The 57,671-nt window shown below is 41.8% G+C and carries 46 protein-coding genes and 6 pseudogenes (1 of these 52 cut by a window edge); 22 read left to right on the forward strand and 30 right to left on the reverse strand.

Annotated elements, in window-relative coordinates; translation table 11 throughout:
- Positions 1-756 (reverse strand): annotated as a pseudogene (locus tag AC5JM2_RS28290) (hypothetical protein); the annotation flags it as partial.
- A gap of 536 nt (positions 757-1,292) precedes the next feature.
- Here AC5JM2_RS28290 and AC5JM2_RS28295 point away from each other — a divergent pair.
- Both AC5JM2_RS28295 and AC5JM2_RS28300 read left to right on the forward strand, forming a co-directional pair.
- Positions 1,293-1,946 (forward strand): MotA/TolQ/ExbB proton channel family protein, encoded by a 654-nt coding sequence (locus AC5JM2_RS28295; protein WP_495838260.1) that lies wholly within the window; start codon positions 1,293-1,295, stop codon positions 1,944-1,946.
- Positions 1,930-2,334, forward strand: coding sequence for an ExbD/TolR family protein (locus AC5JM2_RS28300; protein ID WP_495838262.1), 405 nt, complete (start codon positions 1,930-1,932; stop codon positions 2,332-2,334). Before AC5JM2_RS28295 ends, AC5JM2_RS28300 begins: the two co-directional genes overlap by 17 nt.
- Before the next feature lie 499 nt (positions 2,335-2,833).
- On the opposite strand, the gene AC5JM2_RS28305 is transcribed toward AC5JM2_RS28300, so the two are convergent.
- Positions 2,834-4,306, reverse strand: a complete 1,473-nt coding sequence (locus AC5JM2_RS28305) for an LCP family protein (RefSeq protein WP_495838264.1) — start codon at positions 4,304-4,306, stop codon at positions 2,834-2,836.
- Between the two features lie 145 nt (positions 4,307-4,451).
- Here AC5JM2_RS28305 and AC5JM2_RS28310 point away from each other — a divergent pair.
- Together AC5JM2_RS28310 and AC5JM2_RS28315 are read left to right on the forward strand one after the other, a co-directional pair.
- A pseudogene (locus tag AC5JM2_RS28310) lies at positions 4,452-4,615 on the forward strand (SDR family NAD(P)-dependent oxidoreductase); the annotation flags it as partial.
- A 1,514-nt stretch (positions 4,616-6,129) separates the two neighbouring features.
- Positions 6,130-7,209 (forward strand): glycosyltransferase family 4 protein, encoded by a 1,080-nt coding sequence (locus AC5JM2_RS28315; protein WP_495838266.1) that lies wholly within the window; start codon positions 6,130-6,132, stop codon positions 7,207-7,209.
- Positions 7,210-7,422: 213 nt separating this feature from the next.
- Here AC5JM2_RS28315 and AC5JM2_RS28320 read toward each other — a convergent pair whose 3' ends face one another.
- From AC5JM2_RS28320 to AC5JM2_RS28335, 4 genes are all read right to left on the reverse strand, one after another.
- On the reverse strand, positions 7,423-7,929 hold the full coding sequence (locus AC5JM2_RS28320) for a hypothetical protein (protein WP_495838422.1): 507 nt from the start codon (positions 7,927-7,929) through the stop codon (positions 7,423-7,425).
- Positions 7,930-8,429: 500 nt separating this feature from the next.
- Positions 8,430-8,762, reverse strand: a complete 333-nt coding sequence (locus AC5JM2_RS28325; protein WP_495838424.1) for a hypothetical protein — start codon at positions 8,760-8,762, stop codon at positions 8,430-8,432.
- 891 nt (positions 8,763-9,653) lie between these two features.
- Positions 9,654-9,995: a hypothetical protein gene (locus AC5JM2_RS28330; protein WP_495838268.1), complete on the reverse strand. Its 342-nt coding sequence runs from the start codon at positions 9,993-9,995 to the stop codon at positions 9,654-9,656.
- A complete protein-coding gene (locus AC5JM2_RS28335; RefSeq protein WP_495838270.1) occupies positions 9,964-11,721 on the reverse strand; it encodes a HEAT repeat domain-containing protein in 1,758 nt (585 codons plus the stop codon). The genes AC5JM2_RS28330 and AC5JM2_RS28335 overlap by 32 nt, the downstream gene beginning before the upstream one ends.
- A gap of 509 nt (positions 11,722-12,230) precedes the next feature.
- Between AC5JM2_RS28335 and AC5JM2_RS28340 the strand changes: the two genes are divergently transcribed.
- Complete coding sequence (locus tag AC5JM2_RS28340; protein ID WP_495838272.1) at positions 12,231-13,190, forward strand: group II intron reverse transcriptase/maturase; 960 nt, start codon at positions 12,231-12,233, stop codon at positions 13,188-13,190.
- Here the strand turns inward: AC5JM2_RS28340 and AC5JM2_RS28345 are convergent.
- On the reverse strand, positions 13,134-13,718 hold the full coding sequence (locus tag AC5JM2_RS28345) for a hypothetical protein (RefSeq protein ID WP_495838274.1): 585 nt from the start codon (positions 13,716-13,718) through the stop codon (positions 13,134-13,136). The two genes, AC5JM2_RS28340 and AC5JM2_RS28345, sit on opposite strands and share 57 nt — an antisense overlap.
- A 228-nt stretch (positions 13,719-13,946) precedes the next feature.
- Here AC5JM2_RS28345 and AC5JM2_RS28350 point away from each other — a divergent pair, with 228 nt between their 5' ends.
- Positions 13,947-14,888, forward strand: coding sequence for a putative 2-dehydropantoate 2-reductase (locus AC5JM2_RS28350; protein WP_495838276.1), 942 nt, complete (start codon positions 13,947-13,949; stop codon positions 14,886-14,888).
- Between the two features lie 72 nt (positions 14,889-14,960).
- Here AC5JM2_RS28350 and AC5JM2_RS28355 read toward each other — a convergent pair whose 3' ends face one another.
- Positions 14,961-15,194 (reverse strand): hypothetical protein, encoded by a 234-nt coding sequence (locus AC5JM2_RS28355; RefSeq protein WP_495838278.1) that lies wholly within the window; start codon positions 15,192-15,194, stop codon positions 14,961-14,963.
- A 58-nt stretch (positions 15,195-15,252) separates the two neighbouring features.
- Positions 15,253-15,510, reverse strand: coding sequence for a hypothetical protein (locus AC5JM2_RS28360; RefSeq protein ID WP_495838280.1), 258 nt, complete (start codon positions 15,508-15,510; stop codon positions 15,253-15,255).
- A gap of 195 nt (positions 15,511-15,705) precedes the next feature.
- Between AC5JM2_RS28360 and AC5JM2_RS28365 the strand changes: the two genes are divergently transcribed.
- Positions 15,706-18,006, forward strand: coding sequence for a tetratricopeptide repeat protein (locus AC5JM2_RS28365; RefSeq protein ID WP_495838282.1), 2,301 nt, complete (start codon positions 15,706-15,708; stop codon positions 18,004-18,006).
- A gap of 105 nt (positions 18,007-18,111) precedes the next feature.
- Positions 18,112-18,666 carry a Uma2 family endonuclease gene (locus AC5JM2_RS28370; protein ID WP_495838284.1) on the forward strand — a complete coding sequence of 185 codons (555 nt, stop codon included), beginning with the start codon at positions 18,112-18,114 and terminating at the stop codon, positions 18,664-18,666.
- 176 nt (positions 18,667-18,842) lie between these two features.
- Here the strand turns inward: AC5JM2_RS28370 and AC5JM2_RS28375 are convergent, their stop codons facing one another.
- Positions 18,843-20,381, reverse strand: a complete 1,539-nt coding sequence (locus AC5JM2_RS28375) for an FAD-dependent oxidoreductase (RefSeq protein ID WP_495838286.1) — start codon at positions 20,379-20,381, stop codon at positions 18,843-18,845.
- Positions 20,382-21,025: 644 nt separating this feature from the next.
- Positions 21,026-22,141, reverse strand: a complete 1,116-nt coding sequence (locus AC5JM2_RS28380; protein ID WP_495838288.1) for a hypothetical protein — start codon at positions 22,139-22,141, stop codon at positions 21,026-21,028.
- A 505-nt stretch (positions 22,142-22,646) separates the two neighbouring features.
- On the opposite strand from AC5JM2_RS28380, the gene AC5JM2_RS28385 reads away from it, so the two are divergent.
- The 12 genes and pseudogenes from AC5JM2_RS28385 (at position 22,647) to AC5JM2_RS28440 (ending at position 38,243) form a co-directional block, all read left to right on the forward strand.
- Positions 22,647-24,761, forward strand: coding sequence for an acylase (locus AC5JM2_RS28385; RefSeq protein ID WP_495838426.1), 2,115 nt, complete (start codon positions 22,647-22,649; stop codon positions 24,759-24,761).
- 217 nt (positions 24,762-24,978) lie between these two features.
- Positions 24,979-25,371: pseudogene (locus AC5JM2_RS28390) on the forward strand (RNA-guided endonuclease TnpB family protein); the annotation flags it as partial.
- Between the two features lie 39 nt (positions 25,372-25,410).
- A pseudogene (locus AC5JM2_RS28395) lies at positions 25,411-26,037 on the forward strand (HNH endonuclease); the annotation flags it as partial.
- 57 nt (positions 26,038-26,094) lie between these two features.
- Positions 26,095-26,643, forward strand: a complete 549-nt coding sequence (locus AC5JM2_RS28400; protein WP_495838290.1) for an IS200/IS605 family accessory protein TnpB-related protein — start codon at positions 26,095-26,097, stop codon at positions 26,641-26,643.
- Between the two features lie 116 nt (positions 26,644-26,759).
- Positions 26,760-26,960, forward strand: coding sequence for a hypothetical protein (locus tag AC5JM2_RS28405; protein ID WP_495838292.1), 201 nt, complete (start codon positions 26,760-26,762; stop codon positions 26,958-26,960).
- Positions 26,961-27,886: 926 nt separating this feature from the next.
- On the forward strand, positions 27,887-29,749 hold the full coding sequence (locus AC5JM2_RS28410) for an NAD(P)H-quinone oxidoreductase subunit F (protein ID WP_495838293.1): 1,863 nt from the start codon (positions 27,887-27,889) through the stop codon (positions 29,747-29,749).
- A 189-nt stretch (positions 29,750-29,938) separates the two neighbouring features.
- Entirely contained in the window at positions 29,939-31,441 is a 1,503-nt protein-coding gene (locus AC5JM2_RS28415; RefSeq protein ID WP_495838295.1) for an NADH-quinone oxidoreductase subunit M, read from the forward strand.
- Positions 31,442-31,701: 260 nt separating this feature from the next.
- Positions 31,702-33,015: a CO2 hydration protein gene (locus AC5JM2_RS28420; RefSeq protein ID WP_495838297.1), complete on the forward strand. Its 1,314-nt coding sequence runs from the start codon at positions 31,702-31,704 to the stop codon at positions 33,013-33,015.
- 470 nt (positions 33,016-33,485) lie between these two features.
- Positions 33,486-34,526, forward strand: a complete 1,041-nt coding sequence (locus AC5JM2_RS28425; protein ID WP_495838299.1) for a class I fructose-bisphosphate aldolase — start codon at positions 33,486-33,488, stop codon at positions 34,524-34,526.
- 1,487 nt (positions 34,527-36,013) lie between these two features.
- Positions 36,014-36,169, forward strand: coding sequence for a hypothetical protein (locus tag AC5JM2_RS28430; protein ID WP_495838300.1), 156 nt, complete (start codon positions 36,014-36,016; stop codon positions 36,167-36,169).
- A 360-nt stretch (positions 36,170-36,529) separates the two neighbouring features.
- Positions 36,530-37,042, forward strand: a complete 513-nt coding sequence (gene fldA, locus AC5JM2_RS28435; RefSeq protein ID WP_495838302.1) for a flavodoxin FldA — start codon at positions 36,530-36,532, stop codon at positions 37,040-37,042.
- A 583-nt stretch (positions 37,043-37,625) separates the two neighbouring features.
- Positions 37,626-38,243 carry a superoxide dismutase gene (locus AC5JM2_RS28440; protein WP_495838304.1) on the forward strand — a complete coding sequence of 206 codons (618 nt, stop codon included), beginning with the start codon at positions 37,626-37,628 and terminating at the stop codon, positions 38,241-38,243.
- 112 nt (positions 38,244-38,355) lie between these two features.
- On the opposite strand, the gene lysS is transcribed toward AC5JM2_RS28440, so the two are convergent.
- Both lysS and AC5JM2_RS28450 read right to left on the reverse strand, forming a co-directional pair.
- Positions 38,356-39,879 carry a lysine--tRNA ligase gene (gene lysS, locus AC5JM2_RS28445; RefSeq protein ID WP_495838306.1) on the reverse strand — a complete coding sequence of 508 codons (1,524 nt, stop codon included), beginning with the start codon at positions 39,877-39,879 and terminating at the stop codon, positions 38,356-38,358.
- Positions 39,880-39,977: 98 nt separating this feature from the next.
- A complete protein-coding gene (locus tag AC5JM2_RS28450) occupies positions 39,978-40,535 on the reverse strand; it encodes a DUF2808 domain-containing protein (RefSeq protein WP_495838307.1) in 558 nt (185 codons plus the stop codon).
- A 340-nt stretch (positions 40,536-40,875) separates the two neighbouring features.
- On the opposite strand from AC5JM2_RS28450, the gene AC5JM2_RS28455 reads away from it, so the two are divergent.
- Positions 40,876-41,361: a DUF4149 domain-containing protein gene (locus tag AC5JM2_RS28455; protein ID WP_495838309.1), complete on the forward strand. Its 486-nt coding sequence runs from the start codon at positions 40,876-40,878 to the stop codon at positions 41,359-41,361.
- A 38-nt stretch (positions 41,362-41,399) separates the two neighbouring features.
- Here AC5JM2_RS28455 and AC5JM2_RS28460 read toward each other — a convergent pair whose 3' ends face one another.
- From AC5JM2_RS28460 to AC5JM2_RS28515, 12 genes and pseudogenes are all read right to left on the reverse strand, one after another.
- A complete protein-coding gene (locus AC5JM2_RS28460) occupies positions 41,400-41,678 on the reverse strand; it encodes a TMEM165/GDT1 family protein (RefSeq protein ID WP_495838311.1) in 279 nt (92 codons plus the stop codon).
- Positions 41,679-41,737: 59 nt separating this feature from the next.
- On the reverse strand, positions 41,738-42,166 hold the full coding sequence (locus AC5JM2_RS28465; protein ID WP_495838313.1) for a TMEM165/GDT1 family protein: 429 nt from the start codon (positions 42,164-42,166) through the stop codon (positions 41,738-41,740).
- Positions 42,167-42,330: 164 nt separating this feature from the next.
- Positions 42,331-43,641, reverse strand: coding sequence for an ABC transporter substrate-binding protein (locus AC5JM2_RS28470; RefSeq protein ID WP_495838315.1), 1,311 nt, complete (start codon positions 43,639-43,641; stop codon positions 42,331-42,333).
- 64 nt (positions 43,642-43,705) lie between these two features.
- A complete protein-coding gene (locus AC5JM2_RS28475) occupies positions 43,706-44,581 on the reverse strand; it encodes a class I SAM-dependent methyltransferase (protein ID WP_495838317.1) in 876 nt (291 codons plus the stop codon).
- Positions 44,582-44,744: 163 nt separating this feature from the next.
- Entirely contained in the window at positions 44,745-45,515 is a 771-nt protein-coding gene (locus tag AC5JM2_RS28480) for an FkbM family methyltransferase (RefSeq protein WP_495838318.1), read from the reverse strand.
- A 145-nt stretch (positions 45,516-45,660) separates the two neighbouring features.
- Positions 45,661-46,374: a class I SAM-dependent methyltransferase gene (locus AC5JM2_RS28485; RefSeq protein WP_495838320.1), complete on the reverse strand. Its 714-nt coding sequence runs from the start codon at positions 46,372-46,374 to the stop codon at positions 45,661-45,663.
- A gap of 54 nt (positions 46,375-46,428) precedes the next feature.
- Positions 46,429-47,475, reverse strand: a complete 1,047-nt coding sequence (locus tag AC5JM2_RS28490) for a glycosyltransferase family 4 protein (RefSeq protein ID WP_495838322.1) — start codon at positions 47,473-47,475, stop codon at positions 46,429-46,431.
- Between the two features lie 9 nt (positions 47,476-47,484).
- Positions 47,485-47,862 (reverse strand): 6-pyruvoyl trahydropterin synthase family protein, encoded by a 378-nt coding sequence (locus AC5JM2_RS28495; protein ID WP_495838324.1) that lies wholly within the window; start codon positions 47,860-47,862, stop codon positions 47,485-47,487.
- Positions 47,863-47,866: 4 nt separating this feature from the next.
- Positions 47,867-48,874, reverse strand: coding sequence for a zinc-dependent alcohol dehydrogenase (locus AC5JM2_RS28500; RefSeq protein ID WP_495838326.1), 1,008 nt, complete (start codon positions 48,872-48,874; stop codon positions 47,867-47,869).
- Between the two features lie 89 nt (positions 48,875-48,963).
- Positions 48,964-49,986, reverse strand: coding sequence for a RibD family protein (locus AC5JM2_RS28505; RefSeq protein WP_495838428.1), 1,023 nt, complete (start codon positions 49,984-49,986; stop codon positions 48,964-48,966).
- A gap of 96 nt (positions 49,987-50,082) precedes the next feature.
- Positions 50,083-50,646: pseudogene (gene ribA / locus AC5JM2_RS28510) on the reverse strand (GTP cyclohydrolase II); the annotation flags it as partial.
- Between the two features lie 652 nt (positions 50,647-51,298).
- Complete coding sequence (locus AC5JM2_RS28515) at positions 51,299-51,649, reverse strand: YkgJ family cysteine cluster protein (RefSeq protein ID WP_495838328.1); 351 nt, start codon at positions 51,647-51,649, stop codon at positions 51,299-51,301.
- 148 nt (positions 51,650-51,797) lie between these two features.
- Between AC5JM2_RS28515 and psb30 the strand changes: the two genes are divergently transcribed.
- Positions 51,798-51,938, forward strand: a complete 141-nt coding sequence (gene psb30 / locus AC5JM2_RS28520; RefSeq protein ID WP_495838330.1) for a photosystem II reaction center protein Ycf12/Psb30 — start codon at positions 51,798-51,800, stop codon at positions 51,936-51,938.
- A gap of 201 nt (positions 51,939-52,139) precedes the next feature.
- Here psb30 and AC5JM2_RS28525 read toward each other — a convergent pair whose 3' ends face one another.
- The 5 genes and pseudogenes from AC5JM2_RS28525 to AC5JM2_RS28545 form a co-directional block, all read right to left on the reverse strand.
- Positions 52,140-54,200 carry a single-stranded-DNA-specific exonuclease RecJ gene (locus AC5JM2_RS28525; RefSeq protein WP_495838430.1) on the reverse strand — a complete coding sequence of 687 codons (2,061 nt, stop codon included), beginning with the start codon at positions 54,198-54,200 and terminating at the stop codon, positions 52,140-52,142.
- Between the two features lie 281 nt (positions 54,201-54,481).
- Positions 54,482-55,060 (reverse strand): TMEM165/GDT1 family protein, encoded by a 579-nt coding sequence (locus AC5JM2_RS28530; RefSeq protein WP_495838332.1) that lies wholly within the window; start codon positions 55,058-55,060, stop codon positions 54,482-54,484.
- A 611-nt stretch (positions 55,061-55,671) separates the two neighbouring features.
- Positions 55,672-56,481, reverse strand: coding sequence for an SDR family NAD(P)-dependent oxidoreductase (locus tag AC5JM2_RS28535; protein ID WP_495838334.1), 810 nt, complete (start codon positions 56,479-56,481; stop codon positions 55,672-55,674).
- 288 nt (positions 56,482-56,769) lie between these two features.
- On the reverse strand, positions 56,770-57,501 hold the full coding sequence (locus tag AC5JM2_RS28540) for an alpha/beta fold hydrolase (RefSeq protein ID WP_495838336.1): 732 nt from the start codon (positions 57,499-57,501) through the stop codon (positions 56,770-56,772).
- 95 nt (positions 57,502-57,596) lie between these two features.
- Positions 57,597-57,671 (reverse strand): annotated as a pseudogene (locus tag AC5JM2_RS28545) (chlorophyll a/b binding light-harvesting protein) (its annotated part continues 129 nt past the right edge of the window); the annotation flags it as partial.

A 57,671-nucleotide genomic window follows, 5' to 3' on the forward strand; every position in this document is an offset into this window, starting at 1 on the left:
ACCGATACCTGAACCGATACCTGAGCCACTACCAGTACCAATACCAGTACCAGTACCAGTGCTAGATCTCACAGTGCCTTCTCCTGAACCAGTGGCAATACGGGGACTGTTACCGCCGCCGCCGCCACCACCACCGCCACCTCCAGCAGGTGGAATTTCTCTGGGGGTTCGTAAAGGTGGCAACGTCCGTGTCAAATTTTGTTCCGGCTGTGGTGGAGCAGGATCAGGAATTTTTGGTAAAGGCTTTGGCTCTGGCTTCTCTACTGGAGGTGTTACTATTTTTGGCGGCGGGACTACAGGTTTTGTGACTACCACTGTTCGTTTAGGCTGCACAGGAGGCTTGGGCACTACTACTGTTTGCTTGGGCGGTACAGGAGGCTTGGGCACCACAACTGCTTGCTTGGGCGGCACTGGCGGAAGCACAGGAGGCTTTGGCAGGACTGGTGGTGGTTGTTGAACTAAGGGTTTGATTGGGGGTTTGATTGGCTCTACAATCTTTGGTTTGAGAGCCTGTTGAAAAGGTTTTACTGGCTCTATAGGTTTTTCTACAGGTTTTGGGGCAGGCGTTTCAATAATCGCCACCTCTATGGGTTTTTTGTCAATTTCTTGGCGTGGGCTAAAAATATTGTTTACTATACCAGAGGCGAGTACACTAGCGTGTATCCCTAATGACGCTATTACACTAATAACGAGAAACGCCTTAAGCGCCTTTTCTTCTTTACCCCGTTGATCTATAGCTATACCAGAGAAGCTCATAGTTAAATGCTACGGATTATCAGCAACTTAGGAAGATTAAAACATTTACGAGGAAATGTCAATTAGGCTATTAGGACTATTACTGACTTTGTATCGAGTGAAATGTAGCTTCAGCTTAGTATCTGTAGTAATTCAACAAATTTAGAGATTATGATTTATTACTTAGAGAGAAATAACTTCGATCCCTACATGGCGAAATAAGTAGACAATCCTAGGTTTAATATTTCAGCCGCTAGCTGTATCAGAGAAGCTCATAGTTTAATGCTATCTCTTATCAGTAATCGCATATTTTAAAACATTTAGAAGCAAATGTCAATCAGGCTATCAAAATAAACGCTGACTGTATTTAGAGTGAAATATCGCCGAAACATATTACCTGTGCTAAGTTGATAACGCTAAAGAATAAAGTAATTGAAAGTTAATTGTCAGAGTATGAACAGAAAATTTTATTTTCTTGAAAATATATTGAGAAGTTATATCATTTACAACACATAATCTGGTAGCCTAACAAAATTAGTGGCTTGAGAGAATAGTACATGGCGATTAAAAATCTGTTTGCGGAAGGCGGTGTGATAATGTGGCCTCTGCTGGCTTGTTCAGTCTTGGCAGTGGCGCTGATTATCGAACGTGTTAAATTTTGGTATGGCATTAATAACCGTCAAGGCCGTGTGGTGCGAGAAGTACTGAACCTTTACCGTGGAGGTAATGTGGTTAGTGCTTTGGATATACTTCAGAAAAATGCTGATTTACCGCTTTCACGTGTTTTTTTGGCTGCGTTAGAACTGGAGGAACCAACGCCAGAAGAATTTCGCTTGGCACTAGAAAGTGAAGCACAAGCAGAGATACCTTTGCTCAAGCGCTTTCAAAATATCTTTGAAACCATTGTCGGTCTTGCTCCATTGTTGGGTCTTCTGGGCACGATTTTGGGATTAATTGCCTCATTTGCTGGATTGAATGTAGGTGATGTGGGGGGTACTAAAACCACAGCAGTCACAGGGGGTATTAGTGAAGCACTCATTGCTACCGCCTCAGGATTGGTGGTTGCTATTTTTACCCTACTTTTTGCCAATACCTTCCGGGGACTTTACCAGCGCCAAATTGCCCGGATTCAGGAATATGGCGGACAGCTAGAATTACTTTACCGTCGTCGCTATCAACGAGGAGACAGAACTTATGCGCCTACTAGATGATGAGCCAGAACTACCACTGACTATCAACATTGTGCCGTTGATTGATGTGATGTTTGCACTATTAACCTTTTTTATCATGTCAACGCTATTTTTAACGCGATCGCAAGGATTACCAGTCAACCTACCCAAAGCAGCCACAGGACAAGTAGAACGCCCAGCACAAGTCACGGTGACAATCAATAAGACTGGGCAAATGTTTTTAGACAAGCAGGCGATTAGTATAGAACAGTTAGAAAACGGTGTGCGACAAAAAGTTCAACCGCAACAGCAAATGATGGTTGTGATAAATGCAGATGAAGGAGTAAGTCACGGTCAAGTTGTAGCAGTGATGGATAAAGTGCGGCGAGTGGACGGAGCAAAATTGGCGATCGCCACTCAAAAACCATAGTTATTTGTCATCTGCAATATTGGACATCTTGCATGAAACTTAAAATTCAGCAGCGACAGGGAAAAGGGAACTCTTAACACCAGTGCAGCCCAGAACGTGGGATTGAAATAAGGACGCCTTGTTTTATCAGCCTTGTCGTGCCCTCAAAATAATTCTTTGTTTGAAATGGGCTTTTAACCCACAACGCGCATTTTATTTTCTGTACCCTGTTAAGGGTTAAGCGTTCCCTGTTACCTCTTTTTTATTACAAATAAAATGCAAGATGACTATAAATTATGTATTTTCAGGGGTAGCTACCACCCAAGTATCAGTTGGTATTTTTGTTTGCAATTCACTCATTTGCTAACTGCTGGACTTTAGACTAAGACACAACAAAACAGCGCAACAGTAAGAATTTGATGCGCGTAATCCAGAAGTAATGTAGAAATTAAAAAAATAAAGTTTTTAAGCGGGTAATGGTTGTTTCTGAGTCCGATTTTTTGTGCTTTTTTTAACGATATTAGGGCTTATCATCCAGATGAAAGACATATTCATCTGTGTTTATCTGCGGTTGCTGAACTGTTTGATGTATTTTACTCAATTGAAAACCGCTATCTTGTTGCTGCAACCAATCCTTACCTAACACAATAGTGATGTGCGAGTCGATCTCAGGAGTGCTTGGCGCTTGAACTTTTCCAAATCCCAAAGTCTTGCGAATTGCTTCAGCACTAGCAGTATCTGTTTGTTGGGCGACAATCTCAGTCACACTAACAGGTTCACTCCAAGAGTTAGACAGATAAACGTTGGCATAACCTGCTTGTTGCAATTTTGTGAGCAAATCTTGCACACTGGTGCTATCGCTAGCTGTAGTATCTTGAATATCTATTTGTAAAGTACTTGGATCAGATGCTTGTAATGTCTTAACAGGTTCCAAATCAAAGTTTTGAGTCATCATAGCTGCGATGCGATCAGAATCTGGTAGCCAATAGCTAGCATCAAATTCTCCTTTCTCGCTAAATCTACCTGGAATCGTTAACATTTCTACATTTGACCCTTTATTTTGCATTCCAAAGCCTGCGAGTGTCATCAATTCTTCAACCGTCAAATTCGTGTCGATGTGTGCTTGAATGACCTTAATAATTTCTGGCAATCGTCCTAGAGTTTTAGGGTTGAGAGTTTGCTCCATAAGTGATCTGATGACCATTTGCTGTCGCTGAACCCGACCAATATCCCCAAGCCCATCATGACGATAGCGTAACAGTTGTAATGCTTTGTCGCCATTGAGATGTTGCTTTCCAGCTTTTAAATTGATGTATAAATGCTGGGAATCATCTTGATACTTCATATCTTTGGGAACATTAACCGTCACTCCTCCCAAAGCATCTATCAGCTTGCCAACTCCTAAAACGTTAATCCGCACATATCGGTCAATGTCTACTCCTCCCAGCAATTGACTAACAGTCTTGGCACTTAAAGAAAGTCCACCTTGAACATTAACTGAATTAATTTTTTTCATACCATGCCCCTCAATAGGAACACGGGTATCTCTTGGAATAGAAAGCATGGTTATTGTTTTCTTTTCTGGATGAAATCTCAGTAAGAGGATGACATCCGAAAGACCATCAAAGGAGTTTACCTGGGGTAAGTATTTGAGATTTTTAGTTTCTTTAGGAGGACTTTGAATATCTGATGAAAGTACGCTCATTCCCATAACTAAAATATTTACAGGGCGAGTTAACTCGGAAAATTGTAACCTTTGTTCCAAAATGCGATCGCTACCAAATACTGCCGCCTCCTGTGGACTCAAATCTGCTTGCATTAAAGGTTTACTGTTTAACGAAAGTGTCAACACCTCTCCTGCTATTACTGAAACAATTGCAAGTCCGGTCAAACCCAAGCATAACCCTAGCCAACTTGTTGTGTTAGAATTATGATGGCGATATTTTTCTCTTAGAGAAGTTTTTTTAACGGTAACAGGTTTGTTTGTACTCACGGATAAAATACCGATACATTTATAGACTTCAATTGAGATCATCAAACTATCTCTATCTACATTTTTATAGTTAACTGTCCTTTCTTCCTACTTTCTGAGGGTAGGAATTGAAGAAAAGCAAACAGCTACTTTTTTTGAAAGAAAGATGAAAGGTTTAAAAGGTAAGAATGTATTGGTGACGGGTGCCAGTTTGGGAATTGGGCAAGCAATTGCAGTGAGATTTGCTCAAGAAGGAGCAAACGTTGCCATCAATTACAGGAAAAGCCTGAAAATGTTAAAGAGACTGAGAAGATGCTAGAAAATGCTTGCAGATTCGAGGTTCTGGTGTTGAAAACATCCTAGTCTAAGCAGATGTCTCTAAACAAGAAGCCGAAGGGCACGCTTTGCGCTTACGCATAGGCTACGCCGACACAAATGTGCTGCGGATTGCTATATTTACAATAACTCGTCAAACAAAAATATTGGGTTTCCCATCCAGGAAAACCCAACAAGCGAGTTTTTACTGCTTTACAGTACTAGATTAACCAGAAGCCAGTAACCGAGAAGCACAAGAAAAACGCTTAACCACAACACAATTGGTCTGTCCGTAAACATATGTTTTAGAGTGATTTTTACTGGTTTAACGAATACACGGTGTAGAAACTAGGTAATAGCAAATATCTTTTTCTCAACTCTCTAAGTCATGGAGTACGAGAACTAAAGTCTAATTGCTATTCCTGATTTATTTTCAAATTTTCTTCAAACGATGCCAGTATTCCGCAGGACTTTTGTCCTTTGGTTCTGGTTGATCAACCACATTAAACTTTGTGGATAAAACTATTCTAGCGATATTAATAATGTTTTGTAGGGAGACATAACTTTATATGTGTTTACAATACTCTTTTGAAAATTATGTAAAAAGGGTAGTTGACAATATTGCAGATAATGATAATGCAAAAATTTTATATTTCTTTTGTTCTATTCTTTGCGAGGGATAAATGGTAGTTATAACAACATTTTATAATTTTGTATAAACTGTAATCCATCAATGGAAATAAGTTTTGTTGTTTTTCTCATTATGAATCACAAGGGTATATTTTGATTACATAGAGAATAACTTCCCTACCTCAGAGAGACAAACAGACAAACAATCTTTAAAGCTATAGGACTCGTATTTGATTTTTGAGGAAGCTAGGTACACTTTTATTGCTTCTTAAGCGTTAAGCGTTAAGCGTCTCTACTTTGTGATTCACCCTAGTGGGAACGGCCACGCCTTACGGCTATCGGGGAGAACCTCCGGTTCCGCTAGCCCCTAAGGGGGTCGGAGCTAACGCGCTCCGCCAGATGCCTACGGAGGGAAACCCTCTCCGAAGTTGCCACAACGCGGGGAACCCGCGCAAGGCACTTCTCTGTGCAGCACTGGTCTCACCAAATCAAACCGGATTCCTATACATATAAAAATATTATTAAATTCTTATCAAAAAAGAACGGGCTGCGCCGACCTACGGTCTACTAGCCCCTAAAAGGGGCGCTGCGTTAACAGAACACAGTTGTCAGAACTGGCGAAAAAAAAACTTGCGTTGGTCGGTATAAGTTCTGTACAACGCCCTTGGAGAGTATGGTATCAAGTTCGTAATTTTTTTATAGATACGAAAAGAATTCCTTTCTTGCCAAATACAACACATTTTATTTATGGGAAATTCTCTCGTTCTGCGTTCTGTTTTGTTATTAATATACTACTTTATCTGCAAACTCAGATATCACCATTTTGAATATGTGGGAATTCTTTATTCGTCAGAGAGAATACTCTTTTGATTTAAGACTTACTTTTTAGGAGAGTTTTTATGCGAATAGCCCAAATTGCTCCACTCTGGGAAAGAGTACCACCTCCAGGTTATGGCGGTACAGAGTTAGTAGTTGGATTGTTAACCGATGAATTAGTCAGACGTGGACACGAAGTTACGCTATTTGCATCGGGAGATTCTATCAGTTTGGCAAAGCTTGAATCAGTTCATCCTCGTGCCGTACGACTTGATGAGACTGTCAAAGAGTACAGTGTGTATGAGATGCTGAATTTAGCTCGAGTGTATGAGCGAGCGAACGAGTTTGATATTATTCATTCTCACACGGGACACATCAGCTTGAGCTACGCCAATCTAGTAAAAACACCCACCGTTCACACATTGCATGGAATTTTTACTCCTGACAACGAAAAATTATATAAATATGCAAAAAATCAGCCTTACATTAGTATTTCCGATGCACAGCGAGAAGAAAGGCTAGGGATGAAGTATGCAGCGACAGTTTACAACGGGATTAATGTTGGCAGTTATAAATTTCATCCCCAACCACAAGAGCCACATTATCTGGCTTTTTTAGGTCGAATTTCTCCACAGAAAGGAACGCATTTGGCGATACAAATTGCTAAACAAACAGGCTGGCGCTTGAAGATAGCGGGTAAAGTGGATGCGGTTGATATGGAATACTTTGAAAGTAAAGTCAAACCTTTTATTGATGGTCAGCAAATTGAATATTTGGGTGAAGCCAACCATGAGCAAAAGAATGCTTTGATGGGAAGTGCAGTAGCCACTTTGTTCCCAATTACTTGGCGAGAACCGTTCGGGTTGGTGATGATTGAATCAATGGCATCTGGTACTCCAGTGATTGCCATGAACATGGGGTCTACAAAAGAGGTTATTGTCCACGGTAAAACAGGCTTTCTCTGCAACAATGTTGAAGAATGTATCAGTGCCGTTAGCAAGGTTGCTGAACTTGATCGCTATGCTTGTTGGGAGTATGTCTGGGAGCATTTCAGTGTTCAGCAGATGACTGATGGCTATGAAGCAGTTTATCGCAAGATTCTGGGAGAACCGTTTGCTTCGAGTAACGGACATTTGCCCAATCCTGTGATTTCAGGAAACTAGTCTATTTAGGAAAGCAAGTGTGCTCTTTGGGGTGGCTCCGTAATGCTACTCCAAAGTCACAGAGCAAATTTGCTGCTAGTCAGAGTCGGGGGGGGGTGGTTTTCCAAACTGCCCTCCTTTGCAATCGCCCTTGTTTGCAAAGGAGCGTAATCGTCTCCACAGCATTCTCCTCTGAACCAAAAGCGATCGCAGACTCCGGACGGAGTCTAGATCTTAAGTTTGCTCGGCATAGCCTTGCAAGTTCTCTGGCTCAAATTGGCGCAGAATGCGAGTTGCCTGATTGGTTAATTCTTGACTGCCTTTTATAACAATCAGATACTTGCCTGCATTGAGGCGATTCCGGTAGGGTAGAGCATCTCCACTCCCCACAGTTAAACCAACTCCACCACCGACAAAGTATGCACCCAAAGCACCAGAGGCGGCTCCCAACAGTCCACCAATCAGGTGATTGCCAAGGCTGCCAATAGGAAGTACTTCGATGCTTGTCAAAAGGTTGAAGGCGTAACCAGCAACAAAACCAAAGGGAATCAGCCAAGATGCCAAACGATTTATTCCTTTCTTTGCTTGCTGATTTGGGTTGATGAACCCATACTCATCAGCACTTTTGTATCCCCTGCCTAAAATATCAATTTGATTAGTGGGTAAACCTTCTTTTTCTAGGGCAGTGTAAGCTTCTTCTACTTTTAATCTGTCTGGTAGAACTGCAACAAGATAATTCATAGCGTCATCCCGAGTCATATTGTCATTGTTGAGTCAAAAAATCTTTCGCTCACTTGTGTGGACTATTAAATAAAATGAGCCAACTCACCATAAACCATAAGTATCGAAGCAGTAAAAAACGTCAATCTTCAGGTTGAAATAAAACTGAAACAGTTCTCCATATTTGCCTATTTCTTATAGAAATGTCATTTTTCTGAATTGTCCGATGTCTTGCTGTAGAACTCGTAACTATCGAGGCGTCTCCTCGGCTGTAGAACCAAACCAAAGATTAATCCCAGAGGTAGTAGAATGTTGACTAAAGAATCATGTCTCGTTTCTCGTCTCATGCCGGGTTTTTGATGTTTGTTATCTATATCTCCTAGACTGATTACAAACAAAAAACCTCAACCTTGAGGCTGAGGACTGTAACAAATATCTCAAAAAACTAAAGTACGTGCTTGCACCGCGAAATTCAATCTGCTTGATGATATTTGATGAATTCTTGTGCTGTATCCCTCAGCTTATCCATTACTATGCTGAGGCGTCTGAGTGTAGCGTTTTTGAAAAATAATTGCCCCTACGTTTACCACCAAACAGGTAAGTGCGAGCCACAGCAAGATATAGGTGGGAGCCATGACCACGCCAATCATAAACCAAGTGTATACGTGCAATACCATCACTGATGCAAATATGTTGCCAATTCCGGCTACTTGCCATACATAATGTGACGGGCGATGGAGTGCGACTAAAATCATGGTCAACAATGTGGTCAGCAAGTTGGCTGGTACCAAAAATGCACAAATACTTACACAGTTGGCACGGGAGAACTCAGCAAGGCTGTTAAAGTCAAGCATTAATATTTTGGGGATAATGTCAGCATTTTGTAAGAGACTCAACATACTTATAAAATAATGCAACATAGCTTAGTACACACATTTAATAAAAACACGAGTAAATTAACATAAGTTTAGATAAGTAAAGTTTTTTTATCGTTCCAAGCAGAAAAAGTGCAGCAAAACCCAGTATAGATAAGCTTTTCTAAGATATTCTTATATAAGATTTTAATTGAAATATCACTCTCTTCATTTTAAAAAAATGTAAAGAAATCAAATCAAAATAACTCTATAGGAATCCGGTTTGATTTGGTGAATCACCCGTAGAGATAGGGAACAGGGAACAGGGAACAGGGAACAGGGAACAGGGAAGAAGCAATAAAAGTGTACCTAGCTTCGTCAAAAATCAAATACGAGTCCTATATCAATCACGTGAATCAAAACCCTATGATGCTGCTGAGGGTAAGTTTGCTAAAATCTCCATGACACAAGAATTCCACGGTTTTTGATGGAAATATTAGCGCAGTGTGCCGTAGGCAGCGCGCACGCTGTGATATTCATGTAGGTGTCGGAGCGTCAATTCAGATCTTGCACCTCCGGCTGAGTACGCCCAGAACTCAAGTTCTGGGCTAATAAACCAAGTCCGTTAAAACGGAACGGCACATGCTTCAAGTCGGGAAACCCGGATGCCAGATACCTACGGAGGGAAACCCTCCTGCAGTACTGGCTCCCCAACGCAGTGCCTCCTGGAAAACTTACTCAGTCCGTTTTAACGGACTTCGACTTTGAGCCAAGAAATTTATTTTTTGGCGGACGAAAAGTATGGTGCAAGATCTGAGTCAATTCAATCTATAGATGGTTGTATCATTTTAATCAGTCGTAAATTTAAGTCAGCATTATTTTCAATTGCTATCATCCAGAAGAAATATCACCAAATGTAATATTTCCGGCAGTACCTATATTTAAGCCAATATTTCTATCACCAACAATCCCCACCCCATTATTAACTTGATTGCTGATACTGCGAATGTTTTCTTGCGCTTCTGTTTTCACGTTATCCCATCCCTCTTGAGGTAAACCTTTACCTCCGCGTAACAATGCGACGGGGAAATCTTCAGTTGCAAAGTCAAAAAATGGGGTTTGTTCCTCTTTATATAATTGTTGTGCGCTTTCGGGAACGGTTTTCCCTAAATAATTCATTAAATGCGAAATCCGTACCACTTTATCTCCTGGTTGGTTGGCTGCACCTTGCAATATCTTGTAATAATTTAACTAGTACAGGCACATCTGATTCAGAAACGATATTTTTCAATGTTGAAATAAGTTGATAGCGAATTAGACTATCATCTTCGTTGTGTAAATAACTTATTAATGAATTGATTGCTTCTGGAGAATAAATACTTTTTAATTTCTCAAAGGCGATCTTACGAATATGTGCATCCTCTGATTTAAGTTTATGGATTACTTCTGGTACGGCTATGTCGTAATTTATGATGTTCTGACTTTTATCTATAGAAAAAATATCAATATCATTTATTTTTGGTTTAAATATAACTTCATCTTTTATTTTAACGTTTGGTATATTAGTTGTGTCATGACAATCTTCATTAAAAAAAATGGTTTGGAAAGGCGGAATCATACTTAATATGTGATCATAATCCAATTCGTAAATAGATAAATCTTCATTTTGCGTTAACTGAATTAGTGCCATTTTTGCAATATCATAACCAATTTCCAGCAACGCTGACATGGCATATTCGTAAATATCCAAATCTTCATCTTGTAGGTTTTGAATTAGCAAAGTTATAGCAGCATTAGACTTTGTAATTCCCAACAATCTAATTTCCAACAATCGCGGTAAACCCAAATCACAAATCAACCCAACTGTTTTCTTTTGCCACTCTAATTTAACTTCCCCCGCTAACCTTGCCCCTAACTGCCAATCAACCTGCAACGCCAACTTCACAACTCGCAGCGCCAAACCTTCATCATCCAACAACTCCATCATCAACGCTGCGGGTTCTGTCCATTTCAAATAATTTAAATAATCCCATTGCAATTCATCATCACTCAGCTTTGATATTTCCTGCAAAAACCTTTCTGCAGCGTAATACTCTTGCATAAGTTGATGGCGAAACTCGATTTTATTTTCTGCTCTTAATTGGATCAGGTGATGCTTGAGTAAATCATCTAACCAAGCGATCGCATTATCTGCGGCACAAGCAACTTTACCTTCGAGAAATTCCGTGAATATTTCCTCGGCTTGCTGTCGGGGTATAGCAACCAAAAATTCCGTCGATGTAGAGCACGTAAATGTAACGTCTCTACAATCCGGGTTTCCTCCCATCATCACCCAAGCTAAATGCTGCAACAACCGCTTCCGCCAACGACGAGATTCTTCAGAAATCGGGACATCTTGCTTGAGTTGATCGTCATAAATTTCTGTGAAGCGACGAAACACGGAACCTAAATTCGGCGGTAATTTATTCTGGTTGCTAGCAAACACCGAACAAAGCATCATTAACAGCAGAGGTGTTTCGCCAAACTCCCTTAACCTTCCCCCTAACTGCTTCAACATTTGTTCTCCCACCTCTGGGAGATACCCCCGCACGAAATCTCGCATCTGGGTTTCCGTCAGAGGTTGCATTTCCAGTTTTTTGCTGATTTCTAAATCACCACCCACCCCCAAATCCCGCGTTGTAAAAATCATCGGTGTGGTTTTGTGGAAATCTTGGCGAAATTTTTGTAAATCTCGTCTGGCTTCAGATGACGGTAATTCGTTTACACCGTCGAGTAGCAGTAAAAATTGCCCTTGTCGCAATAATTCTTCGATGGTTTTGGTTTTTTCGCCGTCGATGGGTAAACTGGGGTCATGACGATAGAGAAAGTCTTTGATGAGATCGATAATTGAGGTTTGGTAGTAACGGAGTTCCACGGTGCGATTCGTTGTTAGCTGAATCACGGTAAACAGTCCGTACATAAGCTAACCAACTCGGTATCAAAATGTCGAGTTGAACTCCGGAAAAGATGGAGGTGAAAGCCCTCTCCCTCAAACTCAGAGGTGACTCCTTACCTGCCCGCACCGAGCGAACTCGGACTTCGCAGAGTGAAGCCGGGAACAGGGCGCAATCAGACGGTCGTTATGGGCTGGCACTGGCGCTAATAGGGAGTGTACAAGGTGAAAACAGAACCTAAAAAAGCAACCTACTCCGAAGCAGGGCATAACAAAAACCCCCCTGACTTTGCTAGAGAAAATCCCGCCGATGAATCGTGGGTCAAGCGGCAAGAGTAAGGGATTCTAGCGGTTGAATTGGTTCCACCTGACGACACATACCAATCCCATTCCGGGGAACGAAGAAAAACGAATCAAAGGTCTTGGGAACGGTCGAAACCCAGGTAAGTCAGACGAGCGACAGAATCCCTTTGATTCGGGTAGGACAGACCGTAATTGGTCTGAGGTGTTCAGAAAACATTCTTAGGAGTCAGAACATGATTAGACACAGTAATAATACTAGTGAATCCTGGAGCAAGCTACCTTGGAAGAAATTCCGACGTGACTTATTCCGTCTGCAAGTAAGAGTGTTCAAAGCAGTTAAAGCAGGAGATACGTGGAAAGCGCGGTCACTCCAGAAACTGATTCTGAAATCCAGGGCTGCGCGGCTACTGGCTATTCGTCAAGTAACACAGCTAAATGCTGGTAAAAAGACTGCGGATGACATGGTAATAATACTCAGACCTGAAGATGATGCAAATGAAATACTTGAAAGAATAAACCAGTTCCTTGCAGAAAGGGGAATGAACATCAGTGAAAAGAAGACTAAGATAACCGCAACGACAGATGGGTTTGATTTCCTTGGCTGGCACTTCAAAGTGCAAAGTAACGGAAAGTTCAGATGTGTTCCTTCTGAGAACAACTTCAAAGCATTCCGACAGAAAGTAAAAACCATCGTCAACTGCTCTAACTATGGTTCCGAGGTCAAAGCCGAGAAATTAGCTCCCTTGGTTAGGGGTTGGAGAAACTACCACCGCTACTGCAAGATGGATGGTTCGCGAAATTCGTTGTACCACATTGAAACAAGAGCGTTTAAGAAGTTCAATAAGGAAGCAAAGAATAACCGACATTCTAGTAAGAAATTACTAGACAAGGCATTCCCAAACGTTCCTTACTCCGAAAACAAATTTGTTAACGTCCAAGGCGAAAAATCACCATATGACGGAGACATCCCGTACTGGAGCAATCGTAATAGTAAACTCTATGACGGGGAAACCTCTAAAGCCTTAAAACGGCAACACCATGCATGTGGGCATTGTGGGCTAGGAACGTTCAGCGAAGAACGAATTCACCTACACCACATTGACGGCGACCATAACAACTGGAAAATTAAAAACCTTCTAGCAGTACATGAAAGCTGTCACGATTACATCCACATGAGCAAGGGAAAACCCTAGAACATCGGGAGCCGGATGCACAGAAATGGGCACGTCCGGATCTAACAGAGAGGGACGGAGGATAATACCTCCTCTCGACTCTACCAGGACGGGGATTTGGGTTTTCCCACCAACAGTTTCATTCCCCTTGTCTGCTTTGTCTCCAAATTTTTGCGCTTGTTCTACTTGTTCTAACAACAAACGCATCAAAGCTGTCGATTTTCCCGAACCTGGACGACCGATTAACAATACATGTTCTGATGCATATTTCCGCAAGCCTTCCAGAACATTTAATATTTCCCTTTTTTCGCTTGCTTCTGATAATAGTTCCTTCTCTGGTTTAACTGCTTCTGGTTTAACTGCTTCTGGTTTAACTGCTTCTGGTTTAATTGCTTCTGGTTTAATTGCGATCGCCTGTAAATCTAACAATAGAGATTTTCTCACCTGGCTGTCATGCTTTTTACCCACAACATCTGTGAGAGTGTAAACTTCCCACAACTGATCGTAAGTAGCGCAAATTGATTGTAGATATGGCTTCCAGTCAACCACTTGTGCTCCTTACAAATTAGAAGAAGGACTTAAAAAGTACTACAGCGTGAGTAACACGTTGCCAGGATATATTTAGAGATTAGCGTAATAGGAAGAAAATCAACAGATCAGGCGCTATTAAAAAAAATGTAAAGAAAGAAATCAAAATAACTCCATCAATCACGTGAATCAAAACCTTATCTCAGCTTTGCTGTAGGATAATCGCAGAAAATATAATTGATGTCCTTCATGTCCAAACGCACGTACGCCATACTGGGAACTGGTGCATTAGGTGGCTTTTACGGTGGTAGACTGCAAAAAGCTGGCTTAAATGTCCACTTTTTGCTGCATAGCGATTACGAACACGTCAGCCAACATGGTTTGATTATTGAGTCTGTTGACGGCGACTTCAGCTTACCGCAAGTTAATGCTTACGACGATGTGGAAAAGATGCCTCAATGTGATGTCGTAGTTATTGCACTCAAGACGACGCAAAACCATTTGCTGCCTAAAATGTTACCACCTGTGCTCAAGGATGATGGTGTAGTGTTGGTTTTGCAGAATGGACTTGGTGTGGAGGAGGAAGTTGCTGAAATTGTCGGTAGTGATAAGGTTATTGGTGGGCTGTGCTTTTTATGTTCAAATAAAGTAGGATCTGGACATATCTGCCACCTGGATTATGGACAAATTACCTTAGGGGAGTATGCAGCTAACTATTATCCAGCTGGTATCACACAACGGATGCGGCAAATTGGTGAAGATTTTGAAAGTGCTGGTATCGTTATTGAATTAACTGAAGACTTGCTGTTGGCGCGTTGGAAAAAACTGGTGTGGAATATTCCATATAATGGGCTTTCTGTTATTCTCGACGCTACAACCAATGAATTAATGGCAAATGTTCACACCCGCAAGTTAGTGGAACAGCTGATGTATGAAGTAGTGGCAGGGGCAAAGAGTTGCGATAGCATAATCCCCGACAGTTTCATTCAAACAATGCTCGATTATACCGTGAAGATGAAGCCGTATCGTACCAGCATGAAAATAGATTATGACGAACGCCGTCCCTTGGAGGTAGAGGCAATTTTCGGCAATCCGTTACGAATGGCACAAGCTGCAGGTGTGAATTTACCGCAAATTTCTTGTTTATATGGGCAACTCAAGTTTTTGGATGCCAAACGCAGAGGAGAATAAGGGAGTGTTAGCGCAGCGAGCCGTAGGCTGGGAATGAGGGAAAATTATCCTCACTTCTTTACTCCTCATTTTTTAACGTAATGACTCTGAAATGACAGCTATTGCTAGCAAACATAATAAGAGAATTCCCACTCGCCACAACCAACTTCCTACCAGGGGTAGTAGGATGGTGGCTATATGTAACAAACCAAAACAGAGTGACATTAGGTAGGCGATCGCAAAGCCGAATATGACAATCAAGAAATATTTGAGGCACTTAGAAGCCAACTTGAGAAGACGACTACGGTCATCTATGATAGTTTTCATGGATCGGAAAATAGGTAAAGATATACTGTTAATATTTGAGACAAGCAAGACGTACTTGTTATTTCATCGTTTGCACAGGAGTTTCTATTTCAAATTGAGAGTCGATAGTTTGACGGTGATTGCTCATCACGGCTTGAATCACCAGCATTAGGCAGACAAGCACAGCTGCTATGACAAGAAAATTGCTAAAACCATTGCGGCGAAAAAAGTAGTCCTGTCCACATTTGACACACACCTGTCTGTTGGGATTGTAAGGATCACTCATGAACGGACAATTATCGTGAGTACACTCATTATTGCAAATAGGAGATTTCATGCTAAAAGCCTCATTTATGAAAGGTAAAACATCCATATTTTCAGAATGACTGAAGTAATTAGCTTTGAAGGCTCACTATTTAGCTCAATTTTTAGCTCACTATTTAGCTCAGTTGGCTCGGTTATTACGTTAGTTGCTATCGAACACCAGAGCAAATGTAACATAAGAAGAAAGATGATGCGAAATTTTTGAAAAATGGCGGATTCTGTGAGAGCATCTACACGAGGGCTAAAAATTGTCGAGCAAGCTAGGCTGAGAATGGGCTGGAATAAAACTGCTGATATTTGGTGGCAGACAGCATTAACCTCAAAAGCAACTTTGAAGCGGTTTTGGGCAAGGGAGTCAATTCACAGACAAACTTTTATACAGATTTGTGAGGCTGTAGGGGTGACAAGCTGGCAAGATATTATTGAGCATAGTCAAATTCCTATTACTAAGCATGATCCTGATTTTGTTGGGCGTGAGGAGGCGATCGCCCAACTCAACGATATGATTAACCAAAGCGCAAAGATTATTGTTATCCAAGGTGAGGGTGGCGTAGGCAAAACAAGACTAGCTCGTAAATATTTTGAAAGTAGGGGTTTCAAACTTTTAGAACTGTCGATGGCTACGGAACCCCAAAACATCATTTCTGTAGAGAGCGTAGTTGCTGAATGGTTATGGCGAGACTTTGATGAAGAACCAGGGCGCAGTCTAGGGATCAATTTGTTGAGACTGAACCGGATACTTCGAGATCAAACCAGAAGAATCGGTATATTAATCGACAATCTCGAAACTGCTTTAGATATCAATAGAACATTCATTGAGCCTCATCGCCATTATGTAGAATTATTGAGGCTTTTGGCAGATCCAGCAATGAATTCCATCACACTGATCACTAGCCGTGAACGCTTATGCGAAGCTAGCGTTGATGTGAACTTTTATATGCTCAGGGGTTTGGACGAGTCGGCATGGAGACAGTTTTTTGCTAGTCGCAACATTAATCCCCATCCTGATTCTACAGGGCTGCGTGAAATATGCAGAGCATATGGAGGCAATGCCAAAGCAATGCGAATCATCAGCGGTGTGATTCGCGCAGATTTTGAATGTGATATAGATGCTTATTGGCATGTCACTCAGGATGATTTGTTGATTGAACAAGAGTTAAAAAATTTAGTTGTCACTCAGTTTAACCGCCTGCAAGAAATTGATCCTGAAGCATATCGGCTTCTCTATCGTTTGGGATGCTACCGCTATCAAGATGTGCCTTATGTACCAATTGATGGACTTCTTTGTTTACTGTGGGATGTGCCAGAGTCGCAACGTCGGCGGGTGGTTAATAGCTTGCGCGCTCGGTCTTTGGTAGAATGTGGTAAAGGAGAATACTGCTTACATCCAGTCATTTTGACGGAAGCGATCGCTCGGTTACGACTGAGTGGAGAATGGGAGAGAGCAAACCGCAAAGCTGCCGATTTTTGGACAAATAGTGTGAAAACAGTTCAAGGTACAAAAGATGCATTAAGAGCCTTGGAAGCTTATTATCACTATGTCGTTATTGAAGACTTTGAACAAGCCGCAGATATCATCATCAGACAAAGAAATAATAAATGGGGAACTCATGAATCTCTTGGGCGATCATTTTACAAACGAGGTTTATTAATACCAATAACCGATGCAATCAACGAGATTTTAGATAAACTTAATCGAGGGTGCCGTCGTGCCAAACTTTATCACACATTAGGTGCTATATATTGGCTCAAAGGCGACATTCATCAAGCCATCCAGTATTGTGAGCAAGCAAGGGAAATAGCAAGCACCTGCTTACAATCCATGCCACAAGAAAACGACAATGAGACGGTAAAAAAACTTCAATTAATAAGAATCAACTCGTTATTAACTATCGGTATTTGTAGAATTGGTTTTTGGGAACTCGAAGAAGCAGTAACAACTCTCATGCGAGTTGTTGAACTTTGCGATGAACTTAATTATGAGAAATATGCTCCATCTGCTTTGTTTTACCTAGCATTTTTAAATTCATGGTTGGGACGAACAGAAGAAGCAATTGAGATTGCTAATTACCTCTACAATAGACTACCAGAAGAAGGGCTACCTTCATGGGTAACAGAGTATAGATTATTTTACTTATTAATAGCCTATAGAAATTTAGGAGAAATACAAAAATCATTTGATATCTATCAAAAAAATATTTTTTATGCTGAAAACAGTCCTTATCCTCAAGCGAAAACTAAAGCTTTAATTGGTTTAGCACAGTTGTATAGAGAACAAGGAGAATTTGAAAAAGCAGTAGCTTGTCATCAAGAAGGAATCAAAGTTTTAGATGAAATAGGCGCTAAATGGGACTTAGCAGAGGCTTACTATCAAATTGCATTAACTTATCAAAAGATGGGTGAGCAGCCAAAGAGTGAGGAACACTTTGAGCGAGCGATCGCACTTTTCCAAGAAATGCAAGCACCCAAACAAGTTGAGAAAGTACAAACAGCAATGGGGTGTCTGTAGAAATAATCAGTAATAATATTAGAACAGCACGTGCATCAATACGTTTAGCGTTTACGATCAATTGGTTTTGGTGCGTCATACTCAGCTAAAGGAGAATATATAGTAATGCTAACTTCTACAGTCGTCTCGAATGTATCAAGTGCAAAAGATTTTTCACTAGAAGAGTGGATGCACAATCCCCCCGATCATACAGAATGGGTGAATGGGGAATTAGTGGAGAAAAACGGAGTGACACTCAAGCATAGCCGGATACAGGGAAATTTATATTTTTACTGGAGAAATTACAAAGATTCCACCGGACAAGGAGCACAAGTTTATACAGAAGTACCCTGTCGTACCAACAAGCAGGGACGTGTTCCCGATGTTGCTTATCTCACACCAGAACTTTTCAATCAATTTGGTGAACCTGCTGTGTTACCCCAAAGTTTCCCACTCATTGCTGAGATTGTTTCCCCTACAGATTTGGCTGAAGAGGTTATTGCTAAATCTCAAGAATATTTGCAATCTGGAGGCGAGGAAGTTTGGCTAGTGTTTCCCGAAAATCGTTGGATTATTGTGACAACAAAAAATCAACGGTTTGTGTTTACTTCTGGTGAAATTGTCAGCACTCAAATTGTGCTAAAAGGTTTCAATGTAGCAGTTGATGAATTGTTGGCTTGATCAAAAGTTCTGCTTAAAGTTTTTTAATGCTCCTTTTCTCCCACCACTTGGCTAAAGCGTGAAAGCTTACTAAGGGATAACTACTCCCATGCTCCCATTGAAGTAAGAAGTAAATGCCTAGACAAGTCTAGGGTTTATATAGCCGACTCGATACATCGCGTATGACTGTAAAATCATCAATCAGAATAATCACTACCAGAACCATACTTCCAAGCATCAGTCCAACGATTCCAATAATATTTAGATATATGAGGCAAATTTCTCTTCCACGGTTCTAACATTTGACTCAGCCAAAATAAAACAGAGTAAATTCCTAAATTCACATAGTGAACCATCCAACCCAGTAAAGTTCCCAAACCGACTTGAGGAATCACTTTAGCAATTAATCCTGGATGTGTTAAGGCAGTTTTTATGAGTGTTTTTGTTAGGGCTGGAAACTGTACTACATCTTGCAAAAAAGGTTTGAGTACAGATTCACCGAGTTGTTGCATTTGTTGAAACACCACAGACAGGAGTTGATTAATTTGATTTGGCTCAATTTTTTGATTAACATCAACACTCATTGCTCTTTGGAATAGCCAAGTCACAGCTAAGCTAGGTTGGTATGGTTGCAGTGGTGCGATCACCTTTGCAGATAACTGATCTATTTCTAGCGCCTCGTGAATACCTAATGTTAAACGCCGTAAGTGACGCACCATCGCACCAAAACCGCCAAAACTCAAAGGAGATTGGCTTCCACTGCTATCTCCAACTGGTAGAATGCGATTCCAAGGTGTCTTGAGTGGAGAACGATAGGAGGGAAAAAAGCCAAATAGCGCTCGTTTAAATGTCAGCTGGCTCAACTCCACGCCTTGATATTCCGGCATCAAACGCAGATAATCCTCAAATAGAGCTTCTAAACCCAAGCGTTCTGGATTGGCATCCATGTAAGTAAACATGTAAGTGGTTCTAGCATCCCTTGCTGGAAAAGCTTCCCAAAAGTATTGGCATTGATTTTGTACAGGTGTGAATGATAACAACAAGTCGCCTGTGTGATTTTCTGGAAAACCTTGAGCACAAGTTCCCACAACTAAACAAAGTGCATCTGGTTTTTGTCCCTGACGTGCTTGCTGGATTATGGGAGAAAGATATCCCATTGCATCAATTAACAACCTGGTTTTGAATTGGTTGTTTACCATCACTCCATCAGGATGAACAACTGCTTCTGTAAATGGAGTATTTTCAAATAACTTTCCACCAGATGCAAGAAATCGCTGCTTTAAAGTTTCCAGCAAATAAACTGGATCGACACCAATGTTCAGAACATCTCTTACCCAAACTTCTGTACCACCAAAAAAGCTGACTCTCGCGGGGTTGTATTTTGTGGCGATCGCCTGATCCAATTCTGCATCCGTCAGTAAATTTAACTCCAAGAAAACTTGTAATTCTTTATGAGAAATATTCCATTCTTGCTCTCTACCACGTAACATTGAGCGTTCTATTAACGCCACTCGCACTCCCTTTACAGCTAAGGCACAACCAATTAAAATGCCTAATGTACCGCCGCAAATGACAACATCCCAATCTATAGCACCCAAATGTTGCTGAGTTTCTTTTACTACCATTGGTACAGGAGCGTTATCCTCTCTCACTGATGTCAAAATGCGATCAGCTTGGCGTAACTTATCTAAAATATTTCCTGGTAGTTGTGAAAGAATATTTTCCGTCAGGGACATAATACTAAATTCCACTATAGTCACTATTTCTCATCGTACTAATATAAATTGAAAGTCAAAGTCAATCTTGATTTTTTATAAGTTATTTCTCAAGATAGATGTCTATAGGAATCCGGTTTTGTTTATGTTAGCTTGCGTGGCGGAGCCATACGAACTCGTTGAGGTAGGGAACAGGCAACGCCAAGGTGAGCGTCGCCAAGGTGAGCGTCAGCCGAACGGCAACGCTTAACGCTTAACATAAACTGTATTGAGTTTTGTTCAAAAATCTGCTGAGGAATTCTATATGAGATAAATAACTCTTTATTTCATGAAAGAGTCATTAATGAAAGGAAATAGAATTCAACTTGTTTTTCAAGATATTTAAATTTTGCTTCTATCAAAATTTCATTTTTTTATTTTTGAAACATGATACTCTAAAAGATTCTGTAAGCACTCCTTGTGTCAAAGATTGCATTCACAACTGCTTTGCCTACTTACTTATTCAGAAGATCGTGACTGCAGAACGGACAGGGCAGGATTTCTCAAAACAGAATTAATTTTATTCCTGCGTACAAGATTAATCCCACGCTTAACTGTTGCACTACCCTGGCGCGCTGCGCATACTCAACCGTTACATTCTTCTCAATTAGCTTGGTTGGAGAAAATTAAACACCTACACTAATTGCAGCAGCACTCGCAGCAGCAGCAGCGGAGAAAAAAGCTGTGCCAAACAGCCACCAAGCAGCAGTTTCTGCCACCTTTTGGCTAGCTTCCGCTTGCTGTCTAGCTTGCTGCTGGCAAATTTGGTTAATGAATTGCTCTACCTTGGGACTCAGTCGATTGGGCTTTAGCTCTTTTGGTTCGGCAGACTTTAGAGCGATTGGCAATCCATTAGTTTGGACTTTCTGGGGTTGATTCCCCCAAATTTGCTGCCAAAAGCCTTCAAAAGAGTCTACAAACCAATTAATATCTTGTTTTGACAAATCTGTGCGACTATCGACTATATCCACAAAGGTTTTACGACCGATATTGCGTAAGTAATTCTCCTTAGTGAGAGATTGCATTTCTGGTTGGGCGACTAATTTTTCAAACTCATCTTCAATTTGTAGTCGCGCTTCCTCAGAGAGTTGTAGCTGGTTTAAATAATTGTCTATTGCCTTGTGGATACTGGTTCGATCCGTCGCTGAACCCAGTTCGTTACGAACTGCGGCTGCAGCTGCATCTGCTGTGGAAACAACGCGATCGCTGATCGTCTTCGCACCAAAGCCTATAGTTGCTGTGCCGATAATGCCTTGCAAGCCAGAAGTAGCCTGATCCAAAACGGAACCAAGTACCGAGCCTACCGTAGTAACACTGACCCATACCAGTAAAAAGAAGTAGGCTGCCCAAATGACCAGACCAATAATTGCTGCCAATAGCGGATCATGTAATGGGCAAAGTTTCACCGCTAGAAAACAAGCAAAAAATAATGTAATGCTGACAGTTCCTAACGTTCGCAACCCAACTATTGTCCCAACTTGATTAATCTTATCGTCCATCGATGCTTGGCCGTTAGTATCTAATTCATGCTCTGGAGTTGAGTCTGAAATTCCCAAGGCAATGAAGAAGTTAGTTAGCAGTAGCCCAAAGGCAAAGGCCAGCAACAGTCCAGCTATCAAGACTAAAAAACCTTGAGTGCCTGACAACAGAAGCGCAGCATCAACTGACGCCGTAAATTCTTGAGCGATGACAAGCTGTGCTATCCAACACTGCGTGCTGCACAGTCCCACTATTGTATCCATACTCACCAAAAATGTTAGTCTTGCTACTGTTTATTTATTAGTAATATGTTTGCTGTTGATTTTTATCTCTCTAACGGTCTAAAAAAGCGCCTAGAGTTAGGAGTTTAGTTTTCATCCATGAGGCGAAAACGTCTTCAATTGCAGCTAATAGCAGAGCAAAGTTAAAAGCGAAAAGCTTAGAGAATACTAACTTGACATAATGAAGTTTTATGAATCATTTAGTGTTAATAACTAGCAATAGTGTACTTAAATTTTCTCTACTAAATGTAAATTTTTGTTTGTTGTCGTTTAATTAAGCTTGCTTTCTCAGTGCAAATCAATTTCAATAGTTTCCTGTTACTAGTCATCTTTCCCCCTTGCCCCCTGCCCCCTGCACCCCTGCTTGGTTCGGTCAGTCGAACTTAACTGACAACTAAATCTCCCAAAATCCATGCTCCAAAATTGAGATCCAACAGTGGTGAGCAACTCTCACTCCTTTTCTCCTTATGAATTCCTAAATAGAAATATGGGTCATTTACATAAAACTTTCAGGCGAAAAGCATTCCGAGTTCTAGCATTTTTACTTGGCATCATCTTTGCTTTAGTTTTGGTACCTCACACTTCGGCACAGCTACCAAATTCGACGGAAATACTGTGGGATACTTACGGCATACCCCACATCTACAGCAAAGATACCCGAAGCGCATTTCAAGCCTTTGGTTGGGCACAAATGCAAAGTCATGGTAACTTGCTTTTACGTCTTTACGGTCAAGCACGCGGACGTGCAGCCGAATACTGGGGAGAAAAATATTTAGAATCAGACCGTTGGGTTCAGACTATGGGAGTGCCAGAACGCGCCAGTTCTTGGTACAAAGCACAAAATCCAACTTTTCGCAACTATCTGGATGGTTTTGCTGCTGGAATTAATGCCTATGCTAAGGAGCATGGAGACAAGCTTGACGATGAGGTAGAGGTTGTGCTGCCAGTCAAAGGAGAAGATGTACTGGCTCACCTAAACAGAGTCCTGCATTTTACTTTTGTTGTCAACCCACAAGAGGTTGCAGGTGTCGCCAAGCAAGAATCAAAAGCCGGGTCTAATGGTTGGGCGATCGCCCCATCACATTCTGAAAGTGGCAAAGCGATGCTGCTGGCAAATCCACATTTGGCTTGGTCGGATTTATTTTTGTGGTACGAAGCACAACTTAAGACTCCCGATATTGATGCTTATGGTGCAACACTTGTTGGAATTCCGGTGTTGGCGATCGCCTTCAACAATAATTTGGGCTGGACTCACACCGTCAACACTTACGATGGTTGGGATACGTACTCACTCAAATTAGTTGAAAATGGTTATCGCTTCGATGGCAAAGTTCGTCCCTTTGAGACTAAAACCCTTTCGTTGAAGGTAAAACAATCTAACGGTACGTTAAGCGAACAACCCCTCATCGTCAAACGTTCTGTTCACGGTCCTGTGGTCACACAAAAAGATGGTTCTGCTTTGGCGTTGCGCGTTGCTGGTCTTGATCGACCTGGTGTGCTTGAACAATGGTGGGATATGGCGCGTTCTCAAAACCTCACCCAGTTTCAATCTGTTCTCAAGCGTTTGCAACTACCTATGTTTACGGTGATGTATGCAGACAAAGATGGGCATATCATGCACCTGTTCAACGGTGATGTTCCAATTCGTTCTCAAGGTGATTTTGAATACTGGGAAGGGATTATTCCTGGTGACACGTCTAAAACACTATGGACGAAAATCCATCCCTACCAGGATTTACCGCGCGTCATTGACCCAGAAAGCGGTTGGTTGCAAAATACTAATGATCCACCTTGGACAACGACGTATCCTACTGCTATTAAAGCAAATAATTACCCTGCTTACATGGCACCGAGTTCCCTAGATTTTCCCGGCAGGTTTCGGACGGAGCGTTCTATAAGAATGCTTTCTGAGGACGACAAAATCTCTTTTGATGAGATGGTGCAATACAAACATTCGACCCGCATGGAACTGGCAGACCGCATTTTGGATGACTTAATTCCCGCAGCGCGTCAGCAAGGGGGTGAATTAGCGCGGCGAGCAGCTGATGTTCTGTTGGCGTGGGATAGACAAGCGAATGCAGATTCTAAGGGTGCTGTACTTTTTGCCTCCTGGGCAGAACAGATGGATTTAGATGATAAATCGTTCAGCAAACCTTGGAATCTAGACTCTCCACGTACCACTCCAGACGGTTTAGCCGATCCCAACAAAGCAGTTGCAACACTTGAAGCTGTTGCGGGCAAAGTTGAAAAAGCTTATGGAAAGCTAGATGTCGCGTGGGGAGATGTTTTCCGCCTACATGTGGGCAATAAGGATTTGCCTGCTAATGGTGGTGATGGAAGTCTCGGTATTTTCCGCGTCGTCGATTTTGCACCAGGAGCAGAAGGTCACTTCCAAGCAGTTCAAGGTGATTCGTTCGTCGCTGCTATTGAGTTTTCTCAACCAGTAAAGGCGATGGCGTTGATTGGCTATGGTAATGCAACTCAACCAAATTCGCCCCATGTCGGTGATCAGTTAGAGTTGTTCACTGGCAAGCAGTTGCGTCCAGTTTGGCGCGAGCGTCAGGATATTCTAGCGCATTTAGAGGAGCGTAAGGCATTCTGAATCTAACCAGGGTCAAAAAGCCTTGATTTCGGGCTTTTTGGCTATCTGGGATGTTATGTTTATTTACGCGCCTGGTGCACCACTATCAGGCTGCAAGTGGGAGGACGAGAACCCCTCAAGATGTAGTGTTCGCCGTGCTCCACACTACATCTGTTCTTCAGAGAGGGGATGAAGTCCGACACAACGGGTTTTAACCCGTTGTTTCTCTTGCCCATTGTTCCATCCATCAATCAGCAAAGAAACCAAGCCACAACTTATCACGGAAGTAAAGTTAAAACTACCTGATTTTATTGATTCTAATTGGGTTAAAGAAGTGACGATACGTCCTTGTCTCGGCGAGTTTGTCATTGACTGGGTTATCGACGATGGGAAGGAACCAATCAAAGTTAATCTCAACCTTGATTACAGTCATGCTTTATCGCTTGACCACGGTGGGACAAACTGGCTCACAGGCGTCTCAACACGCGGGAAGAGTTTCATCATTGATGGTCGCAAACTAAAAGCGATGAATCAGGGTTACTGCCGTCTCGTGGCGAAATACAAGCAAGGGAAGTCTGATTTCTACTGGGACAGTAACCTAGATAGAGTGCAGCGTAAGCGCAACAACCGTGCGATTCGTTGATTGCCGAATCACGGTAACCAGCCCGTGATAAGCGCAGCGACAGACGGCTTTGATTTCCTTGGCTGGCACTTTAAAGTGCAGAGTAACGGAAAATTTAGATGTGTTCCATCAGTGAACAACTTTAAAGCATTCCGTCAGAAAGTAAAAGACATCGTCAACTGCCCCAATTATGGTTCTAAGGAAAAAGCCAAGAAATTAGCTCCCATAGTTAGAGGCTGGAGGAACTACCACAGGTTCTGTAAGATGGATGGGTCAAGCAACTCGCTATGGCACATCAGTCACAGAGCATTCAAGGTATTCAACAAGGAAAAGAAGAATAACCGCCACTCAAGCAAAATGCTTGTAGAAAAGGCATTCCCAACAGTTCCTTACTCCGAAAATGACTTCGTCAACGTCCAAGGTGAGAAATCACCCTTTGACGGAGACATTACCTACTGGAGCGAACGTAACAGCAAGCTCTACGACGGCCACACCTCTAAAGCCCTAAAACGGCAAAACCATTCATGCGGAATTTGTGGAATGAAGATGATATCTGAGGATACAGTCCACCTACATCACGTAGACGGAAATCATCAGAATTGGAAGACCAAGAACTGCATAGCGGTCCATCGGGAATGCCACCAATACCACCACATGAGCAAGGAGAAATCCTAGAACATCGGAAGCTGGGTGCGTAGAAATACGCACGCCCAGATTTAACAGAGAGGTGCGGTGGATAATACCACCCATCGACTCTACCAAATGCGCGATGCAATCAACAAAGCAGTGCGGTTCATTATCAACCGATGCCTAAACGACAAGATTGGCAACATCATAATCGGATGGAATGAATGTCACAAAGTTGGTTCTGAGATGGGTAAGGTTAACAACCAAAACTTTGTCCCCATCCCAACAGGACGACTAATTGCACGATTAAAGCAACTAGCTTCTGAATACGGGATTGTAGTCACGGTCACCGAAGAAGCTTACACATCAAAAGCATCATTCTTAGATGGCGATAGTCTACATAAATTTGGTGAAAAACCCAAGGGATGGGTGCCATCTGGAAAAAGGACAAACCGTGGTTTGTACAAAACAGCCGCAGGTTTATTAATCAACGCGGATGCTAACGGAGCAGCTAACATAGCCAAGAAAGTAGCTACACAGCTAGGTGTGAGCCTGGTCGAGGTAGGTAGGGCGGTTTTGACAACGCCACAGCGATACGATTTGTTTACGCGATTAGATAAATCATATTGTAGACGCAGCTACGGGGTCTTGTAGACCCCGTAGCTGCAACAGTCTAGAATCCCCCGTGCTTCCAGCCGGGGGAGATGTCAAGTGGTATTGCAATTTTAATATAAGGATATTACTATATCTTAACATTACAGGTGAGATTGATGAATCGTGGGAAAATAGTTGCAATTATCACAGGTGCGGTTTCCATAATTTTGGCACTTGGCTACCTTGTGCTTGTACAACTGCTAGACTTTAGGGGCGAAATGAAACCTGCTCCTATGAGTGAGTCGTCGCACCAGTCATCAGTAGTCGCGTATATTTTACCAGGAAATGCGCAAGCAGTAGTAGAAAAAATCTACTAACTAGTATGGTACCAAGTAGCATTCAAACAAGAGAGAACTTTTGAGATTGAGTGTGAGCGGTGTAAGAATTATAGCTGGCGTTGCAAACAGTGATGGAGAAAATGGATCACATATACCAGTTGTATTTGATTTGGTGAAAATTGAAAAACAAGATCCCCGACTCTTTAGAGAAGTCGGGGATCTTGTTTTTCATGAATGATTTAGAACTGCTAGAGGTTGCGATACGCGTAGCGGCTAGCCTTGGGCTTATCGCCCCAAAGGGGACAGAGCACCATAGCACTTTACGGCTGCCCATAATTGTACAAGGATTTATGTTGACTTGTGTCACCCCACCAACCCAAACCCCTTGTTGTAAGGAAAGGTGGAGTCAAAACTGCCATGAAATCGACCCTACCACCGTCAACGGATCATCTGGGAAAACACGCGTCCTGCTCTGGGAAGTCTCAAAATAGTCAACGTCAAACAGATTCCTAACATTGAGTGCGGCTCGAAAACCTCCCTAGTTGTAGAAGATACTGGCAACTGGTAGAAGGAAAAGAATTTGATGCTAATTATTTTCAATCATTTTACCAAGAAAGAACTCAGCAGTCACAACTCAGTAGTCAGAATAAGTAGGAAATAATAGTAACTATAGAAATCCTAAGATCCCCGACTTCGTAAAAGTTGTCGGGGATCTGTAGCTTTAAAAACATAGATTGCAAACAATAGTAACTATTAGAATTTTTAAAACTATAAGAATTTCTTAGAGTCATCATTGATTAATGATTTAGCTGACTTATTCCCCTTTTTATAGATACACGGTAATCTATGATTAAAGAAGATGAAATAAAAGTTAAATTTTTCAACTCGCATATCTGCGTTGTAGAAAACAATGGTTGTTCATTGACAACAGCGTCCTGTTATGCTGCAAATTTAGAGGATAATTAATGGATCATTTTCTACTTGAAACTGTTTGCTTAGTTCCTTGCTATGCCTTAAGTGGTGCGCTTTTAGCCGTGCCTTGGTCTCCAGGAATCATTAAACGCACAGGACCAAGACCAGCAGGTTACATTAATTTGGTCATGACATTTCTTGCGTTTGTTCATTCTGCTTTTGTCTTACCAATTGCCTGGAATCAAGCGCCATATGAGATATCTATACCTTGGTTAAATACTGCTGGTTTAAATCTTTCTATTGATTTAGAAATCTCCTCATTAAGTATCGGCGCGATGGTTGTCATTACCGGCTTAAATTTGCTGGCACAAATTTTTGCTGTCGGCTATATGGAGATGGACTGGGGTTGGGCACGCTTTTATTCACTGTTGGGATTGTTTGAAGCTGGGTTATGCGCCCTTGCATTATGCAACTCTTTGTTTTTCAGTTATGTGATTTTGGAAATCCTAACTTTAGGAACCTACTTATTAGTAGGACTTTGGTTTAGTCAGCCTTTGGTTGTCACAGGCGCTAGAGATGCTTTCTTAACCAAGCGGGTGGGAGATTTATTTCTGCTCATGGGAGTATTGGCAATATGGTCACAAGCTGGAACTTGGAACTACACCGATTTAGCAGAATGGGCGACTACTGCCAATGTCAACCCAACCTTAATAACATTAACATGTCTGGCATTAATTGCAGGTCCAATGGGTAAGTGTGCCCAGTTTCCCTTGCATCTGTGGTTGGATGAAGCAATGGAAGGACCTGTTCCCAGTACAATTTTACGGAATTCAGTCGTCGTTGCCAGTGGTGCTTGGGTGCTGATTAAACTGCAACCTGTTTTCAGCTTGTCACCAATAGCAACTTCTGCAATGGTGGCTATCGGTGTTGTGACAGCAGTGGGTGGTTCTTTGATTGCGATCGCCCAAGTTGATCTCAAACGCTGCTTATCCTACTCCGTCAGTGCTTACATGGGTATGATCTTTATCGCTGTTGGGACACAACAAGATGAAGCAGCACTGTTGTTAGTCCTCACCCACGCCTTAGCCTCAGCACTCCTAGTCATGAGTACTGGTGCAATTGTTTGGAACAGCATCACTCAAGATGTCAGCCTTCTGGGGGGACTTTGGTCACGCCGTCCAGTTTCTGGAATAGCATATATAGTAGGGACTCTAGGATTAATTGGGTTTCCACCGTTAGGCGGCTTTTGGGCATTGCTGAAATTAGCATCAGGACTATGGACAACACAACCTTGGCTTGTGGGAGTACTTATCATAGTCAACACTTTAACAGCCTTCAGCTTAACCAGGGAATTCAGTTTAATATTTGGTGGAAAACCAAAGCAAATGAGCGATCGCTCACCTGAAGTCAGTTGGCAAATGGCTCTACCCACAATCATTTTGCTTGGCTTTACTCTCCATTTACCCCTAGTGTTACAAAGCTTATCACTACTACCAACTTGGGAAACTCTTAACAAAGATGTCGGACTTCTGTTGATGTGGTCAAGTATTTTTGGCTGCGCCATTGCAAGCGTCATTTATTTAAGCAACATCATTCCCAAACCAATTCGCTTCCCTTTGAAACCTTTGCAAGACTTGCTAGCATACGACTTTTACACTCCAAAACTGTATCGGGTGAGCATAGTTTTCAGCGTTGCTATGATTTCAAAACTAGCAGACATGATCGACCGCCTCATATTCGATGGAATTGTTAACTTAGTTGGCTTAGTTTCCATATTGAGTGGAGAAAGTTTGAAATATAGCACATCCGGACAAACCCAGTTTTATGCATTCACCGTGCTATTGGGAGTAGGTATTTTAGGAATGGTAGTGAGTTGGCAACACTGGGGTTCTTATCTTTTAAATTTGATGTTTTAGTTTCCAGATTTCTTTGTAACATGGGGCGCAAACTCTTGCGCCCGGAAAAAGTTGTCAACTCACAATCAAGAACTAACAAGCAAAAATTTCTACTAACTGATAAAACTTCTCTCTCTTTTCCCTTCCTCTGCGTTCTCTTGAACTCTGCGGTTTTTTACTCCTTTCGTCAATTACATAACCAAGCAATTTATGCTCAGTCTCTTAATTTGGCTACCTATTTTAGGAGCCGCTGTTATTAGTTTATTACCTCGTGCCATTCCCGCAATCAATATTCGTTTAACAGCCCTAACCGTTACTGGATTAGTTCTTCTTTGGAATATTTTCCTCCTGTTTAAATTTGATATCTCTGATTCTGGGATGCAGTTGCAGGAATATCTACCTTGGAACGATACCCTTGGTTTAAGTTACCAATTAGGAGTTGATGGACTTTCCATACTGATGCTGCTATTAAATAGTTTGCTCACTTGGATTGCGATTTACAGCAGCAACCAAGAAACAGAACGTCCCCGGCTTTATTACTCCCTTATCTTATTAGTAAGTGCAGGAGTTGCAGGTGCATTTGCAGCACAGAATTTATTGCTCTTCTTCTTGTTCTACGAACTAGAATTAATACCCTTCTATCTCCTAATTTCCATATGGGGAGGTGAAAAGCGGACTTATGCGGCTATGAAGTTTCTAATTTATACCGCTGTTTCAGGAGCATTAATTCTAGCAACATTTCTGGGTACAGTTTGGCTCACTGGTTCAACTAGTTTTGATTACAATACACTCTCAACTCAAGCCTTATCAACAACACTACAAATCATTCTACTTGTAGGAATCGTGCTAGGGTTTGGAATCAAAATTCCCCTAGTTCCCTTACACACTTGGTTACCAGATGCTTACGTTGAAGCTTCAGCCCCCATCGCGATTCTTCTTGGTGGAGTGTTAGCAAAGTTAGGAACTTATGGCGTTTTGCGATTTGGGATGGCGCTATTTCCCGAAGCTTGGAGTATTCTTGCACCCAGTTTAGCAACTTGGGGAGCAATCAGTGCTATATACGGGGCAGTCACCGCGATCGCTCAAAAAGATATCAAGCGCATGGTTGCATATAGTTCCATTGGGCACATGGGCTATATATTGTTAGCAGCAGCAGCTAGTACTTCGTTAGCATTGATTGGTGCGATCGCCCAAATGTTCAGTCACGGTATTATCCTCGCCATCCTTTTCCATCTTATAGGAGTTGTAGAAGACAAGGTAGGAACCCGTGAGTTGGATAAACTCAATGGTTTAATGAGTCCTATACGCGGATTACCCTTAACAAGCGCCCTACTCATTTTAGGAGGTATGGCAAGTGCTGGTATTCCTGGTATGACAGGATTTATTGCTGAATTTATCGTGTTTCAAGGCAGTTTCTCCGTCTTTCCGATACCAACACTGTTATGTGTTGTCGCCAGTGGCTTAACTGCAGTTTACTTTGTCATCCTCCTTAACCGCACCTGTTTTGGCAAACTTGACAACGACTTAGCTTACTATCCCAAAGTTCTGTTGTCTGAGAAAATACCAGCTTTTATTTTAGCAGCCCTGATCTTGTTCTTGGGAGTACAACCGAGTTGGTTAGTGCGTTGGAGTGAACCAACAACGACAGCAATAGTTGCGGCTATTCCTCCTATTGAAAAAACCGTAACGACTCAAGTCGCTCTCAATCAATAAATCTATCTAGAATGTCCATTTTTCAAAAAATTTTGTGAACGACAATGGGCATTTCTTGGAACAGTCAATTTGATGAAAAAAAACCGCAGAGGCACAGAGAACACAGAGAAAGAGAAAAACAGAGAGAGGAAAAATTATCTGTATGAATGCAACTTAGTATAATTTTTTGTGTTTATCAGTGTCCATCTGTGGTTTCAAATATCTTAATACGTGATGAAATGAAGGCTACTAGTTAAGAGAAAAGAAAAGAGGAAATAAAAATGGTACAAACTCCAAACAAAACCGAAGCTAAATTACCTCCTTCCACCCATGAGTTTGCAGAAGTGATTCATCGGTTAGAAGCAGGCGGTGCAATGTTGCCCGACACGCCAGAAAACTTAATGCAAATCATCGGTCTTTACAAAGCTTATGCAGTACCGATGGACTTTTACTGGCGCGACTTATTATATATTGCTGAGCAGGTATTTATAGATCCATTTCCCTTTTTTAAATACTTCATTTCTCAGGAGTATTTAGAACGTCACAATCATTATGCTGGTGATGATGCTGAGTTGAGAGTTTGGCGCGGTGAGGCGACTGCCCATCCGGAACTCTTAGCATTTATGCAAAAGGGTGAAACCTTCAAAATGCCTAAATTATTGCATCACTTATTCCATGATCGAATTAACATGGAGTTTGCCGAAGCTTGTATGCGAGCAATGCTTTGGCATAGAGGAATGGGTGGAAAATTTGACCCTTATCTGGATACTGAAGAATACAAAGCGAATGCTGATAGGGCAATCAAAGCTTACTTCAAAGGTAATCCTGTCATGTTGGGACTCTACAAACTGTTCCCAGATATGTTTATAGAACAGTGTCGTCAGATGTCTTACTACTCTAATCTGGGTTTGTTCTGGGAAATCATGGCTGCCGTGTTTTTTGAAATGTCAGACTTATATGACGAAGGGAAAATTACGACTGTCCCAGAGGCGATGAATTTCTTGGTGAATGGAATTCTTGCAGTCGCAAATCGTCCTATTTACCATAACGTTTATATTCGTGGCGAATGCTACGAAATCGTTCCCAAATCTAAAGGCTTTGTCTGGCTTCACGAGGCTGCATTACCTTACGTGGAAGCTGTTTTTTACCGTACTGCTCCCTTTCGGGGTACAAAATCTTATAATGCTCAAGCAGGACAAGTGCCAACAGATCAAAAAGACTTTCACTACGGAATTCTTTATGCAGATGTCTTTCCAGTAGGTACCGCAGGTATTCCACCAACACTACTCATGCAAGATATGTTGCATTTCTTGCCTCCATATCTTGTTGATTACTACAAGCAATATTGCCGAGGCGAAGAAGATACGTTGATTCAGTTAGGAATTAGTTTCCAACGTTCAATGTACTGCGTCACTTCTGCAGTTATTCAAGCATTACGAACAGCACTTTTACATCCTTTAGATGACCCAAATCCCGAACATTTACAAGCAAATCGGGACTTTTTTGAAACTCAGTTAAATCGTTTTACTCGTCCTGAGTATGGTATTCGTAATGCTGCTCGTCTGCGGGATATTCAGAGACAGGATTATAGATAATATCGTGTACGGATAAAAATTTATAACCAAAGTAGCAGAGGACACCCTGAGAGGGTTCTCACCCCCACTCATTGATCCCCTACAGCCCCGCCCTTTCAAGGAAGTCAAAAGTAAAAATTAATACTTTTGACTTTTGACTTGTTTTGCCCTTACACCCCTGTTAACCTTTTCAACGCTGTTGGGTTGTTCAGCAGCATTTACGGCTTGCACTCCTAGTGAATTCATTTTTATTGAGAATATTTTTTATAGATCTTTCTATCTATAGATTGAAGTAATTGATATTTAGAATCCCTAATATAAGCTCCAAGATGTGTTTTATATTTGCTAATGTGTCTTTTGCGCAGGACAAAAATAATACACAGGCTCTGAGTATGAACCAGAGCAAGAACAAATTTTAACTAAAACTAAGAACCAAATCAAAGAACAAAATCATTTAGGACAGCTACAGTCATAATTTAGGAGAAATTAACATGAGCACTTACGCCAAGGAATTGAGAGCCACAGCCCAAGCTATGGTTGCTCTTGGTAAGGGTATTCTGGCAATGGATGAAAGTAATGGCACCTGTAACAAGCGGTTTGAGAAACTGGGGATTCAACCCACAGAGGATCGCCGACGTGCTTACCGGGAACTAATTTTGACGACTCCTAACTTGGGTGAGTTTATTAGCGGTGCGATTCTGTATGATGAAACAATTCATCAATCTACACTCTCAGGTAAACCCTTTACCCAGGTGATGCCGGAAGCAGGCGTGATCGTAGGCATCAAAGTAGATACCGGAGCAAAAGATTTATCAGGATGTCCGCAAGAGAAGATCACAGAGGGACTTGATGGATTGCGCGATCGCATTGCTGAGTACTATAAAATAGGTGCGCGATTTGCTAAGTGGCGAGCTGTGATTACCATCGGTAACGGCATTCCCAGCCGTACTTGTATTGAAGCTAATGCCCATGCCCTTGCTCGGTATGCAGCACTGTGTCAAGAAGGGGGATTGGTGCCGATTGTAGAACCAGAAGTGCTGATCGATGGCGATCATACAATTGAGCGATGTTATGAAGTTACTGATCAAACCTTGCAAGCCGTATTTACTCAACTGCGCTTGAACAAAGTGGCATTCGATCAAATGATTCTCAAGCCCAGCATGGTGATTGCAGGATTAAATTGTTCTACTCAATCAACAGTAGATCAAGTGGCCCAAATGACGATCCAATGCTTGCTGAGCAATGTACCTGCAACAGTTGCGGGTGTGGCATTCCTGTCTGGTGGACAAACCAATGAAAAGTCAACCGCACACCTAAATGCGATGAATCTCAAGTATGGTGCGAAGTGTCCTTGGCCTGTTACTTTCTCATATGCTCGTGCGATTCAGCAACCCGCTCTAGAGCACTGGCGCGGAGAGGATGACAATACCAAAGCCGCACAACAGTTGCTTTTTAATCGGGCAAAGTTGAATGGTGCTGCCAGTCAGGGTAAGTACAACGTGGAGATGGAGAAAACACCTGCGTTAGTCTAATTCACTGCAATTCCTGCGGAGGTTTGATGGAAAATACCATCACTTGTGTATTACAGCGGTTTTCATATGAATAGACCACAAATCGTAGGGGAGCCAGTGCGTTGGACGGGTTTCCCGGCTTGAAGCATCTGGCGTTGGGCATTGCTCACAAAAGCCTACGTGATAGACATTTGAGATATTGGTGAGCAATGCCCACCTTACAGAAAACCGCTGTAAAGTGCAGTTAGCTTCTTCGCCCCCTCGCCCCGCACCATAGAAGGCTTGGTGTCGCAATATTCAGTTTAAGAAGGTGCGTTATGGCAAAGCCATAACGCACCTTTTGGCTATGTATCTGATTCTGGGGATGATTAGGAATACAGCGTAAGCGTTTCATCGATTTAGAATGGGTGGTTTCTTTACACCGTGAATTGATATTTATTGAGAATTTATTATGATAAATCTTCCAATCCATAAATTCAAGCTATTGATATTTATAATCCCTAATCCAACCTCCAAGATGTCTTTTATATTTGCTTTTATGTATTTTTCGTAGGACAACAATAATACATTGATCAGCCCCTCCGGGGCGGGAACAGGGAATAGGGAACAGGCAACAGCAAAAAATTAGCCCCGGATATTGGATTCAAGCCCCTTAATTTATTAATGGAAGAATTCAAAAAAATTGTTGACAGATGCGTAGCACGATTCAACAAGACGTCCTTGTTTAAATCCCCTAATTTTAATTAAGTAAGTCGGTGCAAAAAAATCAAACTGTGTAAAGAAAAGTAAATAAGGCTCAAACTCTTTCTCTCCCTACTCCCTGCTCCCTGCTTTATTCCAACAAGAATTATTTACGCCGACCTACTTATGGGGATTCCCCTGTTGCCTGTTGCCCGTTCCCTGTTCCCTTTTTAATCTTGGTATTGACAAAAAGAAGCTCTGGAGCACTTCTTGGTGGGAGTAACGGAGAATGGTGAAGAAGAAGCACGCCTGAGAAGGGAGCGGTTGTAGTGGGGGAGAAAACCCCACGAATAAATACGTTCGCATGAATCAAGATGTTAGCGTTGCAAGAGCGCCGCCTCCGGGGCGCTTCGTGCCGTAGGCAGGGGAATTGGAGTTGTTGCATGAATAAATACGTTCGCATGAACTGATTGCAGGGAGAAGAAGCACCAGCGAAAAGGGGCAGGGTGCATGGGAGAGGACTGATCCACGTAAATTCTTTTTCTCCCTACAAGGAGTGCTTTGGTGCTCCCTACTTCTTCTTTCTGCCCCGACAACGCGCTTGTGCTAACTCCTGCCCAGACGCTCTTGCAACAAGTCGGGAAACCCTACCAAGAGCGCTGCTTCACCCGCGCACGGCAGTGGCTTCCCTACACCCCTTCTTGGTCAATTTCAGAAACATCGGCTGGAACCCTCATTCTTGCGTTCGGTGACAAAAGTTTTCAATTTACTGACAATAGATCCTAGATTTATTTACAGATAATTGCAATAATGAGGCTGGTGCTTCCATGCATAATAGTCATAATTTAGGAGAAATTCACTGCAATTCCTGCGGAGGTTTGATGGAAAATACCATCACTTGTGTATTAAAGTTGCGATTTTATGGAGATGGGCGCTCTCCACCCAATGCAACTAAAGACTCTTGTCATCCTCTGAGTCGATAGAAAAATTTGCACAAAATGTGAAGCGAACTTCGTTTCGCTGCGCTAACGCGCCTGCTGAAGATTCTGTCTGGCAGACTTCACGCTGAACCCTTATACAATTGCCCGTTCTGCGTGTTGCGCGTTTTGTTGTAGAGTGCCCTCTTGGTGTTCGCTGCGCTAACACTAAATCAAGCTCTTTGACGATATACTACAGCCGATGTGTTGTAGCCAACGCAGGAGCAAAGATTACAACCTATCAACGAACTACACCTAGATTGCAGTGGGGTTAAAACAAGCGATCGCTACTGAACAAGCCCGGGGTAGACAGAACACGAACAAAGCAAAATTAAAAGCCAAAACAAACACTGTTAAGGAGCAAAAATGTCGAAGATTGGTTTATTTTATGGAACTCAAACCGGAAACACTCAAAACATTGCAGAGTCGATTCAAAAAGAGTTTGGCGGTGATAGCGTTGTAACACTGCATGATATTGCCGATGCTGGTACGGACGACTTTGAGGGGTATGAAAATATCATTGTTGGTTGCCCAACCTGGAACGTTGGTGAATTGGAGGGCAGTTGGGAAGGCTTCTTCGAAGACCTAGACGAGATTGACTTTAATGGTAAAAAGGTGGCTTACTTTGGACCAGGCGATCAAGTTGGCTATGCTGAGAACTTTCAGGATGCAATAGGTATTTTAGAGGAAAAGATTTCAGAACTCGGTGGCAAAACGGTTGGACAGTGGCCTACAGAGGGTTATGAATTCGAGGAGTCTAAAGCCGTCAAAAATGGCAAGTTTGTGGGCTTGGCGTTGGATGAAGATAATCAATCTGACCTGACGGATCAGCGCGTCAAAAAGTGGGTAAGTCAGTTGAAAGGAGAGTTTGGCTTGTAAGGTTCCTCTGAAATATAAGCCATTAAGGCGTTGTGAGATATCCGAGCACTGCATCGGTGGGTTTCGTGTCATTGGTTTATGCCCAATGCATACCTTGATGCAAGCATGGTTTCGATGGCTGATGAAGTCCGAATTTCGGAGATAACTAATGCCACAGACCTTTTTGACGGATGTAGTGCTAATTTTAGGAGCCTCTCTATGTCCACTAGTTTTATTAGTCTTGCTAATTAACTTTCTGTGGGCGGTTTGTGCTGCTTTTGTTTGAAAGTGTAACTCGACTCAAACGCCTCGATTCAATTGAGTGCGTCCCGTTGAGCTTTGCGTTGGCGTATTCCTTTGGGCGGGACGCTTTGCGACGAGCGCCTGCCCTTTGAGCATAGGAATCGTGGCGAACCTTTCACAGGTTGCCACTCTCTCAAAGGCACTGTTCATTAATGCATTTGCTTTTACAGAAGCTAACTTTGAGTGTTTCCATTTTCAGCTGCTTTAGACACAGGACTTAGGCAAGGGAAACGTAGTTGCACCCGTTGCGACGAGGAGTGCGCAATCTTATCGCTTTAGTTATTAAACGAGGAAAAAACTCATGGCTTTTGAACTACAATCATTACCCTATTCTGAAAATGCTCTAGAACCATACATTGATGCTCAAACAATGCAAATTCACCACGATCTTCATCATGGTGGTTATGTTAAGAATCTCAATACAGCTTTAGAAAAGCATCCAGATCTACAGAATCAAACCATTGATGATTTAATTCGGAATCTTAATACATTGCCTGAAGGTGTTCGTAACGCGGTTCGCAATAATGGTGGTGGACACTTTAATCACTCCATCTTCTGGACAATTATGGGTCCTAATGCAGGTGGTGAACCAACCGGAGCGATCGCTACTCTTATCAATGAAGTCTTTGGCGACTTCGAGAACTTCAAAACTCAGTTCAATGATGCAGGTGCAAAGCACTTTGGTAGTGGATTTGTCTGGCTGGTGCGAACAACCGACAATAAATTTGAGATCGTCAGTTTGCCCAATCAGGATTGTCCTTGGTCAGAGGGACATTACCCCATTTTATGTAACGATGTTTGGGAACACGCCTACTATCTCACCTATCAGAACCGTCGCCCAGAATATCTCAAACAGTGGTGGAATACCGTTAACTGGAATGCGGTGAACGAACGGTATAATATAGCAACTAGCGCTTAAAAATCGCGTTTTACATGCAATCTCAGCAGGATTATAGAGAATCCCTCCTGCCTTCTTGCATTGGTATCAGTTTAAGATGGTGCGTTACGCTTTGCCCTAACGCACCTTGTGGCTATGTCTCTGAGTCTGGGGATGATTCGGATTTTTCAGGTTTGAGTAATGGGAATGCGATCGCATCTCGAATACTAGCGCAGTCTGTTAATAACATCACTAACCTGTCAATTCCAATTCCTAACCCACCTGTGGGAGGCATACCATATTCCAACGCCGTCAAGAAGTCTTCATCCACTTGCGCTTCCAAATCACCACCGGCTTTTTGTGCGACTTGCGCTTCTAAACGTTGGCGCTGATCGATAGGATCAGTCAACTCTGAGAAACTGTTGGCAGTTTCCCGCCCAACAGCATATAACTCAAATCGTTCCACTAAACCAGGTTTAGAACGGTGCGGCTTTGCCAGTGGTGAAATTTCCACGGGAAAATCGGTAACAAAAGTAGGCTGAATCAGTTTTTCCTCAACTTTTTGCTCAAACCCTTCATTTAAAAGCTTGCCAATTGAAGGGCAATCTTCTACATTTTCAAAACCAGCATTTTTACTAGCTACTTTTGCCTCTTCCAAAGTTTGAAACGAGTTGAAATCCAAACCTGTGTATTCCTTCACCAAGTCGTTCATTGTCGCACGCCGCCAAGGAGGAGTCAAATCCACTGGTGTGCCTTGGTACGTAATTTGTAGCGTGCCGAGAACTTCTTTGGCAACGGTGGTAATTATACCTTCCGTCAGCGCCATCATATCGTTGTAATCGGCATAAGCTTGGTAAATTTCAATTGTGGTAAATTCAGGGTTGTGACGGGTTGATATTCCCTCATTGCGGAAAATCCGCCCCAGTTCAAACACCTTTTCAAACCCACCGACAATCAAGCGCTTGAGATGAAGTTCTGTCTCGATTCGCAGATACAGCTTCATCTCTAGAGTGTTGTGGTACGTAATGAACGGACGCGCGTCTGCACCACCCGCTTCTTTTTGGAAAACGGGAGTTTCAATTTCAATAAAATCACGCTGTTCCAAGTAACGACGAATACCAGCAGTAATGAGAGCGCGACGGCGAAAAGTTTGGCGAACTTCAGGGTTTACTATCAAGTCAACGTAACGCTGACGGTATCGCTTAGCAACATCCGTCAACCCATGCCATTTATCTGGCAAGGGCAAAAGAGATTTTGTGAGAATCGTGTATTTTGTGACAAAAACAGATAGCTCGCCCTTTTCAGTCCGTTTAATTGTCCCACTTGCTCCCAAGATATCGCCGACATCTGTGAGTTGCTTGAGGTGATTGAAAGCATCAGCATCAACATCTGCCATGCTTTCTTGAATGCGGTTTTTTTCCAAATAAAGCTGAATTGTGCCGGTTTCATCTTCCAAGGTGAAGAAAGCCAATTTCCCGAAAACACGACGCGCTATAATGCGTCCAGCCACAGTCACGTTTAAATCAACTTCTTCACCGTTAGGCAAATCAGCATATTTTTCCTGTAATTGAGCCGCGTGATGGCTGGATTCCCAATGGTAGGCATAGGGGTTCATCCCCAATTGCCTTAGCTGTTCTACTTTTTCTAGCCGCGTAGCACGGATATCTTCTTCCGACATGGTTGACGAACTAAATAGGGCAAGATTTCATTATTGTATGTAATTGTAAGAATAGCTGTAGCAATGTCCGCCGACAAACTAGTCACCTTTAGGTCTGGTCAAAACCGAAAACCAAAGTTGTAAAATTGCAACCTTCCATAACCGAGAAATTGACCATGAGGTTGCTCTCCCGGCGGAAACGCCGTGACTCCAAATAGGTAGACACCAGCAACCGTCGGGTTCTGCACTGGCTTGAGAGCTAGTGTGATAGTTCTACCTGGAGGTACTGGCGGATCAAATATCAGTGATAGTGTTTTGGTTTTGCTGTCCCTTGTCACATATTTCAAAGCAAGCTTTTGACCTTCTTTGGAAGGCGTTCCTTCAAAAGCAGAAGTGTCTCGCAAGTTAAAGCGCACACGATCTACTCCTTCACGCTGGTGAATTGTAATTGTTTGCAGCGGTTCTCCAGCATTTTCTGGCAGGCCAATGGTAAAATAGTATGTTGCACCCCATACATAAGTATCCTTGTAGGTGGTCACTGTACCCAGCAAGGTCGGTGGTTGGACAAAATAGACTTTACCATCTCGTAACTGAACTGCTTGACTCAAGTCCGCAGTGTATCCGCCTATGACTGTTGTACAAGCAATTGCTGTACCTAAGAAAAATGCTACACGCATTGTTTTGCTTCCGGTGGATCTATGACAGGTGACAAACTTGCCCCATAACTTAATTTTACGATTTAGTTTTGTGTGCTCTACGTTTTCAGAAAAAAAAGGAGTCAGAATTCACAATTGTGAATTCTTCTTCAACGGTACTAGACCTCTGGTAAAAATGGCTATGAAACCTTTACCGCGCTTGCACTAAAAATCATTTTTACCAGAGGTCTACTTAGGCAAAAGATACCCAACTCAGTTTGCAAAGTTATAAGAACTTTGTAAAAGATTATTGACTTGTGTTGTCAAAGTGCCTTGTTAAGTTAGAAACTAAAAATATAAACACACGCAATTATTCACAATTATGCAGGCAGTTTCTAGCGTCGAACTTAAGCGACCGATTTGGCAAAATGTTGCCATATTAGCTTTAGGCTTTTGGCTCAGTGCCAGCTTATTTCTTGACTTGGTAATTATGCCTACTCTTTACGTTTCTGGCATGATGACTCAAGCCAACTTTGCTTCAGCTGGCTATACACTTTTCTGGAATTTTAATCGTATCGAATTGCTCTCTGCTGGCTTAGTATTAACCAGCGTGTTAGCTGTGTGCAACAGCCAATCTCAGTGGCGTCGCGGTGCAATTATTTTGTCTGTATTACTGCTGGCGATCGCTTCTATTAACACCTACTTGTTCACTCCGCAAATGTCTGCCCTCGGAATCGAACTGAACCTGTTTGAGACAACTGCTGAAATTCCAGCAAGTATGAATATACTGCATGGTGGTTACTGGATTTTGGAAACAGTAAAACTATTGGTAGGTGGCACACTTTTGAGCTGGTGCTGGCGACGATAACTGGATGAGGAATGATGAATGATCAATGGTAAAACACTTCATTCCTCGTTGTTAAAAAATAATAGGCGTATTGCAAGTATGGCAAATCCCACGGCGGCGATCGCTTTCAACAACCTTGTGGGTAATACCTCTGACACCGCTCCCCCCGCCAAAGCTCCCAATAAGCTAGTCAAAAGCAGTGCGCCAGCTGTACCAAAAAACACCGCACGCGGAGATTGACTACGACCTGAAAGCGCAATTGCAGCTAACTGGCTTTTGTCACCCAATTCTGACAAAAAAACCGTAATAAAGCTTAATCCTAAAAGATGCCAATCCATAGTTAGTCAAGAGTCAAGAGTCAAGAGTTCTTATCAGTCACACAGGTTAATTAACTAAATTATTTGGTAATTACCAAATCCCAAAATAACATTAACGAAATTAGCAGCAGCATTATCCCTGCTGCTTTTTCTATAGTTTTTGGGGAGAGTTTGCTAGCGATCCAACTGCCTAACAGGACACCCAATAGACTAGTCATGACTAGCGCGGTGGCAGATCCCAAAAACACAACCCACGGAGAATGTGATTGCGCACTCATCAATAAAGTGGATAGCTGTGTCTTGTCACCAATTTCCGCCAGAAAGATGGTCAAAAATGTCGTGGCGAAGATGACTACTGGGGTTTGCGGCTTAGTCGGTTTCTCAGAAACCAAAGGTGACGACGCCTCAACTGAGGTAGTTGGACTATTGCAATCTAGTTCATCTTTTTGCTCTAGCTGGCTTTGGGTTGCAGATGTAGTAAGGTTCAAGGGCTTGGAGTCAAGTTTCACAGGCAGTATTTTTTTGCTAGTTAAGTTGTTTTCATATTCTTCTCATTTTCTCAATATTTTTCACAAATAGCAAGGGAATAGGGAACGCTTAACGCTTAATAGGGAATTCTGAACGCTTAACTCTTAACAGAACCTCGTAAAATCTCACTTTTGCAAGAGATCTATTAGCTTTTAGTCCCAAGTAATAGCCTGGTTTCACTAGCAGCCGCTTGCATCGCGCCCTCCGAAGTCATGCGATTTGTCAATGCAGCACTCAGATAACGTTGCAAAATATCTGATGCTTGAGCATATTGGCCAATGGACGGACGTAAAATGCTTTTATCAGCGATCTTGAGTAACTGAGGATAATGAGGATATTTGCTGACGACTTGTGGGTCACTAAACAGTGAACGTTGGCTTGGTACAAAACCCGATTTAAAAATAAATTGGCGCTGTGTTTCTTCACTGGTAAAGAATTGAATTGCTTTCCAAGCTTCTTGAGGATGTTTTGAAGATTTGCTAATTCCTAAACCAAAACCACCTAAACACCCTCCTGGACTGTTACCAGAATTAGCAACCATTGGTTTCATCGCTATTTTATCTTTTACAGGGGAATCTTCAGCATTAGCTAAAGGCCAAACATAAGGCCAACTTCGTAAAAATGCTGCTTGACCGCTTTGAAAGATACGTCTTGTATCTTCTTCAATATATGTTGTGACTCCAGGCGGAGAAATTCCTTGTTGAATAGTATCTTTGAGAAAAGCGATCGCCTTTAATGTCTCAGGTCTATCTAGCCCTACTTCTAAAGTATCAGGATTCATCCAAAATCCACCGAAACCTTGCAAGACTTCCATAAACATGGCAACCAATCCTTCAGATTGACGACCTTGCCAAAGGTAACCCCACTTAACTTTTCCTTGCTCTTGTAAGGACTTAGAAATTCTGAGTAGATCTGCGAATGTTTCTGGTGGTTGAAAACCTGCTTGTTTGAGCAAGTCTTTACGGTAGTAGAGAACTCCAGCACCAGCATACATGGGAATTCTGTAAAGCTTACCTTGGTAGCGTCCGGCTTCTATATGTGCAGGAAAAAAATCAGCTAACTCTTCTTTTGTCAAGCGATCGCTCAAATCTAACAACCATCCAGCAGCAGCAAACTTGGGTGTCCAAATGACATCCATCATTATCATGTCATAAGGAGAATCTCCCAAGATATATGCTGAAGTCAGCAGGTCTTCCTGTAAATTTGGCATACCCGGACCTTCAATAAGATTAATACGAATGCCCGGATTTTTTGCTTCAAAGTCTTTGATAATGCTTTGCTTCCAAAGTGCAGCATCAGTCGCATTCAGCATCATATTCAGGACTACTACTTCCTGTGATATGGCTTGCGGGATGGAAAGCAACATGATGCCCAATACAATAGCAAAAAATATTCCTATCCGCCATTTCAATTTTTGTAATATTTTATGCTGTTGTTTGGTTTTTTTTTGAGACATTTTTAGCAAAATCTCTTGGATCTATAATTTCTTCTTAAGATTTTTATTGATACTTAAATTATAGCTACTCCCAGTAACCCCAAAAATCTTGATGCGTGACGTTACAACTAAGTTTGTTTTGAGCAATCATCTGTTGCTTTTCTTGCAACCAGGTGTTTAACTCATGCTGTGAAGTTGCTGAATCAAGAATTTCTGGGATTGATTCTTCCATAAACTTTAATTTTAACTGAATAAAAACAGGATCGTTGCTACTAATTTCCCACGGACTTTCTCCTTGTGATACCTTCATGCCAATAAGCTTCATTGCCTTCCACATAGAGGAACCGCAGTCAGATCCCATCCCCCTGCCGAAGTCTTGAGGGCGCTGCATATGCTGATTGTAGTATTTAATAAAGTCAGAATCATCCTCAGTTTGAGGAAGAAAATTCATCCCAGTATAGTTAACAGTAGCTAGCAGCGGCAATTGGTACTTTTTTAAACATTCCAGGAATGTTTGAAACTGTTTTTCGCTAAATAGATCGAACACTGCATTGGCGACAGCTAAGTCGAAAGTATCTAAGTCTATCAGATTCTCCAGATCCAAAATAGAGCCGACAATTCTGTGGATAGTAATTTTATAGACTTGATTTTTCAAGATTAATATTGAGTCTCGCAATTGTGACTCATATCCATTTTCTTGCGCCCAGACGATTAACCTATCAAAGGCGATTTCCAAAAGTTCTTGATTTTGTTCGACCAAAAACCACTCCTGATCCTGAGAAATCTTACTCAGGTAGTAGCGACAGTTAGCACCCGTACCTGCTCCCAAATCAACGATTTTAAGGCTTTTGCGCTTTTTCAGGTATTGTTGGCAGCTTGCTTCCACAATTGAGTTACGTCCCTTGGCATCATAGGGGATGCGCAGTTCCAGCCATTCAGCTAATTTATGGTTTTTATTCATTAGACTTCTTGCAAAGAAAAGAATTTTGGTTTTAAAGAAAAAATTGCCGCAAAAGCAGGTCAAATGCTTGCTGAATTTTAGCAACCATTAAATCAAGGCCTAGAATTATTTCTTGATATAAAATTATATTGGGATGAATGAGTCTATTGGAACAAAAATTGCTTCATAGGCTCTCAAGACTAAGCAAAGAACGTGCATATACATCACCAGAGTTTGCATCAGGTGGCAGACTTCTGAGTTGAGTGATCATTTCCTGAGAATTCAGCCAGTTAGCTGACTGCAATTGATACGATTCGCCGAACTTTGCCGGTTTCCAGTTGAACTCATAAGGTCCTAAATGCTTCAATTGTTCAATGCAAGCCACAGCAATGTTTATTGCACTCGGAGTGTATTCAAACGAAAGAGCACGAATAGGTTGCGATAAGCCACGCAAAACTTCGAGTTCGTTACCCTCTACGTCAATCTTGCAAAAAGCGGGCTTACCATACTGAGTGATGAGGCTATCAAGGGTTGTTACCGAAACAGACACGGTTGTATCCCAGCGTACATGAGCGAAAGAGTCAACCTGTTGAACAGCTTGCATCCAATCACGGGAGAGGGTGGTTACAGTTGGGGTACGTCGGCTCACCAATAAGTCTTGCGTCCCAGGAACTACACCAACAGCTTGTTCAACAAGGGTTATCTGGGGATTATTGCCGTACCAGCGTTTCAACAGTTGCATACACTGAGGTTGAGGCTCGATGCCGACAACGTGGGCACCAAGACGAGATAAGGCAAGAAGATGATTGCCAACATGGGCACCGATGTCAAAACAAACATCCCCTGGTTGAACGAACAGTGAATAAAAGCGTGACAACTGACGGATCCGAAAGGGAATACCGTAGTACATTAATAATGAGCGAAGAATCCCTACCTGCTGCGAGAAAGATGACATATTAATTCTTTCCTGATGATTTAGTAGTTCTATAGGACTATGATTTGATTTTTGAAACACACTAAGAAAATATTCTCGCAAAAGCAGATCAAATGCTTAGTGAATTTTAGCAACCATTAAATCAAACCTTAGAATTATTTAAAGATTATAATTTTTCTGGTATTTCTATTAGGTTGGAATTTTTTAGTTCTATAACAGCTAATCCATTAGCGCAACTATAAGGAGAATCATAACAAACATTTTTTAGCTCATCTTGATTTGTCTGTATCCAAATTTGATAAGGATTATCAGTTTCTACTTCTGAAGCAATACGTTTGAAATAACTTACTTGAATAGCGACTTCAGGTAATTTGTATTTTTTTGTAAGCCGTTCTAAATAATCTTGGTTAAACTGAATATACCAAATTCCATCAGTAAATTTCCCAAATGGAACAGTAATAATCGCTCTTCCAGCAAGATTCAGCAGGGTGTAAATTTTCACAATTGCTTTAAGAGGAGCTTCTAAATCTCGCTCTATAGAACATTCAAAATTATCCCAGTTTTGTCCTATATGCTCAACTGTTGATATGCTTACTATCAGATCGTATTTGTCCAGAGCAGAAACATCCATTAAGTCTATATTTACAACATCTGCGGCTACCTCATATTTGTCAACTACTGTACGAGATATTTTATTGTATTCGTTCTCATAGTTGCAAAGTACATTTCCTACTTCAAGTAATTTCTCGCCGACGTTACTCTTAGATAGAAAATCTAGTATAATTGGTATTTCAATTGCGCGCTCTGCAGTATTATTATAAGGAATTAGATTATACCGCAAAGACTTTCCGTTCCAAGTAAAAGTTTCTTCCCATTTCATGAACAACCCTCGATCAAATCATAACTTAGATATTATTGTGTCTGTCTAGTTACACTAGTCATTTGTAAATGCTTGTAAAAAATCTCTATAAGTTTGATCCCAATTGTTAAACGATAAGTTATCAGTACGATTCAAAGCTTCTTTACGTAACTGATTAAGTTGATTACGATCTGTAAGCAACCTTTTGAGTGCCATGAAAAATTGTTCCTGCTTACCTAGCGGTAGGACTATCCCATTGACTCCATCCTCAATCCAGTCAGCTATTGCTCCTGTTGCATAAGCTAATACTGGTAGCCCGTGAGCAACTGCTTCAGCAGTAGCCATAGAATAACTCTCATAGGTAGCTGGGGAGATATAAAGATCGGACTGGGACAACAACTCCAACATAGTTTTTTGAGGAACAACCCCATGAACAATTACGGCATCTTGCAGTTGTGCACGCTCCCTTAACGCCAGAGTCTTCTGTTTGTAGTCTTCTTCTTCGCAGTCGCCAACCAAATGCAGCCTAAAATTCTTTGTTTCCATCTGGGCTAACATTTCTACTAATTCAAGTTGCCCTTTGCGTCGATAGAAGGTTCCTATGGTAATTAGAGTTATCGGCTCATTTTGCGATCGCTCTTTGAGATTAGGCAAATGGCAAGCTTGAGCCTTATCGATACCTGGTGATGCTACCACGATTTTATCTGTTTCTATGCCACCACTTAAGATATAATTCCGCAGTTGGAAACTAGGAACGATAATACCCTTCATAGCTTTTAACCACTGCGCTTCATCACTCCAAAGTGCTTTCTTTTCCTGAGTCGAGTAGTAAATATTCAATGACTCAAGATGGTGGAGCATGAGGTAAGTCCGTTGAGCATAGGGAAGAAATTCCTTTAAGGAAGCATTGAATTCAGGAATTGTCAAGTAGAGTGCGTCAATCACAAGGATACAATTAGAGGGCAAAGCACTTAATTGTTCAAGAAGTTCAGAAACAGATCCATTTAAGGGATAAAAAAAATTCTCTCCTTTACCTTCCTCCTCCAAGCGCTTGACAATTTCTAAATTGTAGAGCGAGCCTCCTGATGTGAAATTTAGTTTAGGCTGAATAAAATAGATCATATTTTACGTTCATACCTCGGCTTCATAGCTTCCCCAAGCTATATGGCTTTCCTCCAGAGTCACTTTAAGAAGGCCTTTGAAAAAAGAGCTTACCTGTTTGCTAATTTGCTGGTGGATATAATAACCCATGTATTCCGTCGTTGTATTTATACCCTTAAATTGTTCAAGAGTATCCAGATTTTGGTAGTTTAACGGTTCTAGAACTTCTTTGAGAATTGCGATCGCCTGACCGATATCAATCACTAAGCCATCTTTATCCAACTCAGGTACTTTAAATTCAGCTGTGATTATATAGGTTGCTCCGTGCAGCTTTTGAGCGGGGCCAAAAATTTCCCCTTGGAAGCTATGAGCAATCATGATGTGGTCTTTTACTGCTACAGAAAACATAATTTTAATACTCAACTAACGGTGAAACTGGATGCACTTGACGCTGATATAACTGTGACATAAATTGTGGCAAGTCTTTAAAAGAAATCACAGGTTCCAGGAGAATATCTACGGCTGCATCTGCCAGCAAGTGCAAAACTTGTTCTTTGCGCTGGCGATAGTCAATTAGCTTTCGCATCGGTTTGGCGATCGCGGAAACTTGAGAAGCGATAATTTGTTTGCGCTGGTAATGAAAGGAACCACCCAATTGCAAGGACACTGATTGCGTTCCGTACCAACTCAGTTCGATACAGCGACCTTCAAAAGTCAGGGCATTAATCGCACTCTGAAGTCCAGAAGCAGAAGCGCTGGTATGAAAAACGATATTGTAATTGTCTTCCTTAAAGTCGGTTGCTAAGCGAGAATTTTGCAGCCAAGGTAGTTGTTCTAGGTATTGAATTCGCTGCTGATCCTGTTCCAAAAAGTCTGCCCCAATACCATACTTTTTGCTGAGGACAAAGCTAATGAGAATACCAACAATGCCTGCGCCAACAATTAAAATACGATCTGCGCTTTGCGCAGCAGCGAAGCTATCTTCTTGACTTACTTCGGCATCCCAGACAGCATTCAGGGCTGTTTCCGTGTTGGGAATTAAAGTCGCCCGCTTGCTAGGTAACCAATCTGGCAATTCTAAAGCATCAGAACTCTCCACCACGACTCTCGATTGGTGGGGATGCATGACAAAAAATCGTTTACCCTGATTAGAACCTTCATAAGCTTGACCGACAAGATTGTAACCATACTTTAAAGGTAAGGCAAAACTGCCTTCCATATACCAACAGCGCATCGTTTCCCAACACTCTTCGGGGACTTTTGCTAGACCTACCAGCCGTTCTGTACCCGGACTAATACCACTGTATAACGTTTCCAAAAATAGAGGATCTCTAAGCGAGGCTGTAACTGAGGTTTCTCTAATTTCACCCTTGCTTGGAGAGACTAACCAATAAGCATAAGCTCCAGAATTTGTAGACATCTTTTTTTACATCTCAATTGCGTAGTTTTTAGCGAGAGCAAAAACGGTTAATCTCTCTCCTCACCAGCGGATAAGCATTAACGAGCAAATCAAATGGGTGAGTGCTTATTTAAAAGCGAAAGTTCTATCAGAATTTCTCCATCAAGATCGAAGTGTTTCATTTTAAAGCGGAGTCCTTTGTCGATGGAGTCTATAACTGGAAGGGTGAAACTCGACCGTCCAGAACCCAAAATCAAAGGAGAAAAATGGAGATGTAGTAGTTCTATGCAATCAGCTTGCAAGAAATAGGATACGGTTTGTCCTCCACCTTCCAAAAAAATACTAGAAATGCCATTTTCGTATAAAACGTTTAATATTTCTGAGGGAGCCAAAACGGGATTTTTCTGAGAACCTGTTTTTGGAGAAATCGGAAGATCCAAAATTTTGTCTTTGACTGCTTCTGGTATGACTCGATGCTGCTTTCCTTGAGGATATAACACAATAACTTTTTCATGGACTGCTATCATCTGCAAATCATCCAGCTTCAAATCGCTTTGTCCTTCAATAATCACAGGAGTTGGATGCTTGCCAGTTACTAAACGAACTGTTAGTTTAGGGTTGTCGAGTGTTGCTGTTAGTGCGCCTACCATAACGGCATCATGAAGAGCACGCAGACGATGAGCATGTTTCAAGTTAGCTTCATTGCTAAGCCACTGAGAGTTTCCATTGATTGCTGCAATTCTGCCGTCCAGAGATTGTGCCAAGTGAGCCATCAAAAATGGACGCTTTTCTAGGTAAGCTGCTCGTTGAGCAACTAAGAGCCTTATATATAAGGAAAAAGTTTGCCATCCATTGCTGCTCCACATTCCTTTAAAACATTGCGCATCTTGCGCAAAATCGCTCTGAAAAGAAGAGCCGCATGTGAATATAATGGCAGATTGTACTTGAGAAAATACTTGATCTACAAAATTCAGCTTTTGACAAAAATCATTTGTCAAATCGATGATAATCAATAAATCACTTTCCGGAATCTTGGGTATCTTTTCGTCAGAAACTTTTTGGAAACTCCACGGACTTTCAGCATTACCAAAAAAAGCCCAATACTCATTCTTTTGGGGAGATTCATTTTTCATTGCCTCTTTGCATTCCAGCAATGCCGACCAAATCTCGTCTAAATGATCATCAATTTGAAACGCATTTTTTGCCAGAGATTGTCGGGTTTTTAATTCGAGAAGATGCCCCAGCTTTTTGGTTTTAGTCGTCAAATAATCGAAATTGTAGTCATTGGGTTCAATCGCTAAGGGAATCCGTTCGACTACCTCAATACCGTAGTTTTGCAAACGAGCAATTTTACGAGGATTATTAGTAATCAAGCGAACTTCCTTCACCCCTAAATCCTTGAGGATTTGCGCCGCCATACTGTAGTCCCGCAGATCAGCAGAGAATCCCAGACGTTCATTTGCTTCTACTGTATCTAGTCCCAAATCTTGCAAAGAATAGGCTTTCACCTTATTCAACAAACCAATGCCTCTCCCCTCTTGCGCCAAATAAATTATCACCCCTTGACCTGCTTTTTCAATCATCCTTAGTGCTGTTTGCAACTGCATTCCACAATCACAGCGCAGAGAACCCAAGGCATCCCCCGTTAGGCATTCTGAGTGTATTCTGACCATTACCGGGTTGTCGAAGTTTTCTAGTTCTCCCTTGATGATGGCGAGGTTTTCTGAATTATCCAGAGTATCACGGTAGCCATAGATTTTGAACGTGCCAAATTCACTGGGTAATTTAGCGATCGCTACAGTTTCTGCAAATCCACTTTCAATAATTGGTCTTTGGTGGCTCATAATTTATGACAAGATTTTGGTGTTTCGATGAATTAGTAGTTGGTGTCGAAGATTGCATTAATCACGACTTCAACTTCATTGATATCTGTGGCATAGGCTTGTATTGTAAAAAATCACCGCTCTCATTATCCCTCTTTATTCACTGGTGCTGATTCGATAGAATGGGATAAATCCTGAACTCATTAGAACAACGGTTATGCTACCTAATAAAGGAAAAGCTTTAAACCCTTTGTAGACTAAGAATTATATCATGGTAAGGGAATCGCTAGTTTGTGTTCGATACAAATCTGCCTGATCTATGCGGTATCTATATTGTATAAATCATCGAACTTCAAATGTCATCTTTGTTCAGATGACAGCTTGCCATATTTGCAGAACATTGGAAGATTATAATATCACTCGTTAGATAGATGAAGCTGTTGGCAATTACATAAAAGGTAGAGTTTTTTTACAAATTTGGGATACTCCGTTTATGCGCTAAAAGTCAGAGAAAGACTTTTACCAATTTCGTCAAGAAAAAGGAGAGATCACGGGGGTTGGGTAAAAACCCCCTACACCCTTACACCCTTACACCCTTACACCCTTACACCCCTAGTTTTCGTCAAATACCTACTGCTTGATCAAAACGCAACATCTCCAAACTTCTGTCCCCATACACCCCCTCTATCTGCTGACGACAACAGTCAATGGCAAAATCGTCTAACTCCTCCGGCTCAATACCGTACATATCCTGAAAGATTTCTGATTCTACACGGCAAAATCGCGGACGATCTGGGTAGATGCGACATTCTCGCGAGTCTTTGTCGAAATTTACGCACCATCCTCCTTCACCAACCATGCTCAGATACAATTCCAGTTCCTCTGGTAATAAATACTCATGCAAGTCAGGACGGTCTGCTGGGTCAAGATGACAGCAGGCTCCACATTGCTTAACACATTGCCAAGTAGCCATGACAAAAACCTATTGTGAACGTGCTATTTTTTTCAGTCTTTATAGTTTTTTTTATACTTTTGTTAAGTAAATTAAAGGCGACGGGCGATCGCCGGATATGATCTATTGCGGGTTTGATAATTACATAGCTATTTTTAAAGGAGGACAAATGGACGCTATATTCAATATATTCAGTGGTTTAGGCAATATTCATTGGGTAGTCATTTTTCAACTACTTTTTGTTGCACTCATTATGTTAGCTGGTCCTGCAGTCATTTTTGTACTGGCATTTCGCAACGGCGACCTATAATCCGAGTGCTGAGAACCGAGTACCAGGAGTGAAGTGGAAATGCCCAAGCCCTTTTGGGGCGGGTGTAAGGGCAACTCGCTTTGCTCGAAGTCAAAAATCAAAAATCAAAAGTCAAAAAAATAAAGAACCTCATTACTTTTGGCTTTTGACTTGATACTTTTGACTTGTTTTGCCCCTACACCCCTTTTCTTGACTCAGTACTTAGTACTCATTGCTTAACTCTGATAAAGCTTGAAGAGCAGTTTGAAAAATCTGGTTGTATTGAGGTTGAGAAACATCAACTTGTATAGCCTGTTGACGACTGCTTCCCAGTAGACCGATGCTATGTCCTAGCGGAACAGCTAAAATTTTGCCTTCAAGATTTCCGATTCTTAATTCTGGTACAGAACCGTTTTTATAAATTCCACACGTGTAGTGCTGTTGATTGTACTCAAAAGTGGTTCTTAAAGGCGCTGATTGTGCAGCGAAAAAAATGTGAGACTGGGTTGGAAGCCTAACACCAAGTAACTCCAACTCAATAGTCGTGTTGCCATTAAAGTGATTTTCTCGTAGTTTGTAAGCGATATCCAGTCGCGGCGGTAGAGGAAAGTACTCACGCCAGCGCCAGGCGATCGCTTTAATTTTGTATTCCGAATCATCAATAGTTTGTGTTATGGTCAGCTTGATATGACCCTTGCCCACTATTTGTTGCTCAGTCACTCGAACATTAGATGTCCAAAATACAGGATCTGGGTTATCGATTCCGCACGGTTCTAATACATTAAGCTGTTGATAAAACTGATGATGAATCTGATTGAGTTTAGCAGATGTGTCAATCTTCAAAAGTGGTTTTAAGTGCTGAGGTTCCAGACACTGATTAGCAAACTCGCTTAGACGCGATCGCAATGCTTCTAAATTCTGTGATGGTAAAGAAAAGCCCCCAGCAGCTTTGTGTCCGCCAAATTTCCCAAGTAAATCTTGAGAATATTCTAAAGCATCAAACACATGGAACTCTGGAATTCCACGCGCTGAACCGCGAATCTGTTCCTCATCCTCATATGTCCCAATAAACACCGGGACACCGTAGCGTTCCACCAAGCGAGAAGCAACTATACCAATCACACCGTGGTGCCAGTCAGATTTTACAATAACCAACACACGATCTTGTTGTAGAGAGGGGAGATATTCTATTTCTACAATTTCTCTTGCCTGTTTCTCAATTTCCTCGCACATTTCCTGACGCTGGCGGTTAATTGCTTCGCACTGCATCGCTTTTTCTAGCGCTATCCCCATATCGTCAGTCGTCAGCAATTCGATTATAATTTGCGGATCAGCAATACGACCAATTGCATTAATTCGCGGACCCAACCGAAAGCCAATATCTTCCGGCTTTAGCGATTTTGAATTTGGAATTGATTTGTCCCCCTGTCGTCCTCCTTGTTTCCCTGTGCTTTTTGTCCCTTTGTCTTGCTTGTCCGCTTGTCCTCCATTCAAATTCACTCCAGACATCTGAATCAGCGCCCGCACTCCGGGTAGTTTGGATTTAGGTAAGTGCTGCAAACCGCTTTTTACCCAGTGGCGGTTTACACCAGTTAGGGGAGCGAGATCTGCGATCGTTCCTAATGTAAACAGTTCCAGCATCGAAGTTAAGATGTCATCATTAGCTTGTCCCAATTTTTGGGCGAGGGATACAGCCAAAATGTAGGCGACACCAACACCAGCAATACCTCGATAAGGAGAAGATTCTCGTATTAGTTTGGGATTGAGAATAGCGTGGGCTGGGGGTAATTGTTGAGGGATATCATGATGGTCGGTGATAATAACTTTTAGACCAAGTTCTCTGGCTCGCTCAATTGGTTCAAAAGCTGAGATGCCATTGTCTACAGTCAGAATTAATCCTACGCCTTCGCTATGGAATTCTTCAACAATGCGTTTATTGATACCGTAGCCTTCATGCATTCGACTGGGGATAGCATAATCAACTTGAGCACCCAGCCAACGGAGACTACGCAAAAGTAAAGCAGTGCTTGTCATTCCGTCAGCATCGTAGTCACCGCAGATGGCGATTTTCTCTTGAGAGGCGATCGCCTCTGGCGTTGCGCTCGGCGCAATCGCATTGTGCAATAACTCCAGACTCATTCCCAAATCAGGAAAGTCTTCCAAAGGCGAAGGTAATATCAGGTTTCCTGAATTTAAAAAAACTTGTGCTTGTTCTGGCGTTTCAATACCTCGATTTATCAGCAATTGGTTGATTAAAGGCGATAAACTCGTTGTTTGCGCCATCTGTTGCGCTAATTCTGTTTTTTGAGGATAAATTTGCCACCTTTGGTTAGGTAGTTGTTGATGAGGACGGTGAGACAGCGCTGCAGGAGGGTTTCCCTCCGTAGGCGACTGCGTTAGCGCAGCGGAACCGCAGGTTCTCCCCGAAGGGGAAAATTCAGGTGTGAATTTGTCTAACACTATAGAGATGAGGAATTTGAACTACCTACACTTTACGGTAATTCACACGGGACGTTGAAAGCCCTCTCTATTTAGTAGTAATGAACGTTTTTACCTTTTGAACTTTAAGCTCTGATAAGCATGCTGATGCCAACGACGGCAAAAGCACTGGCAGCGACTCGCTGCAGTAACTGTGGTTGAATCCGATGCTTAAGTTGAGAACCAACAATCACTCCAATCGCTGCTACTGCCCAAAGGGCTAAGGTAGCTGATGTGAAAATAGTTAATGGGGATTGATATTTTGCGACTAATGTGGCGGTTGCTAATTGAGTCAAATCTCCCCATTCAGCAATAAAAATCGTCATGAATGCTGCTGCTACCGATTTATAAAATTGTATAGTTTTTCCTTCTGATTCAGATTGAGGTTTTTCTGTCTGAGAGTCTTTTCTACACCACATCATGACAGCAAAGACTAGGAAGAGAATTCCTGCTGTAATGTGGACAAATTGGGGTGGTAGGAGACTCAACAAACTTCCACAGGCAACAGCCACGACACTTTGAATAACAAAGGCAGCGGCTGCACCTAGAAAAACTGCGAAGGGGTTATGACTAGTTGCAAGAAACAAGGCAGCAAATGCTGTTTTGTCCGGTAATTCTGCTACAAAAATCAGTGCAAAGGTAGAAACAAAAAGACTTAATTCCATAGTACAGGCTTCCAAACTTCTCAGAATCGACATCAAAGCATCTGAGTGAGCCTGATGAGTGTGCTAACACTTCACCAAGCTCACATATAGATGTGAACTTAGTGAAGGTCTCGCCTCTCAAGTTTGAATGCTTAGCTCAATGTAAACAGGTTAAGCATAGATGAAAACTTGTTACCCAAACCAGGCAAGTGCCAGTATGTTGATTTGGGTGACTGGTTATTCAGCAACCAGCAGCTACTCCCCTTCAAACAAGAATTATCATAACATATGAAAACACAAAACACTATATCAAATAAAAGTTTTGGCGTTTATTCCATTCATTTTTTCTTCACTTTTCTTTCATTATCTTTTCATTTTTGTGATGTATTTTCTTCCTGTGAAAATCCCCTACGCTATCTTTATGAAATAATATACAGACCGTGTAGTCAAAAAGTGTCAATGAGTTGACATTAAAAAAACCACAAGCCGATGAAATTGTAGGAGATAGAACACTTAGAAGGATAGGAGGTTAGGAATTTAACTCGTCTTTAGACATCCCTGATTCATTCAACGTCTCTTTTACTGCTTCAAAGGTTTGTAAACTGGGATGTGATTATCGTAGATTTGAATTTTCAGCTTATTTTTCCCTCATGGATACTTCTTACTACTTCTGTCACTAGCTTTCTGGGAGTAAATCTTACTAATTCAGCGAGTATCTTATTTTTTACACCCGGAATAACAACAGCTGTGTTCGCGAATAAACCAGCATAGCCAATTTTGGCTACACTTTCTGCACTCATCATCTTCTTGTTTTTGAGGAGTTCAGAGTCAGCCATCCCGGTTATTTTATGAAAAGCAGATTCTGTCGGTCCAGGACAAAGAACAGTCACAGTGACACCTGTATCTTTTAACTCATTAGCTAGCGCTTCTGAAAAGAATAAAATATAAGTTTTAGTAGCGGAATAAACCGCCATTAAAGGTCCTGGTTGAAATGCAGCTGTGGAGGCAACATTTAGTATTTTTCCGTTGCCTTGATTGACCATATCCTTTAAGAATAATTTCGTTAAATGAGTTAGAGATACCAAATTGACCTGTAACATTTCCATCTCAGCAGTGAGGTTGGTTTCGTTAAATAAGCCATAACTCCCAAATCCAGCATTGTTCACCAGCACATCAACCTTTATGGATGCTTGTTGCAAGTCTGTAAAAATTTCTTCTGGGGCGGTTGGAATAGATAAATCTTTAACAATCTTTATCACATAAATGCCGAACTTTTTTGGAAAATCTTCCGCTATTTCAGAGAGTTTTTGTCCATTTTTATCTACTAAGACAAGATTGTAACTATCACGGGCAAAAAGGTGTGCTAATTCGTAACCAATACCACTAGCTGCCCCTGTAATTAGGGCAGTTTGTTTTTGCTGATTTTGGTATGTAATTCTCATACACGATGTCCGACTGAAATTCTCACCAACAATGAATATTTCCTACCTTAAATTACAAGCTTTGCAGAAACTGCTCATTTTAATAGATATGAGAAATTAAAAATATCTATGTACATGGCGGCAAAGAGTGTATTATATCAATACCAAAAAAAGAGACAATTCTTAATAAATAACCCTAAGTTCCCTTGCGGCTGAACTTAGGGTTTTGCCCAATCGCGCAAACTGCGGATCGCTTGGCTACGGGATAACTTTGGTGCAATGTGAGCGTCTTTATGGACACCTCTAGAGTTATTTTCTGATCTGTAGTGGTTTTTTAGAGATTTGGTATAGAGATTGCCAGAAGTCGAGAATCTGTTCTGCTACAAGAGTCGGCTGGAAGAAGTGAAAGAAATGCCGTCCTTTTTGACATTCCCAATAGCGATCGCCCTTCATCAAAAACGGTCGCCATCCTTGCAGAGCGTCGGGTTCTACAATGATATCGTTAGTGCTACCACAAACCATTAAAGGCGCAGGGACTGGACAGGGAACCAGGCTTTGTCGTTTAAACAGGGAGTGAGGTGAGAGCGAGCAATCTAAGTCTCGTTCCAAAATCTTCTCTAGACGCTTGACAGCGTGTTCATTCTGATAGCCAAATAAGTTATACACCATTGCATTGAGAATTTTTTCCCGAGTCAAGGATGGGCGATGGCTATAGTAATGAGCTTGCCAGTCAACTGCTGCATCAGCACCCACAGCTAATAGGGTTAAAGATTTAACTTTTTCTGGATACCGACGTGTATATAGTAGCCCGAGTAATCCTCCCGTGCTGTGACCTATCAGATGCACAGGTTGCTTGATTGATTGAAGATATTCATCCAGCAGCAGTATTGCAACATCTAAGGAACTAGGTTCATCCTTAGTTTGTGTATATTCCCACTGGGCAATAGTTACAGAACGTGACAATTCACGCAACAATGGTTGAGCAAAGCATAACAAACTAGGGCTTGTGTTCAACCAAATGGCTTCTGGTTGTTTAGACATTGATTTATCCTGTAAGTAATTAGAGTTCTCAATTTCTCGTCAAGCTTATGAATCGCTAACAGTAATAAAAGAAGTTAGCAGTTAACTGTGAGCTATTGCTCATACATTGGCTGATGAGGATTGAAGCGGGACACCTCAAACAGCGTTATTTCCCCAGCCCATAACAAAAT

The organism is Brasilonema angustatum (assembly GCF_059505445.1).

Excerpts from the sequence above, each read along its gene's own strand:
- AC5JM2_RS28295 (WP_495838260.1), top strand. The coding sequence starts at position 1,293 with ATGGCGATTAAAAATCTGTTTGCGGAAGGCGGTGTGATAATGTGGCCT.
- AC5JM2_RS28300 (WP_495838262.1), top strand. The coding sequence starts at position 1,930 with ATGCGCCTACTAGATGATGAGCCAGAACTACCACTGACTATCAACATT.
- AC5JM2_RS28315 (WP_495838266.1), top strand. The coding sequence starts at position 6,130 with ATGCGAATAGCCCAAATTGCTCCACTCTGGGAAAGAGTACCACCTCCA.
- AC5JM2_RS28320 (WP_495838422.1), bottom strand. The coding sequence starts at position 7,929 with ATGAATTATCTTGTTGCAGTTCTACCAGACAGATTAAAAGTAGAAGAA.
- AC5JM2_RS28325 (WP_495838424.1), bottom strand. The coding sequence starts at position 8,762 with ATGCTTGACTTTAACAGCCTTGCTGAGTTCTCCCGTGCCAACTGTGTA.
- AC5JM2_RS28335 (WP_495838270.1), bottom strand. The coding sequence starts at position 11,721 with ATGTACGGACTGTTTACCGTGATTCAGCTAACAACGAATCGCACCGTG.
- AC5JM2_RS28340 (WP_495838272.1), top strand. The coding sequence starts at position 12,231 with ATGATTAGACACAGTAATAATACTAGTGAATCCTGGAGCAAGCTACCT.
- AC5JM2_RS28350 (WP_495838276.1), top strand. The coding sequence starts at position 13,947 with ATGTCCAAACGCACGTACGCCATACTGGGAACTGGTGCATTAGGTGGC.
- AC5JM2_RS28355 (WP_495838278.1), bottom strand. The coding sequence starts at position 15,194 with ATGAAAACTATCATAGATGACCGTAGTCGTCTTCTCAAGTTGGCTTCT.
- AC5JM2_RS28360 (WP_495838280.1), bottom strand. The coding sequence starts at position 15,510 with ATGAAATCTCCTATTTGCAATAATGAGTGTACTCACGATAATTGTCCG.
- AC5JM2_RS28365 (WP_495838282.1), top strand. The coding sequence starts at position 15,706 with ATGGCGGATTCTGTGAGAGCATCTACACGAGGGCTAAAAATTGTCGAG.
- AC5JM2_RS28370 (WP_495838284.1), top strand. The coding sequence starts at position 18,112 with ATGCTAACTTCTACAGTCGTCTCGAATGTATCAAGTGCAAAAGATTTT.
- AC5JM2_RS28375 (WP_495838286.1), bottom strand. The coding sequence starts at position 20,381 with ATGTCCCTGACGGAAAATATTCTTTCACAACTACCAGGAAATATTTTA.
- AC5JM2_RS28380 (WP_495838288.1), bottom strand. The coding sequence starts at position 22,141 with ATGGATACAATAGTGGGACTGTGCAGCACGCAGTGTTGGATAGCACAG.
- AC5JM2_RS28385 (WP_495838426.1), top strand. The coding sequence starts at position 22,647 with ATGGGTCATTTACATAAAACTTTCAGGCGAAAAGCATTCCGAGTTCTA.
- AC5JM2_RS28405 (WP_495838292.1), top strand. The coding sequence starts at position 26,760 with ATGAATCGTGGGAAAATAGTTGCAATTATCACAGGTGCGGTTTCCATA.
- AC5JM2_RS28410 (WP_495838293.1), top strand. The coding sequence starts at position 27,887 with ATGGATCATTTTCTACTTGAAACTGTTTGCTTAGTTCCTTGCTATGCC.
- AC5JM2_RS28415 (WP_495838295.1), top strand. The coding sequence starts at position 29,939 with ATGCTCAGTCTCTTAATTTGGCTACCTATTTTAGGAGCCGCTGTTATT.
- AC5JM2_RS28420 (WP_495838297.1), top strand. The coding sequence starts at position 31,702 with ATGGTACAAACTCCAAACAAAACCGAAGCTAAATTACCTCCTTCCACC.
- AC5JM2_RS28425 (WP_495838299.1), top strand. The coding sequence starts at position 33,486 with ATGAGCACTTACGCCAAGGAATTGAGAGCCACAGCCCAAGCTATGGTT.
- AC5JM2_RS28430 (WP_495838300.1), top strand. The coding sequence starts at position 36,014 with ATGCATAATAGTCATAATTTAGGAGAAATTCACTGCAATTCCTGCGGA.
- fldA (WP_495838302.1), top strand. The coding sequence starts at position 36,530 with ATGTCGAAGATTGGTTTATTTTATGGAACTCAAACCGGAAACACTCAA.
- AC5JM2_RS28440 (WP_495838304.1), top strand. The coding sequence starts at position 37,626 with ATGGCTTTTGAACTACAATCATTACCCTATTCTGAAAATGCTCTAGAA.
- lysS (WP_495838306.1), bottom strand. The coding sequence starts at position 39,879 with ATGTCGGAAGAAGATATCCGTGCTACGCGGCTAGAAAAAGTAGAACAG.
- AC5JM2_RS28450 (WP_495838307.1), bottom strand. The coding sequence starts at position 40,535 with ATGCGTGTAGCATTTTTCTTAGGTACAGCAATTGCTTGTACAACAGTC.
- AC5JM2_RS28455 (WP_495838309.1), top strand. The coding sequence starts at position 40,876 with ATGCAGGCAGTTTCTAGCGTCGAACTTAAGCGACCGATTTGGCAAAAT.
- AC5JM2_RS28460 (WP_495838311.1), bottom strand. The coding sequence starts at position 41,678 with ATGGATTGGCATCTTTTAGGATTAAGCTTTATTACGGTTTTTTTGTCA.
- AC5JM2_RS28470 (WP_495838315.1), bottom strand. The coding sequence starts at position 43,641 with ATGTCTCAAAAAAAAACCAAACAACAGCATAAAATATTACAAAAATTG.
- AC5JM2_RS28475 (WP_495838317.1), bottom strand. The coding sequence starts at position 44,581 with ATGAATAAAAACCATAAATTAGCTGAATGGCTGGAACTGCGCATCCCC.
- AC5JM2_RS28480 (WP_495838318.1), bottom strand. The coding sequence starts at position 45,515 with ATGTCATCTTTCTCGCAGCAGGTAGGGATTCTTCGCTCATTATTAATG.
- AC5JM2_RS28485 (WP_495838320.1), bottom strand. The coding sequence starts at position 46,374 with ATGAAATGGGAAGAAACTTTTACTTGGAACGGAAAGTCTTTGCGGTAT.
- AC5JM2_RS28490 (WP_495838322.1), bottom strand. The coding sequence starts at position 47,475 with ATGATCTATTTTATTCAGCCTAAACTAAATTTCACATCAGGAGGCTCG.
- AC5JM2_RS28495 (WP_495838324.1), bottom strand. The coding sequence starts at position 47,862 with ATGTTTTCTGTAGCAGTAAAAGACCACATCATGATTGCTCATAGCTTC.
- AC5JM2_RS28500 (WP_495838326.1), bottom strand. The coding sequence starts at position 48,874 with ATGTCTACAAATTCTGGAGCTTATGCTTATTGGTTAGTCTCTCCAAGC.
- AC5JM2_RS28505 (WP_495838428.1), bottom strand. The coding sequence starts at position 49,986 with ATGAAAAATGAATCTCCCCAAAAGAATGAGTATTGGGCTTTTTTTGGT.
- AC5JM2_RS28515 (WP_495838328.1), bottom strand. The coding sequence starts at position 51,649 with ATGGCTACTTGGCAATGTGTTAAGCAATGTGGAGCCTGCTGTCATCTT.
- psb30 (WP_495838330.1), top strand. The coding sequence starts at position 51,798 with ATGGACGCTATATTCAATATATTCAGTGGTTTAGGCAATATTCATTGG.
- AC5JM2_RS28525 (WP_495838430.1), bottom strand. The coding sequence starts at position 54,200 with ATGGCGCAAACAACGAGTTTATCGCCTTTAATCAACCAATTGCTGATA.
- AC5JM2_RS28530 (WP_495838332.1), bottom strand. The coding sequence starts at position 55,060 with ATGGAATTAAGTCTTTTTGTTTCTACCTTTGCACTGATTTTTGTAGCA.
- AC5JM2_RS28535 (WP_495838334.1), bottom strand. The coding sequence starts at position 56,481 with ATGAGAATTACATACCAAAATCAGCAAAAACAAACTGCCCTAATTACA.
- AC5JM2_RS28540 (WP_495838336.1), bottom strand. The coding sequence starts at position 57,501 with ATGTCTAAACAACCAGAAGCCATTTGGTTGAACACAAGCCCTAGTTTG.